The 57,671-nt window shown below is 54.0% G+C and carries 49 protein-coding genes and 7 pseudogenes (1 of these 56 running past the window's edge); 30 read left to right on the top strand and 26 right to left on the bottom strand.

Annotated features, from left to right (window positions below):
- The 5 genes from ntrB to QYH43_RS20090 all read right to left on the bottom strand — a co-directional run.
- On the bottom strand, nt 1-144 hold the 5' portion of the coding sequence (ntrB, locus tag QYH43_RS20110) for a nitrate ABC transporter permease (protein WP_301157926.1). 711 nt of this gene lie to the left of the window's left edge; the window shows 144 of its 855 coding nt (coding positions 1-144); it begins with the start codon at nt 142-144; the stop codon falls past the left edge of the window.
- A 9-nt stretch (nt 145-153) separates the two neighbouring features.
- Nucleotides 154-1,515 (bottom strand): ABC transporter substrate-binding protein, encoded by a 1,362-nt coding sequence (locus tag QYH43_RS20105; RefSeq protein ID WP_301157925.1) that lies wholly within the window; start codon nt 1,513-1,515, stop codon nt 154-156.
- Nucleotides 1,516-1,542: 27 nt separating this feature from the next.
- Nucleotides 1,543-2,877 carry an FAD-dependent oxidoreductase gene (locus tag QYH43_RS20100; RefSeq protein ID WP_301157924.1) on the bottom strand — a complete coding sequence of 445 codons (1,335 nt, stop codon included), beginning with the start codon at nt 2,875-2,877 and terminating at the stop codon, nt 1,543-1,545.
- The gene (locus tag QYH43_RS20095) at nt 2,874-4,007 is read right to left on the bottom strand and encodes an acyl-CoA dehydrogenase family protein (RefSeq protein ID WP_301157923.1); all 1,134 of its coding nucleotides are present in this window, start codon (nt 4,005-4,007) and stop codon (nt 2,874-2,876) included. Before QYH43_RS20095 ends, QYH43_RS20100 begins: the two co-directional genes overlap by 4 nt.
- A 296-nt stretch (nt 4,008-4,303) precedes the next feature.
- The gene (locus QYH43_RS20090) at nt 4,304-5,914 is read right to left on the bottom strand and encodes a sigma-54-dependent Fis family transcriptional regulator (RefSeq protein WP_301157922.1); all 1,611 of its coding nucleotides are present in this window, start codon (nt 5,912-5,914) and stop codon (nt 4,304-4,306) included.
- A gap of 458 nt (nt 5,915-6,372) precedes the next feature.
- Between QYH43_RS20090 and istA the strand changes: the two genes are divergently transcribed.
- The 3 genes and pseudogenes from istA to QYH43_RS20075 form a co-directional block, all read left to right on the top strand.
- The gene (istA, locus tag QYH43_RS20085) at nt 6,373-7,872 is read left to right on the top strand and encodes an IS21 family transposase (RefSeq protein ID WP_177336958.1); all 1,500 of its coding nucleotides are present in this window, start codon (nt 6,373-6,375) and stop codon (nt 7,870-7,872) included.
- Nucleotides 7,865-8,668, top strand: a complete 804-nt coding sequence (istB, locus tag QYH43_RS20080) for an IS21-like element helper ATPase IstB (protein WP_060540902.1) — start codon at nt 7,865-7,867, stop codon at nt 8,666-8,668. The genes istA and istB overlap by 8 nt, the downstream gene beginning before the upstream one ends.
- Before the next feature lie 184 nt (nt 8,669-8,852).
- Nucleotides 8,853-9,086 (top strand): annotated as a pseudogene (locus QYH43_RS20075) (NAD(FAD)-dependent dehydrogenase); the annotation flags it as partial.
- Nucleotides 9,087-9,288: 202 nt separating this feature from the next.
- On the opposite strand, the gene metC reads toward QYH43_RS20075, so the two are convergent.
- Complete coding sequence (metC, locus tag QYH43_RS20070; protein WP_301157921.1) at nt 9,289-10,467, bottom strand: cystathionine beta-lyase; 1,179 nt, start codon at nt 10,465-10,467, stop codon at nt 9,289-9,291.
- 386 nt (nt 10,468-10,853) lie between these two features.
- Here metC and QYH43_RS20065 point away from each other — a divergent pair, with 386 nt between their 5' ends.
- The 6 genes and pseudogenes from QYH43_RS20065 (at nt 10,854) to QYH43_RS20040 (ending at nt 15,850) form a co-directional block, all read left to right on the top strand.
- Nucleotides 10,854-12,338, top strand: coding sequence for an amino acid permease (locus QYH43_RS20065; RefSeq protein ID WP_301157920.1), 1,485 nt, complete (start codon nt 10,854-10,856; stop codon nt 12,336-12,338).
- 106 nt (nt 12,339-12,444) lie between these two features.
- The gene (locus QYH43_RS20060) at nt 12,445-13,008 is read left to right on the top strand and encodes a TetR/AcrR family transcriptional regulator (RefSeq protein ID WP_301157919.1); all 564 of its coding nucleotides are present in this window, start codon (nt 12,445-12,447) and stop codon (nt 13,006-13,008) included.
- Nucleotides 13,009-13,380: 372 nt separating this feature from the next.
- Nucleotides 13,381-13,935, top strand: coding sequence for an OsmC family protein (locus tag QYH43_RS20055; RefSeq protein ID WP_301157918.1), 555 nt, complete (start codon nt 13,381-13,383; stop codon nt 13,933-13,935).
- A 157-nt stretch (nt 13,936-14,092) separates the two neighbouring features.
- Nucleotides 14,093-14,477, top strand: a pseudogene (locus QYH43_RS26920) (SDR family oxidoreductase); the annotation flags it as partial.
- Between the two features lie 276 nt (nt 14,478-14,753).
- A complete protein-coding gene (locus QYH43_RS20045) occupies nt 14,754-15,449 on the top strand; it encodes a DsbA family oxidoreductase (protein WP_301157917.1) in 696 nt (231 codons plus the stop codon).
- A gap of 71 nt (nt 15,450-15,520) precedes the next feature.
- Entirely contained in the window at nt 15,521-15,850 is a 330-nt protein-coding gene (locus QYH43_RS20040) for a co-chaperone YbbN (RefSeq protein WP_301157916.1), read from the top strand.
- Between the two features lie 47 nt (nt 15,851-15,897).
- Here the strand turns inward: QYH43_RS20040 and QYH43_RS20035 are convergent.
- The 8 genes and pseudogenes from QYH43_RS20035 to QYH43_RS20000 all read right to left on the bottom strand — a co-directional run.
- Nucleotides 15,898-16,460, bottom strand: a pseudogene (locus QYH43_RS20035) (NAD-binding protein); the annotation flags it as partial.
- A 475-nt stretch (nt 16,461-16,935) separates the two neighbouring features.
- A pseudogene (locus QYH43_RS20030) lies at nt 16,936-17,112 on the bottom strand (FAD-dependent oxidoreductase); the annotation flags it as partial.
- A gap of 152 nt (nt 17,113-17,264) precedes the next feature.
- Entirely contained in the window at nt 17,265-17,597 is a 333-nt protein-coding gene (locus tag QYH43_RS20025) for a carboxymuconolactone decarboxylase family protein (RefSeq protein WP_137204872.1), read from the bottom strand.
- Between the two features lie 422 nt (nt 17,598-18,019).
- Entirely contained in the window at nt 18,020-18,361 is a 342-nt protein-coding gene (locus QYH43_RS20020; RefSeq protein WP_301157915.1) for a hypothetical protein, read from the bottom strand.
- Entirely contained in the window at nt 18,354-18,542 is a 189-nt protein-coding gene (locus tag QYH43_RS20015; protein ID WP_301157914.1) for a hypothetical protein, read from the bottom strand. Before QYH43_RS20015 ends, QYH43_RS20020 begins: the two co-directional genes overlap by 8 nt.
- Before the next feature lie 353 nt (nt 18,543-18,895).
- Nucleotides 18,896-19,888, bottom strand: a complete 993-nt coding sequence (locus QYH43_RS20010) for a GlxA family transcriptional regulator (protein WP_301157913.1) — start codon at nt 19,886-19,888, stop codon at nt 18,896-18,898.
- 641 nt (nt 19,889-20,529) lie between these two features.
- The gene (locus tag QYH43_RS20005; protein WP_301157912.1) at nt 20,530-22,611 is read right to left on the bottom strand and encodes a TonB-dependent receptor; all 2,082 of its coding nucleotides are present in this window, start codon (nt 22,609-22,611) and stop codon (nt 20,530-20,532) included.
- 107 nt (nt 22,612-22,718) lie between these two features.
- Entirely contained in the window at nt 22,719-23,108 is a 390-nt protein-coding gene (locus QYH43_RS20000; protein WP_301157911.1) for a DUF2946 domain-containing protein, read from the bottom strand.
- 175 nt (nt 23,109-23,283) lie between these two features.
- Between QYH43_RS20000 and QYH43_RS19995 the strand changes: the two genes are divergently transcribed.
- From QYH43_RS19995 to QYH43_RS19985, 3 genes are all read left to right on the top strand, one after another.
- The gene (locus tag QYH43_RS19995) at nt 23,284-24,168 is read left to right on the top strand and encodes a LysR family transcriptional regulator (RefSeq protein ID WP_301157910.1); all 885 of its coding nucleotides are present in this window, start codon (nt 23,284-23,286) and stop codon (nt 24,166-24,168) included.
- Between the two features lie 94 nt (nt 24,169-24,262).
- Nucleotides 24,263-25,429, top strand: coding sequence for a pyridoxal phosphate-dependent aminotransferase (locus QYH43_RS19990; protein ID WP_301157909.1), 1,167 nt, complete (start codon nt 24,263-24,265; stop codon nt 25,427-25,429).
- Nucleotides 25,426-26,358, top strand: a complete 933-nt coding sequence (locus QYH43_RS19985) for an AEC family transporter (RefSeq protein WP_301157908.1) — start codon at nt 25,426-25,428, stop codon at nt 26,356-26,358. The genes QYH43_RS19990 and QYH43_RS19985 overlap by 4 nt, the downstream gene beginning before the upstream one ends.
- Nucleotides 26,359-26,469: 111 nt before the next feature.
- Here the strand turns inward: QYH43_RS19985 and QYH43_RS19980 are convergent.
- Nucleotides 26,470-26,771 (bottom strand): annotated as a pseudogene (locus QYH43_RS19980) (IS21 family transposase); the annotation flags it as partial.
- A 937-nt stretch (nt 26,772-27,708) separates the two neighbouring features.
- Here QYH43_RS19980 and QYH43_RS19975 point away from each other — a divergent pair.
- The 6 genes from QYH43_RS19975 to hutH all read left to right on the top strand — a co-directional run bounded on the left by QYH43_RS19975 (nt 27,709) and on the right by hutH (nt 34,166).
- The gene (locus QYH43_RS19975; protein ID WP_301157907.1) at nt 27,709-28,491 is read left to right on the top strand and encodes a transporter substrate-binding domain-containing protein; all 783 of its coding nucleotides are present in this window, start codon (nt 27,709-27,711) and stop codon (nt 28,489-28,491) included.
- Nucleotides 28,492-28,546: 55 nt separating this feature from the next.
- The gene (locus QYH43_RS19970) at nt 28,547-29,275 is read left to right on the top strand and encodes an ABC transporter permease (protein WP_301157906.1); all 729 of its coding nucleotides are present in this window, start codon (nt 28,547-28,549) and stop codon (nt 29,273-29,275) included.
- A complete protein-coding gene (locus QYH43_RS19965) occupies nt 29,272-29,982 on the top strand; it encodes an ABC transporter permease (RefSeq protein ID WP_301157905.1) in 711 nt (236 codons plus the stop codon). The genes QYH43_RS19970 and QYH43_RS19965 overlap by 4 nt, the downstream gene beginning before the upstream one ends.
- A gap of 16 nt (nt 29,983-29,998) precedes the next feature.
- On the top strand, nt 29,999-30,763 hold the full coding sequence (locus tag QYH43_RS19960; protein WP_301157904.1) for an ABC transporter ATP-binding protein: 765 nt from the start codon (nt 29,999-30,001) through the stop codon (nt 30,761-30,763).
- A gap of 182 nt (nt 30,764-30,945) precedes the next feature.
- Complete coding sequence (gene hutU / locus QYH43_RS19955) at nt 30,946-32,637, top strand: urocanate hydratase (protein ID WP_301157903.1); 1,692 nt, start codon at nt 30,946-30,948, stop codon at nt 32,635-32,637.
- Nucleotides 32,634-34,166 carry a histidine ammonia-lyase gene (gene hutH / locus QYH43_RS19950; RefSeq protein WP_301157902.1) on the top strand — a complete coding sequence of 511 codons (1,533 nt, stop codon included), beginning with the start codon at nt 32,634-32,636 and terminating at the stop codon, nt 34,164-34,166. The genes hutU and hutH overlap by 4 nt, the downstream gene beginning before the upstream one ends.
- A 235-nt stretch (nt 34,167-34,401) precedes the next feature.
- Here the strand turns inward: hutH and QYH43_RS19945 are convergent.
- The 3 genes and pseudogenes from QYH43_RS19945 to hisC all read right to left on the bottom strand — a co-directional run bounded on the left by QYH43_RS19945 (nt 34,402) and on the right by hisC (nt 37,433).
- Nucleotides 34,402-35,518, bottom strand: a pseudogene (locus tag QYH43_RS19945) (NTP/NDP exchange transporter).
- Between the two features lie 41 nt (nt 35,519-35,559).
- On the bottom strand, nt 35,560-36,297 hold the full coding sequence (gene hutC, locus QYH43_RS19940; RefSeq protein WP_301157901.1) for a histidine utilization repressor: 738 nt from the start codon (nt 36,295-36,297) through the stop codon (nt 35,560-35,562).
- On the bottom strand, nt 36,297-37,433 hold the full coding sequence (gene hisC / locus QYH43_RS19935) for a histidinol-phosphate transaminase (protein WP_301157900.1): 1,137 nt from the start codon (nt 37,431-37,433) through the stop codon (nt 36,297-36,299). Before hisC ends, hutC begins: the two co-directional genes overlap by 1 nt.
- Nucleotides 37,434-38,173: 740 nt before the next feature.
- Between hisC and QYH43_RS19930 the strand changes: the two genes are divergently transcribed.
- The 3 genes from QYH43_RS19930 to QYH43_RS19920 all read left to right on the top strand — a co-directional run bounded on the left by QYH43_RS19930 (nt 38,174) and on the right by QYH43_RS19920 (nt 41,937).
- Complete coding sequence (locus tag QYH43_RS19930; protein ID WP_137201191.1) at nt 38,174-38,521, top strand: RidA family protein; 348 nt, start codon at nt 38,174-38,176, stop codon at nt 38,519-38,521.
- A gap of 12 nt (nt 38,522-38,533) precedes the next feature.
- Nucleotides 38,534-39,769, top strand: coding sequence for an FAD-binding oxidoreductase (locus QYH43_RS19925; RefSeq protein ID WP_301157899.1), 1,236 nt, complete (start codon nt 38,534-38,536; stop codon nt 39,767-39,769).
- Between the two features lie 209 nt (nt 39,770-39,978).
- Nucleotides 39,979-41,937, top strand: coding sequence for a methyl-accepting chemotaxis protein (locus QYH43_RS19920; RefSeq protein ID WP_301157898.1), 1,959 nt, complete (start codon nt 39,979-39,981; stop codon nt 41,935-41,937).
- A 365-nt stretch (nt 41,938-42,302) separates the two neighbouring features.
- Here QYH43_RS19920 and QYH43_RS19915 read toward each other — a convergent pair whose 3' ends face one another.
- The 7 genes from QYH43_RS19915 to QYH43_RS19885 form a co-directional block, all read right to left on the bottom strand.
- Nucleotides 42,303-43,001: an RraA family protein gene (locus QYH43_RS19915; RefSeq protein WP_301157897.1), complete on the bottom strand. Its 699-nt coding sequence runs from the start codon at nt 42,999-43,001 to the stop codon at nt 42,303-42,305.
- Between the two features lie 10 nt (nt 43,002-43,011).
- Nucleotides 43,012-43,791 carry an amino acid ABC transporter ATP-binding protein gene (locus QYH43_RS19910; protein ID WP_301157896.1) on the bottom strand — a complete coding sequence of 260 codons (780 nt, stop codon included), beginning with the start codon at nt 43,789-43,791 and terminating at the stop codon, nt 43,012-43,014.
- Complete coding sequence (locus tag QYH43_RS19905) at nt 43,788-44,456, bottom strand: amino acid ABC transporter permease (RefSeq protein WP_301157895.1); 669 nt, start codon at nt 44,454-44,456, stop codon at nt 43,788-43,790. The genes QYH43_RS19910 and QYH43_RS19905 overlap by 4 nt, the downstream gene beginning before the upstream one ends.
- A gap of 2 nt (nt 44,457-44,458) precedes the next feature.
- Nucleotides 44,459-45,106 carry an amino acid ABC transporter permease gene (locus QYH43_RS19900; protein ID WP_301157894.1) on the bottom strand — a complete coding sequence of 216 codons (648 nt, stop codon included), beginning with the start codon at nt 45,104-45,106 and terminating at the stop codon, nt 44,459-44,461.
- Nucleotides 45,107-45,133: 27 nt separating this feature from the next.
- Entirely contained in the window at nt 45,134-45,976 is an 843-nt protein-coding gene (locus QYH43_RS19895; RefSeq protein WP_301157893.1) for a transporter substrate-binding domain-containing protein, read from the bottom strand.
- 138 nt (nt 45,977-46,114) lie between these two features.
- Nucleotides 46,115-47,641 carry an amidase gene (locus QYH43_RS19890; protein ID WP_301157892.1) on the bottom strand — a complete coding sequence of 509 codons (1,527 nt, stop codon included), beginning with the start codon at nt 47,639-47,641 and terminating at the stop codon, nt 46,115-46,117.
- 136 nt (nt 47,642-47,777) lie between these two features.
- The gene (locus QYH43_RS19885) at nt 47,778-48,701 is read right to left on the bottom strand and encodes a LysR family transcriptional regulator (RefSeq protein ID WP_301157891.1); all 924 of its coding nucleotides are present in this window, start codon (nt 48,699-48,701) and stop codon (nt 47,778-47,780) included.
- Between the two features lie 508 nt (nt 48,702-49,209).
- Here QYH43_RS19885 and QYH43_RS19880 point away from each other — a divergent pair.
- A pseudogene (locus QYH43_RS19880) lies at nt 49,210-49,714 on the top strand (TolC family protein); the annotation flags it as partial.
- Nucleotides 49,715-49,737: 23 nt separating this feature from the next.
- Here the strand turns inward: QYH43_RS19880 and QYH43_RS19875 are convergent.
- The gene (locus QYH43_RS19875; protein WP_301157890.1) at nt 49,738-50,649 is read right to left on the bottom strand and encodes a LysR family transcriptional regulator; all 912 of its coding nucleotides are present in this window, start codon (nt 50,647-50,649) and stop codon (nt 49,738-49,740) included.
- Nucleotides 50,650-50,753: 104 nt separating this feature from the next.
- On the opposite strand from QYH43_RS19875, the gene QYH43_RS19870 reads away from it, so the two are divergent.
- Genes QYH43_RS19870 through dmpG form a run of 8 tightly spaced genes read left to right on the top strand, consistent with a single transcriptional unit; the run spans nt 50,754 to nt 57,630 of the window.
- Nucleotides 50,754-51,617, top strand: coding sequence for a VOC family protein (locus QYH43_RS19870; protein ID WP_301157889.1), 864 nt, complete (start codon nt 50,754-50,756; stop codon nt 51,615-51,617).
- Nucleotides 51,614-52,315: a class II aldolase/adducin family protein gene (locus tag QYH43_RS19865; protein WP_301157888.1), complete on the top strand. Its 702-nt coding sequence runs from the start codon at nt 51,614-51,616 to the stop codon at nt 52,313-52,315. Before QYH43_RS19870 ends, QYH43_RS19865 begins: the two co-directional genes overlap by 4 nt.
- Nucleotides 52,316-52,332: 17 nt before the next feature.
- Nucleotides 52,333-53,793, top strand: coding sequence for a 2-hydroxymuconic semialdehyde dehydrogenase (locus QYH43_RS19860; RefSeq protein ID WP_301157887.1), 1,461 nt, complete (start codon nt 52,333-52,335; stop codon nt 53,791-53,793).
- A gap of 9 nt (nt 53,794-53,802) precedes the next feature.
- Entirely contained in the window at nt 53,803-54,585 is a 783-nt protein-coding gene (dmpE, locus tag QYH43_RS19855; protein WP_150757595.1) for a 2-oxopent-4-enoate hydratase, read from the top strand.
- A gap of 11 nt (nt 54,586-54,596) precedes the next feature.
- Nucleotides 54,597-55,400, top strand: a complete 804-nt coding sequence (gene dmpH / locus QYH43_RS19850) for a 2-oxo-3-hexenedioate decarboxylase (RefSeq protein WP_301157886.1) — start codon at nt 54,597-54,599, stop codon at nt 55,398-55,400.
- A gap of 14 nt (nt 55,401-55,414) precedes the next feature.
- Nucleotides 55,415-55,615 carry a 2-hydroxymuconate tautomerase gene (locus tag QYH43_RS19845; RefSeq protein ID WP_301157885.1) on the top strand — a complete coding sequence of 67 codons (201 nt, stop codon included), beginning with the start codon at nt 55,415-55,417 and terminating at the stop codon, nt 55,613-55,615.
- Nucleotides 55,616-55,672: 57 nt separating this feature from the next.
- Nucleotides 55,673-56,608 (top strand): acetaldehyde dehydrogenase (acetylating), encoded by a 936-nt coding sequence (locus QYH43_RS19840; protein ID WP_301157884.1) that lies wholly within the window; start codon nt 55,673-55,675, stop codon nt 56,606-56,608.
- Between the two features lie 2 nt (nt 56,609-56,610).
- Nucleotides 56,611-57,630, top strand: coding sequence for a 4-hydroxy-2-oxovalerate aldolase (gene dmpG, locus QYH43_RS19835; RefSeq protein ID WP_301157883.1), 1,020 nt, complete (start codon nt 56,611-56,613; stop codon nt 57,628-57,630).
- The last annotated feature ends 41 nt before the right edge of the window (nt 57,631-57,671 follow it).

Genomic DNA, 57,671 nt, shown 5'->3' with positions numbered 1-57,671 from the left:
ACCCATGAGCATCGCGTATTCAGCGTCATGCGCCATCTTCAGGTCTTGCTTGTTTGGCTGTGTTGCAAACTGCCACACCATCAACAAGAACAACAGTATGCACAGCGACAGCAGCGCTGCCTTCAATTTGATCGTCGATTTCATAGTCGCTCCTCAACTGCGCTTGATAGCGAAGCTGTTCAAATACTCGTCGGCCTTTGCAGGGTCAAATTCCTTGCCCATGACCGAGAACTTCTTGTACCCGTCGAGCGGAGCCGCATCGGCCTCGGCCAACGACAGGTTTGCCATTTGCTTTCTGGCATCGGTCATCAGAAAGACTTTTTCAGCCAGGTCGTTGAAGTTCATCTCACCTTTGATGTAGCCCCAGCGCCTCATCTGCACAAGCATCCAGGTCGCCATCGAATACCATGGCATCGGATCAAAACCGGCGCGTCCTGGCTGATTCTGCACCGTGCCAAGACCATCGGCGTAACGCCCGGTGAGGGCCTGACGAACTACGATTTCAGGCTGGTTCAGATAGTTAGGTGTCGAAATTGCCTGAGAGATAGACAGCAGGTTTGCAGGGTCTTGCGCGGCGCTTGAAGACTTGAGAATTGCCCGGTAAAGAGCGGCAAAGGTGTTGGGGTTTTCTTCGATGAAGGCTTGGGATGAACCAAATGAGCAGCACGGATGGCCATCCCAAATATCCTTCGACAGAATGTGGATGAAGCCAATCTCGTCATACACTGCGCGCTGATTGAATGGGTCTGGGCCGAGGAAGCCATCAATGTTTCCAGCCCTCAGGTTGGCAATCATCTCGGCGGGCGGAGTGACCCGAAGCTGAACGTCCTGATCTGGATCAAGCCCGTGCTCAGCTAAGTAATAGCGCAGCAGGTAGTTGTGCATTGAAAACTCAAAAGGAATGGCAAACTTGAAGCCTTTCCAGTTTCTCGGGTTGCGATTTTCTTTGTGTTTTAGCGCGAGCGTGATCGCTTGACCATTCACGTTCTGAATTGTTGCAACTCTCATTGGCTGAGGGCTGGAGCCTAGTCCCATCGAGATCGCCAATGGCATGGGGGCGAGGAAGTGCGAGGCATCCAGCTCGCGATTGAGCATGTGATCTCGAACCAATGCCCACCCGGCGGTTTTTTGCAGGCGGACTTGCAGTCCCTGTTCTTTGTAAAAACCCATAGGGTCGGCCATGATCAACGGCGTTGCACAGTTGATAGGGATGAAGCCGATTTTCAGGTTCTTTTTCTCTAGAGGCCCGCGCTCATCAGCCATGGCTTGAAGCGACGGCAGCGGCAGAACCGATGCAATTGCTGCCATCGCGGTACTGACACCTACCGCCTTGAGGAACTGTCGACGAGTGCGCTCATTAGGAAACAGAGCTTTGACTGCGACCGCCTCGATAAAGTCATGAGACAGGGCCTCTTCGTCCCTGACATGCTCCGCCTGACTGGTATGGGCTCCGCAACTGCACCCACCTAGGGTTGAATCACTGGAGTACGGGGTAAATATATTCTCTTTGCTCATCCCAACGCCCTCGCCGAATTCAATTGATCACGCCGCTTTGTTGCTGCCTACGCGCAACAAAGAGCTAGGCTGACCTTTTACGATCTGATGCATAACCAGATAGTTGAGATCTTCTTCCACGACGACCCATTCACCTTCTTGGCAGGGCGCTCCGTGGATCTCGATGGGAAGTGAACGAGTTTTTAGTCGGATAATGGGTTGTGCGTGGACGTAAGCGTCACCGGGTATTCCCAGCGCCACGTGGGCAATTGCCCGTGCTTGTTTAGCGATGGGCTCGATAAAACGGCACGCCATGCCATCGAGGCTCACGCAATCGCCCAAGGCAAAAACGTCAGGCGAGCTAGTCTGTAGCGTAGCGGGGTTAACCTTGATGCCGCGCTCAAACTCCAATCCGGCAATTCGAGCCAATCGGCTTTCGGTCGCGAGACCGATTGCCGTGACGATGTGATCAACTTCCATAACAACATTACAAGTGGTGATGATGCTTTTTACGCCGGCACCCAAGTCGGTGATCGTTTTCACCTGAACTCCGCCAACGTAATCAATGCCGCACTTCAGTTGGCTGGCTTTGAGTCGCTCTGCAGCTTGAGCCGGAAGCAGTCCACCAAGTGGCAGTGACTGGCGGTCGATCAGCGTGACCTTATGGCCCGCTTTTGCAAAGTCTTCGGCCATTTCGCAGCCGATCATCCCGGCACCAATGATTGCTACACGTTGGGGTTTGCGCTCCAGCTGAATCTGCAGACCGCTCCACCCGGCAAGGTCGTTAACACGCCAGCAAAGGTGTGGGGGGAATTCTGGCGGCAGGATAGGTTTTGCCCCTTGAGCCAGAATAAGTTTGGTGTATTTGAGAGTGCCGCGAGTGGTGCGAAGCTGATGTGATCCGGTTGCCAACCCCACCACGAACGTTTCGGTATAGAGCTTCACGCCCAGTCTTGTGGCTGCGTCATTGGCGGACTCACGAACGATGGCGTCAGCCGTCATTCCCCGGCTCAGCGCGACCGACAGCTCTGGCTTGTGATACAGGTTGCCTACACAGGCGCTGATCAGGGTGATCGGCGTTTCAGCATCAAGGGCGCGAATGGCTTCGACGGCGGCCCAGCCGGCCAGGCCTGCACCCACGATCACGATGCTCGGCTCTTGGGTCGGGCCAACCGGCGCACAGGATGGAGCAGCTTCGCGCTGGACGAAAGGCTCAAAGTCGACTTTTGTAACGCCGCAAAGCGGACACTCCCAGTCTTCTGGAATATCTTCGAATCGGGTGCCGGGAGCGAGACCGCTATCTGGGTCACCCAGTTCTTCGTCATAAATCAAACCGCAAGCGCGGCAGATAAACTGCTTCCAAGCTTCGACAATGGCACTCATTTGGGCATCTCCTCTTTCATCAGGCGTGCCATTTCCCAGCGCAGATGCTTAATGGCCGGGGTGACAATTGCCACGAAATGGGCCTCGCGAATACGGCGTTGCGGGGCTGCGCTTTTCAGGTACCCACGAGCGCCTTGATGCAGCAACGCCGACTGGGTTGCGCGAAGCGCAAGCTCGGCGCCTTGAGTTCGTGCGTCGAGGACTTCGATGAAGAAGTCCTTGCTGTCGTCATAGGGTGTCAGGGCTAGTCTGGCGACTCGTGAGTTGAGCTCATCGAGTTCGGCTTGCAACTGGTCTTGGCGGTCGTGAAGGAAGTGGTTCACATGACCCAGTACAGGCTCTACTTCGCGAATGGAATCAATGCTTCCATCGACCAGGCCCGTTGCCATGCCTGCCTGGAGAAGAACGAAGGCAGAGCGAATTTTTGCAATAAAAGGTTTGGCTGGGTCGGCAATCAGATTGCCTTCGTCAACAAAGTAGTCCTGCAATTGGACACGCCAGGTGCTCGTACCTTCCATGCCGGAGAATTCAGGGCATGCTCCCAGATCGACAGTGTCATCCAGGTCGAGCAAAAACATGATTTCGTGTGATGTGCTGCCATCGGGCTTTTCGACCTTGGCGATGGCACCACAGTATTGGCCCTTTGCGATGTGGCTGACCCATGGCAGCGTTCCGGATACCTTGTAGCCTCCAGGCACTTTTTTGGCCCGGAAGACCATGCTCTCGATACCGGCAAAGGTTTTCATCGGGTTTGAAAGCGCTGTACCACCGAACGTTTTACCTTGAGCATGAGCGTTGAGGCGAGCCAGTAGGGCAGGGTTGCCAGATTGCTCCATGTAGAGACCGCATACGTCATGACACCACATCAGGAAGCCTGTAGACCCACACGAGCGTGTCACTTCATTCATTGCTGCCAGCGCAAGGTCAAAGCGGCCGCCGGAGCGGTTCAAGTGGATACCCAAGGCACCGGTTGCACCCAGTGCGCCCATCACATCAAGCGGGTAGTAACCATCATGGTCAATCTCGTTTGCAAGCTTTGCCAGTTGGCCACGAGAGATCTGTTGAACCTGCTCCATGAGCGCGGTTTCTGCACCAAAATTTAACGGCGTAAAACGAGGTGCGACGTTCATCAAGCGACCCCCTGCAGATAGATATCCATGCAGATATCTCCGGGCTTGATGAATTCGCAGTTATCGCAAGTGAGGTGTTGGTTCATGAGGATCGTCTCCATTCCCTGCCCCTCGTTCAAAGGAGGCTGACGGAGAGTCGATTGCAGGGGGCGTGCCAAAAACGATTAAAAAATAAACTCTATATTTTTCAGTCGATTAGTTCGTTGCTTCCTGCGGATTGCTAAATTCATAAGCCGAATTCTTATATGTTGCGGACAGAATGTAGACATTGTTTACATTCTGTCGCTTGCAAGGCACTACTCTAGGCCCAATTTTTTTAGCCGATAATTGAATTGCCGAGAAGTCAGCCCAAGCACCTGGGCTGCTCTAGACTTGTTTCCGCCTGTTTGTGCCAGAGCCCTGGTGAGTGTTTCTGGCGAGTGTGATTCTGCAGAGACGTAGGGGCGAATTGCGTAGCTGAATTGAGCGTTTTGTTCGTCAGAAAACGCAGGGGCAGGATGCCTACCTGAAAGCGCCAGATTCTCCTCAGCACTTGCGTTGAAGAAGGGCTCTAAATCTTTAGCGTTCATTGATGATTTTTGCGCCAACAGAACAATTCTCTCAATCATGTTGGATAGCTCACGGATGTTACCTGGCCAACTGTGCTCCTCCAGCATATCAATGGCGTCGGTCGTCAGATTGATGTTGCGCTGATTCGCTTGGTTGACTTTGTTCAGAAAGTGCATCGCCAGCACCGGAATGTCGCTACGCCTGCTTGCGAGGGAGGGCAGATGAATAGGGATCACGTTCAAACGATAGTAAAGGTCTTGCCTGAATTGGCCGCGACTGACTTCGGCTGCCAGATCACGATTGGTTGCTGCGACCAGTCGGACATTGATTTTAATCTCGGATTTGCCGCCAAGCCTGGTGATGATGCCTTCCTGCAATGTTCTTAGAAGCTTGGTCTGCATCAGCAGCGGCATTTCTCCGATTTCGTCGAGAAAGATGGTGCCGTTATTGGCTTGCTCAAACCACCCCGGCCGCATTACGGACGCCCCCGTAAAGGCACCTTTTTCGTGGCCGAACAGTTCTGATTCGAAAAGACTTTCAGGGATCGCGGCGCAGTTGACCTTGATGAAAGGCATGCCACGTCGAGGGCTAGCCAAATGCAGAGCCCTGGCGAAAAGCTCCTTGCCGGTGCCCGACTCGCCCAGCAGCAGGACACTGGCCGTGGCGTCCGAGACGCGCTCCAGCTCAGAAATTGCACGCAGTAACTCAGATGAGTTGCCGACAATTCCGTACCGCGTGGCATCCGCTTGTAGGGCTTTGGTAAGAAGATCGTTCTGCATGGAAAGTGCGCGGGTTTTTTCTTCGATGTAGCTTTGCAGGTGCAGCAACTGTCCTATCAGCGTGGTGAGGATACGAAGAATAGTGATGTCGTCGGCAAGCGGTCTGGATCGCAAGCGGATCCGATGACAGGCGAGTACGGCCACTGTTTTATGACCGATCTGTACCGGGAGGGCCAGGAAGGCAACCTGTCCTTCAGGTAGTTTTTCCCTCGCTACCACGCGGCCAAGAAACACTGGATCTTTGTCGATGTCCTGAACAATGATCATCTGCCCGGTCGCAAGAACCCGTCCTGTAATCCCTTCATTGAAGTCATAAATTCCTCTGCCCATTTCATCTTTGGTCAGGCCGTACGCATGTCTGATACTGCCTGATTTTTTACCCTCATCGATCAATACGATGCGACCACGGTTCAGTCCTAAAAGCTCGGAGAGCAGGTGCAGGAGCTCCCTGAACACAGGTTCAGGGTTGAAGTTTTTGCCAGCAAGAGCCATGACCTGCTGGAGCAACAGCATCTCTTGGGCACGCCAATAAGCTGGAGTTTCGCTACTGCCGGCCTCACTTTTCAAATGGTCAGTCATCGGAATCTTCCACTAAGTCAATGGTTCCGAGTATGCATATCTCATGCCCGCAAATTAAGGTGTGGCACACCAAGCTTCGAGGTTTTGAAAATTTGATGCTGATCTAGTAGATCTGAGAAGAATTAGAAACCAAGAGAGGCGCTTTGCTTGCCGATTTCTTTTACAGCCTTCCGAGTTATCGAATGTTTACGCCAGCCTTCACGCCACTCGTATGAATGTCTTCGTACATGCCTGTCAGTCTCAACAGTTGAGTTCGGCACCTTCTACTCTGGTTGGATGGGCGTGATTGACCATTATTGAACTCACCATAACCCGGGGCGATTCACGCCTAGCTTCATTCCGGTGTTGCCGCTGACCGAAAACTGACCCAGTAAAGGCTGTTCTGCCGACTGAAAACTGACCCAGGTGTTCAACTGCTTCTGCTCAATTTTTGAGCAGGAGAACACAGGGTGATCAGCATGGAAATGATGGGCAAAATTCGGCGCATGTATTTTCGCGACAAGCTGTCGCTGCATCAGATAGCCAAGCGTACCGGGCTGTCGAGAAACACCATCCGAAAATGGGTCAGAGCACCCGAAGCCACTCAACCGGCGTACCTGCGGTGCGCAGCCTCCAACAAACTCAGTCCGTTTCACCAGACGCTGGAGCAAGCGCTCAAAGCCGATTCATTTCGGGCAAAGCACAACCGCAGGAGCGCCAAAGCGCTCTTCGAGCAGATCAAGGCAGAGGGTTACGACGGCGGCTACAGCCAGCTCACCGCCTTCATACGTTCGTGGCGCGGTGAGCAAGGCAAATCCTTACGGGCCTTTGTACCGTTGACGTTCGCACTCGGCGAGGCCTTTCAGTTCGACTGGAGCGAAGAAGGTCTGCTGATCGGCGGCCTGTTTCGACGCATCCAGGTCTCCCACATGAAGCTGTGCGCCAGTCGCGCATTTTGGTTGGTTGCGTATCCCAGCCAAGGCCACGAGATGTTGTTCGATGCCCATACCCGCTCGTTTGGCGCGTTAGGTGGGGTGCCGCGTCGCGGCATCTACGACAACATGAAGACCGCTGTCGACAAGGTCAACAAGGGTAAGGGCCGCACGGTCAATGCCCGGTTTGCCGTTATGTGCGCACACTACCTGTTCGACTCAGACTTCTGCAACGTGGCCTCCGGCTGGGAAAAAGGCATCGTCGAAAAGAACGTCCAGGACAGCCGGAGACGCATCTGGCTCGATGCTCAAGATTGTATGTTCCACACCTTTGAAGAACTGAATGTCTGGCTCGGCCAACGCTGTCGTGCGCTCTGGAACGAGTTGCTGCACCCACAGTACAACGGGCTGACGGTGGCGGACGTCCTGGAACTGGAACGGGTGGAAATGATGCCAATGCCCACGGCCTTTGACGGTTATGTCGAACGCACTGTGCGGGTCTCCAGCACCTGTCTGGTCAGCGTGACGCGAAATCGCTACTCGGTGCCGTGTGAACGGGTCGGTCAGTGGGTCAGCAGCCGCCTGTATCCCTCTCGGGTAGTGGTCATCGCCGATGAAACGATGATTGCCAGTCACGAGCGCCTCTTTGATCGAGACCAGGTCAGTTTTGACTGGCAGCATTACATCCCACTCATCGAACGCAAACCTGGTGCGCTACGCAATGGCGCTCCGTTTGCCGATCTGCCGAAGCCATTGCTGCTTCTCAAGCGTGGTCTGAGACGTCACACCAATGGTGATCGAGTCATGACGCAGGTACTGGCGGCAGTTCCCATCGCCGGGCTCGATGCCGTGTTGGTGGCTGTGGAGTTGGTACTTGAATCAGGCAGCTTGAGCGCTGACCACATCCTGAATGTCCTGGCTCGACTGACATCTACAGCAGCCCCTCCATCTGCCGAAACCAGTCTTCAACTCAAGGTCGCGCCTGTCGCCAATACGGCGCGCTACGACCGGCTGCGTACCACCGATGAGGAGACTCGCAATGCGTGATCTTATGGCGGAACTCAAAGAACTTCGGCTGCATGGCATGGCCAGCGCCTGGGAAGAACTGGTCTCCCAAGGCGAAGCCTCGACGGCGTCGTCGAAATGGCTGCTCGAACATCTGCTTCAGCAGGAACATGCAGATCGCGCCGTACGCTCTGTGAATCATCAGATGAACATGGCCAAACTCCCCATCCATCGTGATTTGGCAGGCTTCGATTTCAGCGCTTCCAGCGCAGACGCCCGCTTGGTCAGGGATCTGTCCAGCCTGGAGTTCACCGATACTGCACAGAATGTCGTGTTCATCGGTGGGCCTGGAACAGGCAAAACCCACCTGGCCACCGCCTTGGCCGTGTCCGGGATCACGACGCATAACAAGCGCGTGCGCTTCTACTCCACGGTGGATCTGGTCAATTTGCTGGAGCGCGAAAAATACGAGGGCAAGGCAGGCCGAATCGCTCAAGGACTGCTTCGCATAGACCTGGTGATACTCGATGAGCTGGGGTATTTGCCCTTCAGTCAGAGCGGTGGTGCCCTGTTATTTCACCTGCTATCCAAGCTATACGAGCACACCAGCGTGATCATCACCACCAACCTCAGCTTCTCGGAATGGTCGAGTGTGTTCGGTGACGCCAAGATGACCACTGCGTTGCTGGATCGGCTGACACACCACTGCCACATCGTCGAAACGGGCAACGAGTCCTACCGCCTGCAACACAGCAGCTTGGTCGACCAGACAAAGATCAAATCACGTGAGCGAAAGCGCAAGAACGATGACGGTACAGAGGACGATGAACCGTTTTGATCAACACCGGGAATTCCCTGCCGCATGCCTGTATGCGGTGGGGCTTAGTGCCTATGTCAGCAGGACACTGCTGCTAAGCTTATCCACAGTTGCTGATGCAAAAATCAGCAAACGGCCCTGGGTCAATTTTCAATCGGCAGGGTGGGTCAGTTTTCAATCAGCGCCAACAAGCTGTTGCTTTATATCCTTGGCTCATCGCAAATTTCCCAATGTCTGGGCGCTAGGTGACGTGATCGATACGACAAAAAAACCATGGCGGCCACACGCGAACAAACTCCTGTCGTAGCACAGCGTCTTGGTAAACCTGGGAATGAAGCTGCATCAAGCTGTGTTTAACGGCTTCGGTTCCTGCCCTCTGACGATTGAGCGTGGAAAAGTTGTCTTGGCGGAGTTTCTCTATGGCGGAAAACTAGCGCCCTAAGTGCTTAATGGGTTCGAGGGGGCACGAGCAGATTTAGCCAATGAGTTGGGGGTAGTGAGAAGGCTTTATCGTCGGGTTCAGGTTATAGACGGAGATAAATGAGTCTTATCGGTGAGGAGTGTCGGGTGTTGAACTTTAGATGCCGCGATCGGGCGGCAAAGTAAGCACAGCCCAATTAAGGGCTATGCATTTAGTCAGCTTACTTTAATTGGCTGCTTAATATGTTGAAATTCGCAAAGCCTTGTTCTAAGTCTTCGATCAGATCAGATGGGTCTTCAAGACCAATATGCAGCCGCACAAGGTGCCCATCGACCTCCCAGGACGTTGCACTTCTAACAGGGTTGGGATCTGCAATCATCGCCAAGCTTTCAAAGCCTCCCCAAGAGTAGCCAATTGAAAACAACGAAAGGCTATCCAAGAGTGCATCTGCGGCTGCTTGTGTGGAAGGTTTGGTAACGAAGGAGAGTAAGCCTGACGCACCTTTAAAATCCCTTTTCCATAATTGGTGCTGAGGGTGAGACTCTAATGCAGGATAATAAACTGCTACCACTTCCTCGCGTGTCTCCAGCCACTTGGCGACCATCATAGCGTTTTTGTAATGACGCTCCAGTCGAACATCTAGCGTCCTCATACCTCGGAGCGCCAGGGTTACGTCATCCGGACTCGCAAACAAGCCCATGTTGAAGTGGTATCGCTTGAGGCTATCCCACGCACGCTTGGAGGCTGATACAGTGCCAAGAACCGCATCGGAGTGGCCGACGATATATTTCGTGGCTGCCATGACGGACAGATCGACACCAAGTTCCAGTGACGGAAAGTAAAGCGGGGTACCCCAAGTGTTGTCTGCAATAACCAGGATGTTGTGATCATGAGCAACCTTGGCTATTGCAGGAATGTCCTGTATTTCCAGAGTCAAGGAGCCAGGTGATTCTGTATAGATTGCTTTAGTGTTTGGCTTGAGGAAGTCTACGATTCCGGCACCTATTGTCGGGTCGTAAAACGAGACCTCGATTCCAAGACGTCGACCCACCTGCTCACAAAAAGCCCTTATCGGCGAATATACGTTGTCGGCAATTAGTAGGTGATCTCCTGCCCCCACCACTGACAGTATGGCAGTCGTACAAGCCGAGAGCCCTGAAGGACAAAGAACTGTGCCTTCCGCCCCCTCCAACTGCTGGAGGGCCAGAGTCAATGCCTCCGTCGAAGGGTTATTCCACCGGCCGTACGCATATTTTTGGCGTCCCTCACGCATGGATTCGGACGTAGGAAAAGCCACCGTGGAGCCCCGGTAAACCGGTGTATTCACGAAGCCATGATGCTGACTGGGCTCGATAGAAGCGTGGGCGAGTAGGGTCTGCACGGTTTTATATTTTTTCATACTGGCTTCCGTTTCTTGCGTAGTGGAGGGCTCGTCGCGAGTTTTCCCGCGCGTCGCCGAGATTAAAATCCTATTTTTCTTAAAAGTCTACTACTAGGTTGGCATGTGAAAAAAAACGTTTAAAAACAGTTAGTTGCGCGAATCATATAAAAAAATGTTGCAAGGCTACCAAGTGGATGGTAGGTTTTCTGTGTCTAGAGATTTCGTTTTTGGTCGACCGAAAAGCGGTGCATCTGGGCACTAGGACATTGCTGGAGTGATGCCTAATGTCCGTAATACCATTGGGCACGGCGCTCTCTTTATGATTTCTCTTTGGAACTGGGAAGAAAGTTTTAAGTTTGCAAGAGATAAAAAAAACAACTGCAAATTAATCGTTTGGGTGAAGTATGACAAAGCAAAAGGTACAGCCCGTTTTAGCAGTTCAGTGTGATAGCGAATTGAAAGAAAAGTCGAACTGGCTTGATTCTCATGAGAGTGGCTACTCAAAACATCTTAAAAAACGTCATGTGCAGATGATGGCATTAGGTGGAGCTATCGGCACTGGTTTGTTCTTGGGAGCAGGGGCAAGGCTTCAAATTGCCGGGCCTGCACTTGCAGTGGTGTATTTGGTGTGTGGGGTTTTTGCTTTTTTCATATTGAGAGCGTTGGGCGAGTTAGTGATGCACCGTCCTAGCAGCGGGAGTTTTGTATCTTATACTAGAGAGTTTATGGGGGAGCGCGCCTCTTTTGTAGCGGGATGGATGTATTTCTTGGTTTGGGCATTAACAGGCGTAGTGGACATCACGGCTATTGCAATATACATGAAATACTGGAGCGTTTTTTCCGATGTCCCACAGTGGATATTCGCGCTTAGCGCTTTGGGTGTGGTGACATTGATGAATATGGTCGGTGTCAAATGGTTTGGGGAAATGGAGTTTTGGTTTGCTGTTATTAAGGTGGCAGCTATCAGTATTTTCTTGGTGGTCGGTTCGTTCTTCTTTGCTACTGGCCACGAGGTGGCAGGGCACATCCCGGGTCTACATTTGATCTCTGATAATGGGGGCATTTTCCCTCATGGCCTTCTGCCGGCAATCATTATCGTGCAAGGCGTAATTTTTGCTTATGCGAGTATTGAGTTGGTAGGAACCGCTGCTGGTGAGACGGCTGATGCTAAAAGTGTCATCCCCAAAGCAATTAATGGCGTGGTTTGGAGGATAGGGCTTTTTTATGTGGGCTCAGTATTCTTGCTAGTCACTGTATTGCCGTGGACGGCCTACAGCGCCAATGTCAGCCCTTTTGTAACTTTCTTTGAGGCGCTCGGAATTCCTGGCATTGGCTCCGTTATGAATGTTGTGGTAATGACTGCGGCGCTCTCTAGTCTAAACTCTGGTTTGTACGCAACTGGACGAGTATTAAGATCGCTAGCTATGGGGGGCTCTGCTCCAAAGATGTTTAAACGAATGAGCACCCAAGGTGTTCCCTATATGGGGATCTTGGTTACTATGGGGATCAACGTATTTGGCGTGCTATTAAACTTTTTAATTCCGTCTCAGCTTTTCGAGCTTCTGCTTAATCTAGTATCTCTGGGGATTCTTTCCACATGGGCATTCATTGTGCTTTCGCAAATAATGTACCGCCGTGCAGTGAAGAGAGGTGAAGCCGAGATGGTCTCATTTAGAATGCCAGGCGCTCCGTTTACCTCTTGGTTGACCTTAGGATTCTTGCTTGTAGTTTTGGTACTATTGGGTTTCGATTATCCTAATGGAACATATACTGTTCTATCTATACCGTTAGTCGCTGGAGCATTAATGCTGGGTTGGGCTAGGGCTGTCCGTTCCAAAGCCGTGCGCTTGGAAGAGAATGAGGGTAGCTCGAACCATGTAGGAGTCTAGCTTGATGGCGATGAGAGTACGGTTGATGGCGTGCTCTCATCGCTTGAGTTGAACAGTTGCTCTAATGCAGTTAATATGTGTTTATCGAAAATTCAAGGTAAGATTTATGAGTACTCGTTCTGACCTTTTAGGCACTGCCGAGCTGTTGCTACGCACCAAAGGGTACGCTGCATTTAGCTATGCCGATTTAGCTGACGAAATTGGTATAAAGAAGGCGAGTATCCATCATCACTTCCCTACAAAAGAAGGGCTTGGAATTGCCGTTATTGAGAGCTATCTTTTTAGATTTGAGAAGAATCTAGAGTTGATAAATGAAAAAAGCTCCGACACGATCGTTCGGTTGGAAGAGTTTTGTAAGTTGTTCGTTGATAGCTCAAAAAATGGAATGTTACCCCTATGTGGTGCACTCGCTGCTGAACTTTCTGCTCTGCCGGACAGTCTTAAGGAACTGACTAGGAAATTTTTTGAAATCCATCTTGCATGGTTGGAGAGTAATCTCCTTTTGGGTCAGTCTGAGAGAGTTATAAAGGGGGATGTCAATCCCAAGGCGGTTTCACGGGCGATATTGAGCTTGCTTGAGGGCAGCAGTTTTGTGTCTTGGGCGCTGAGTGACACAGTTGTAGACCAGTCTGGGTTCGATTTGATTTTGAACAGTATTATCCGTTCGTAATCTAGGTTTATCGCAGCTGACCGACATTTCAGTAGAGAACCTTTTCTCAACACGTTGTATCGCCCATCTTTTAAGGTGGGTTTCTTATTTCTACCTTCCGCTGGCTGCTTCAGCAACTGATCCACTCCCGTAGGATAAAATTTCTGAGCACCTACGCTTTTTCAGCGTGTGTCTCCGTCTGTCTGCACGGACAAGCGGTACCTCCCTACTAGCTACGTATTAGTCGGGGTTGAGAGGTGATTCATCAGTTACGCGTGGGGTGGATAACGAGATCCAAAAAAATCCTCTTGAAAACAAACCAACCAATTGGTAGGGTTGTTGTGTGGAACATTCATCCAACCGCAAAAATGCGCTCCTTCGAGGTTTTTTTTAATGACAAGTAATCTGAATGGTATTGACGTCGCCGCTCTGCAACAGTTTGCTCAAGGTGTTGCTGGGGAGGCGAACAAGCGTCACGCGAGCTTCAACGTCAAGACCCAGTGGAAAGGCCAGACTCGCTCTGTGGCGAAAGTCAGCCGCTACAGCTTGGCCGGTGAAACCTATCCGCGTGATTTCGAAATTGTCGCCGATGAGCCAAATGAACTGTTAGGTCAAAACTCTGCCCCAAACCCTCAAGAGCTGCTGATGGCAGCGCTCAACGCCTGTATGTCGGTAGGTTATGCGGCCAACGCCGCCATGATGGGTATCAAAATCCATAGTCTGGAAATTGAGACGGACGGTACCCTTGACCTGCGTGGTTTCTTGGGTCTCGACGAGAGCGTCAACCCAGGGTACGACGAAGTGAGCGTCGTGATTCGCCTGCACACCGACGCACCTCGTGAGCGCGTGGAAGAGCTGCATAAAAATGTGATTAAGACGTCGGTCAACTACGCCAACTTCTCGAAAGCCATCCGTATGGCGCCGACCCTCGAGGTTCGTGAGGACTGATAATCGTCGGGCTTCGAATCTTTAAAGCCTTAAGAGCGCCAGTGGGCAAAGCACTACTGGCGTTGCAACTTTTGGCCTAATAATTCAATGGAGTACGAAATGAGCATTTTTTCAACAAAAAACTGCTTGTCGTCGGTGGCACCAGTGGTATGGGTGGTCAATTGGGAGCATCGGCTCTATCAGTGCACATGCTGCATTCGCTGGTTCGTCCGCTCTGCCTACGCGATGGTGAAGGTACGTTTGCATGCGCTGACACGCAATCTGGCTATTGAATCGGCTCACACGGGTATTCGCGTCAAAGCCGTCTCATCAGGGATCGTCCACACCTCGATCTATTAGGGGGTCATGGGCAAAGAGGCGATTCCAGAAGCGATGAAGTCGCTGGCTGATTTCCGCCCAGAGCGAGTTGGTGTTCCGGAGATTTTACCAACACCATTGTGTTCTTGCTGTCGGGTAAAGCGTCTTGGGTGACCGGCGCTATCTGGGCTTTTTCGAGGAACAACTTGAATGGCTGGAGAAAGCCATCAGCGAGGCAGCTCTGAAAAAACGCGTGGTTAGCCTATGCCGCCTGAAGCCTACGTGCTCATCCGGTTGAGCGCGTTAGGAGGTGCAAGTCTCATTGAGTGGACAATAGGCAGATCAGTTGATCATTTGGTAGGGTTTAACTATTTGCTTAAGTCGCTAGAACGATCAGTTCTCAAATAGTGTCATAAACTAAAACATGCTGGTCGCTACCATATAGGTTGATTTAGATCAGTCTCTTGGCTTCTGCTCAATAGGTGGCGGTGTCTTTAATTTCTTTCAATGTCGAGTGATTTATGAGCAGCGTCTCTAAAAAATTTGTAGTAGATATTTGGTCTGACTACGTCTGTCCTTGGTGCTGGGTCGCGAAGCGTCGTTTCGAAAATGCGCTTGCAAGCTTCCCATACAAAGACAGTGTTCAAGTCAATGTAAGAGCGTACCGTCTTGCCCCGAACCATGTTGCTGAACCTATGGTTGGAGCCCTAAAACGTAAATTGGGTAGTCCGGTCTCTGCTGTAACTATGATGAGTGCGGTGAAGCAATATGGCCAATCTTCGGGGCTTGATTATCGTTTCGAAACCATGCTGTTTGGTGATACTGCAGATGCGCACGTATTAGTTAAAGCAGTCCAAGATGAAACCCTGAAAAAAGACTTGGTGGAAGCGCTCTATGAGCAAAGTACCACTCAGGGTAAATCGCTCTTCGACAGGAAAAGTTTAGAGGCGATAGCAAAGTCTGTAGGGGTACCTGATGAGTCAGTTCTACTCGCGTGGTCATCTCAAGCCCTGCGCTTTCAGATGCAGGAGGACGAGCGCGCGGCGGCCCAATTCGGCTCAGGCGTTCCTTTTTTTGTTTTCAATAATTCGTTTTCAGTTTCGGGAGCTCAGCCCCAAGAGGCTTTTCTCCAAGCATTGAATCAAATGTATTTGGAGTCAACGGGTGAGGATGAGTCGTTCAGTGGTCAAGTCTGTGGTCTTGATGGATGTAATTGATGCTAGAGACTTCGCAGCACCTATGGTGCTGCTATCTCTAAACTTGAAGTAGCGTTGTGGATGAGGTGCAAATGAGCCGTATCGTAGACTTGAGAGCCGAACAGTTCGCCAGATTCGTTGCAAAAGGCAGCAGCGTCGTGCTGTTTTCGGCGTCTTGGTGCAAGCCATGCCAGGTAATGAAGCCGGTCTTTCACGACCTCGCAGACAAGCTGCATTCTCGCGCGGCCTTCGGAAAAATTGATGTGGCTGTTTCTCCGACGATTTCCCAAATGTACGGCATACGATCAGTGCCATCCTTGGCGATTTTTCACGAAGGGCGGTTACGTTTGGTTCTGGCCGGCTCTCGCTCGGTTGCCGCTTTGAAGATAGCAATCTTGGCTGATTTAAAGGACGTTTTGTAGGTCGATCTGAATGGCTTTAATTCTTTCGATTTTCGTTGGCTATTTTTCTTCTCCACCTTGGCTCGACTTTGCTTCGGCCAACTATTGATCAGATAAGCTGTATCGTCATTGAACAGTTCCGCTAGTAGGGCGTTTGTAGGCGTCGTAGTAGAACTCGGTCTCATCCGAGGGCTGCGTGACCATTTCCTCAGCATCTCCAGATTCAGGCGACGGAATCGATCCCCCCGCTCACGGGCTTCATAGCGCCCGACGCCCAGTTTTTTCCAGTGCTTTACGTCCAAGGGGCAAAGCGATCTCAAAAGTCTCCCGCTGGACTGCCTCCATGCCTATATGGCGTAGGGCAATGATGTGACCCATATCGCGAGCGCACCATCACCTTCAGGGAGGGAAAATGCTTCTGGGCCAGCCGAGTCAGTGCTAGGTTATTGTCCTGATTGTCGATGGCGTTGATCAGCATCACTGCTTGAGCGGCGCCGGCGGCGTGCAACAAATCGAGGCGGGTCGCGTCGCCGTAGAACACCTTGACCCCGAACTTACGCAACGTCTCGATATGACCGGGATCGTGATGCAGTACCACCAATTCAAAGCCACAGGACATTAATAGACGGCCTTGCGCAACGCGGGATGCGCGCGCATGGCTCAACCAAGGGGTATTACTTCGGAGGTCGGTATGTGACCGCTGCAAAGTCATTGGCGCAATGCTCAGTGGGTGATAGCGGCGATTGCCGTTGTTGAGCGTGACCTTTTTCGAGAGCTTTAATCCTCAAGCTCGCACTGCGTCGTAGTTGAATCAGTGATCGTTTTGGCAGGACTAGGGGCTACTGTGCTGTTGATTGCTAGTGCTTTTCCTACCATCAGTCGACCAACTCATGACGCAGTGCACTCGGTGCTTTAACGAAGTAGCTCCGGACAGCATGCGAAAAACGCGCAGGGCTCTGTATGGCCCAGTCTTTCTGCTGGTATCACAAGTGGTAGCTCGGAATCAGCTAGACCTTCCAATGCTTCGTTCGTACGCGCTCCTTCCAGCAGTTGCCGGAAGGATGAACCGCGTTCGATCAATCGAAGCTGAAGGGTGCGCATGCTCAGAAGTGTGCGCCGTAGACCAGCAACTTCTTCGGGGCGCAGTCGAGGTTCAAATAGGTGCCGCCCAGGTAGCGGCTCTCGGCCACAGCCACTTTCGCGTCAAAACCGGCCGCAAAGCGAGCAGCCCGTACACCACCGGAACCGGCGCCAATGATATAAAGGTCAAAATCGCAGGTCATTTTCATTCTCCTCAACAGGCCATCAGCACAACGAGCGGTTGGCTAATGGCGTGCGGGATAGCCTGTAGGCCTTGAGAAAACTTCTTGCAGTTGATTGGCGGGGCGGGAAGGCTAGGCTTCCAATTTTACCGATATTTCCGCACTGCCGTGTATTAAGACTTGTCGAATGCATCCAAAACGTGAGTGCTGTAAACCAATGCAGCACCAGCGTTCATGTTGATCGCTACGCCCAAAGCTTCTGAGACCTCTTCAGTTGTTACACCTAGCTTTTTGGCCTCAGCAGCGTGGAAAGCAATGCAGCCGTCGCAGCGGGTGGTCACCGCTACAGCGAGCGAAATCAGTTCACGAGTTTTGGCGTCAAGATGGTTTGTTTTTGCTCCGGCATTGCCCAACGAAGTCACACCTTTCATGGTCTCCGGTGACAGGCCATTGAGTTGCACCAAGCGGGTGGTGATGTCTTTACGAGTTTGCTTCCAATCTTGCATGGGATACTCACTTGGGCGCGATGCCCTAATAGGTTGCGAAAAGAGTTGTGAACTCGATGTGAAATCTACCATCTAGTTGGTAGGTTTTGCAAGGGCTCACTAAAGCGACTTGCGCAGATGGAGGGGGAGTTCCCACGAGTAGGAATGAGAGTACAAAAAATAGGCGTTATGACGATTCCATGGCGACCTTCTGGACTGCCATAAACCATGATCCAGAACGAATACGCCAATTCCATCGTATGAGGCAATGTCCAGCAGTAGGTGCCGTGTAGAGCCATTTTCCTATAGCCGATGTTTCTGGCCAGTGGGGCCCGGCTAGGCGTTAGGTTTTTCTATGGGGTACAGATGCTGTCACCTACCAGGCTCATCACCTTCTGGAAATATTGGTCAAGCTTAGTATTGCTTTCACGCCGCACACCTCTTCATGACCTCATACGTCGGAGTCTTCCTTTCGCGTAGAGCTTCTGCTGGTTTACCGAGTAATCGAAGCCGGCAGACCACTGGCTATTCATGCTGAACAAGGTGTCGTTGTGACGCAATTCGAAGCGGTTACCGTCGACCCGTTGTTCATGCCGTCGCAGATAGGCAGAGCGGCGTCTCACCAAACTGTTGTCGGCGTTGTAGCGATTGTTTTCCAGGTTGCGGTAGTCACGCTGGGCATCGCAGTGATAGAGGGTATTGCAGGCTGGTGCTGTCGTATAATCGATGATCGAACGCACCAAGCGGACGCGCTGTTCGTAACGTCCGTCTCTCACGTTATTCAAAGCGTCGGCTCATGTCGATCTTCATGGTATCGCTGACCGCGTTCAGAATCGGCGAGCCCCAGTGAGAGCTGTCCTCTTTATCTTCCTGGTATTCAAGCGCCAGGGTATGGCTGAGCTGTGGAGTCCAGTCAGTGAGGATGGAAAACGCAGTGCTTGTGGACTCGCGTTTATTGCGATCCATGTCGCCATTACTGCCCTCACGGCTGACATCCAGACGAGCAAAGTGATGTGGATCCGCGCCGATACTCAGGGCATGGTTGACCCCAAGCGCAAGCTCCGAGGAATCATAGCTGCCAAGCGTACGCGGCCTTCGACTGTCTGTTCTTCCTGGCTGACGGACACCTTCGTTATCGGACTCGCGCCGTATGTGAAAAACTGGAATATCTTTGAGACAACAATTTGGCGTTCACCTTGGCACCTCACCGTCTGAGTATCGGCGAATGTTTTCGTGAAATGAAGTTTGAAAAAAGCATAGGGAACTGCCAGACTTTTCAGAATCAAGCATGACACCATGAGTTATATTAAAATCATGTTTTAATGGTGATGAGTTGGTTTTTGATCTGCGAAAGGTGAAGACTTAAAGCGTTCCCGATATTCTTTGGGTGTGACGGAGTAGTTTTTTATAAAGCTACGGATGAAGGTTGACTCGTCACCTAGACCGCATTTATTGGCGATTGCCTTAAGTGGGGTCTTTGAGGTTACAAGTAATTGGCAAGCTGCTTCTAACCGAATCTTCTCGACCATTTTGCTCGGCGTACAGCCGGTTATCTCACTGTATTTTCGCGCAAAGGTTCGTTCACTCATGTTCATAAAGTTTGCTAGCGAAGACACCGATAGATCGCTACTAAGGTTGCTATTTAGCCAAGCATGAAGGTCTGAAAATTGACTGCTTTTTGCTTGTAGGGTTAACGACGAACTGAACTGGTTTTGATTTCCCGGACGCTTCAGAAAAACAACCAAGTGTCGTGCAACTTCGAGCGCGGCAGCGTGCCCCAAGTCTGCTTCGACCATTGCAAGAGCCAAGTCGATGCCAGACGTAACGCCGGCGGAAGTCCATAAATCGCCATCGTTAATGAAGATAGGCCCGCGCCTTACGTTTACGGAGGGAAAGTCAATTTCCAACTTGTCATAGGCTGACCAATGGGTCGTAACATTTCGCCCGGTTAGTTTTCCAGCAGTCGCTAGCGCAAATATCCCCGTACACACGGAAACTAGACGCTTCGCTTTTTCAGCATGCTTTACAAAATGTGTAAAAAAGTTCGGGTGATTACAAAATTTGTGAACCCCAGGCCCGCCAGGCACGATTAGCGTGTGTGCCGCCGGTGTGTCCTCTTCCAAAATGGCAGCATTTAACGAGAAATCAGAGAGGATCTGTGTCGTGGGGCTTAACGATAGGATAGTTAAAGAGTACGGCGGATGATCGGGATGCGCGAAGTGGTTAGCCGCAATAAACACATCCAGGGGGCCAGCTAAGTCGAGCAGGCTCACTTCAGAGTAGGTAATGAATTGAATGGATTTAACAAGCATTTTGAGTTACCCCCTCCCAAGAGAACACCTCGAGGATCCTCATGATTTTGGCAGAAATCATCAATTTTTTGTCATCTTTTTACCCCATTACCGTCTATTGTGACCTTAATCTAAAACGCTGCAGGATGGCCTTGTATCACCTGGGATGTTTTTTGTAGCACTTGAGCATCCTTTGGTCTTTCCTTGGCGGTTCGCGCAAATTAATGGTTTTTATTTGAGGGCTGGTTTTATGTCGGGTCTTATGAAGAGCGCTATGGGATTCGAAGTGAGCATGGATGAAGGTCTTGAAGGCGAGATCTGTAATATCCTTGGACTAATGGAAAGTAACTCTTCAAGTGTTGCTAAATGTGAGTTAAGGAGTGCCACCGAGTCGAACAGCTGGGTAATCGAGTGTTCATGGCGCGACCAGCAAGCAATGAATGCTCATTTTTCATCTTGTCACCTACAAGATCTAATTGGTCTGTTGGCCTCTCGATCCCGTAGAATTGTATTTGGTTGCGACAGAGAATGAGCTTGATGCTCTTGATACCTAAGGCACTAAGTTCACCTATTTGCTTCTTTCTGATGCTCAGTTTGCGGTGAGCACAGCAGCTCAGTCTTTTGAGCTGCTGAGGCCAAATAGGCCTCAGCAATCTTCCATATCAGAAGTCCACAGTCACTCCCGTATAAAGCGCACGGCCATCACCTGGCGAATGCAGTGATGCCTTGGCACCGTCCGGGTCGTACCAGGCATATTCATAATGTCGGTTAGCGAGGTTTTTCAACTGTAGGTCGACGCTCACTGACTGCGTCACTTGGTAGGTTGCGCCGAGGTTCATCAGTACGTAACCGCCATAAGTCCCCTTCGTGTTTTCCCGCTCCAGATAATAATTGGTCTGGCCGTTCATCCAGGCAGTCAGCTGTAATGCGTCGGTCGCCTCATAGCTGATGCCCGCGTTGTACAGGTGATGCGGGATGTGGTCGATTTCCTGGCCTTTGCTGTTAGGCAACGTAGCACTCGGCTCAAGTATTTTCGAATACTGCCAGGAGTAGGCCATCCAGATATTCGTGCGTTCGTTCGGATACAGGTTCATCTGTAAGTCATAACCCCACCGCCGCGTTTCACCGATGTTATCGGATTCGCCGCTCGGGTCGTTCAGCCGGCGACTTACTTCCCCTGAAGCCTCTTGCTGCCAATAAGCAACACGCCCGTCCACCCAGTCAGCCGGCGTGAACTTGATTCCGGTTTCCCAGCCTTCGTTGATCGACGGTGCTAGGTCGGTATCTCTGGGCGGAATCTTATAAGCCGCAGCCCCTGTGCCCACTTGAAAGGTACGCCCCCAATTCGCGTAAAAGCTGGCCACATCCCACGGCGAATACACCACGCTGATTTTCGGCTGCTTGATCAGCCCGTAGTCGTTTATGTCGTAATCCATGCCGGTCATTTCATTGGTGAAATCGCCCTGGATCTTATCGACCCGATAGGCCGGTATGATCTTCAGAGACTCAAACGGTTTGATCTCGGCCTGGATATAGGCGCCGTATGTATCGAAGTCGAACTGCTGGTCGCGGGTGGTAGCTAAACGTGTGCGGTCTCTGGTGCGATAGCGCTCACTCTTGTTTTGCTGCTGTTGCATGTCGGCACCGCCTTCCAGTGCGAAATCGTGTAGCCAGCTGACTTCAGGCCGCCAGGTCAGGGAGGTGAGGGCGCCATATTGCGTTTCATAGTTGTCACGCTCCTGCTGTGAGCTTGTACTCCAGTATTGCGTCCAGCGCCTGTCGTCAAAGGTGTTGACGTAGGTTTTCGCTGACCAGGCGAGCGTCTCAGCCAAGTCGGTGTCGAAATGCAGGCTGACCTGGTTCATGCGCCGCGTGCCTTTGTCCGTAGCGTTGTGACTGTTGGTCATTTCGGGGTGATGACGTGCATCGTCCTCAGTCAGGTAACCTGGCTCCTGAGCCTCGGCTTCATAGTGACGAGCGATCAGGCCGATGCGGTAGCTGTCATCGTCCGGCGTGTAGAACCATTTGCCTGACATCGAAAACCTGTCCGCTTCCGAGTGATCCCGATAGCCGTCTGCTTTTTGATAGGCGAAAAAATAGTTTTGAGTCCAGTTGCTGCTTTCAATGCCCTTGGCCAGTTGGGCCTCTCGCGTATTGAAGCTGCCATAACGAAGCCGTGCCTTGTCGTAGTCTCCACCCGTGCGGGTCAGCATATTGACGTTGCCGGCAATGTTGTTCAGGCCATAGCGCGCATCACTGGTGCCACGCACGACCTCGATGCTGTCCAGCTCCATGGGGAAAATCATGTCCATGTACGGCATGTTGCCGTCGTTGCTGTTGCTTGGGATTCCGTCGATCAGCAATTTGACAGCGTTCACTTCGCCTTCGCCGTTGAAGCCTCGAAAGGAGATTTTGCCGGAGGTGGTGCCCTGGTTGAATTCTGTCAGCATAACCCCTGGTGCGCGCCTGAACAGCTCCCAGCTGTAGTTGACCGGCATCTTTTCAAGTATGTCAGCACCCAGAATATCAACTGAGCTGAGTACGCTACTTGTGCTTAACGGGCCGCTGGCTGAACCTTGAATGCTGACCGCACCCAGGGTCAGGGTAGAATTTTCGATTCTGTTGGCTTCAGCTAATGCCACTGACAACGGGCTTAATGCGAGCACGCCTATTGAAAACAGCGGCCATAGGGGACGGGGCACAGAAAAACGCTTTGCGTGACGCAAAGTAAATGGAGCAGGCATAGCACGCACTTCCTGATGATCAAGAAACTTTAAGGGCGTTCAGCGTCCTTGGCAGGTCGCTAAAAATTTAAAGAGGGCAGCACCGGATGATGTCAGCGGTGTTGTGATCAGACGAAGGGAGAGGCGCGCGGACTTAGACTGGGCCAACGAATCCTTGGATGCAGCGTCGGTAGTTCAGGATATTCGAGGGCGGTATTGGTGGTGTACTGCGGTAGGTAATGCCGATAGTAGTTGGACGGTAACGCTGCTAGCCCTACATGTCCGCAACAGCAGTCGCCGTGCTGCATGACAGGTTTTGACTGGCGAAGCTGCAAGGCATCAATCACCTTGCCTAGGTCTGTAGGAAGGGCGCTCAAGTTCCCACCCGAACAAAAGCCACCCCAAAGAATCAGGCGCACGTCCGGCGTCTGCATCGCACGACTCATCGGCATGACGAACAGATTGAGCAGGACGGCCAAACAGGCAATCCAGGGACTGATGCGTTTCAACGAACTCATAAATGAAATCGCCGCGAAGGGGCGGCTATTTAGCCCGCTTTAAAGAATGAAGTAAATTTTTCCTGGGTGCGCTATTTCGCCACAGGTCTTTTCGGACGCGAAGGAAAGGCTTCACCCAAACAACATGCATGCACCAACTGGTAAGCTCGCCCATCAATTCGCTGGATGAATGGCTATGTCATTACGCGCGCTTCGAACATTGCTTGCCATTGCTCAATACGGTTCTTTCGTCAGGGCAGCGGACGCAGTACATCTCACCCAATCCGCGGTCAGCCTGCATGTTCGGTCGCTGGAGGAGGATTTCAATGCACTGCTGTTTGACCGTTCACGGCGGTTGCCGGTGCTGACGGATGCGGGGCATATCGCCGTGGAGCGTGCCAGAGAAATTCTGGCCTTATACGACGGCATCTCATCCGAGATTGGCGGCGACAGTGAGTTGCGCGGCAGGCTCAGAATCGGCGCCATCCAAACAGCGCTAGCAGGCGTCCTGCCCCTAGCACTGTCTGCATTGCGCGCCCAGCATCCGCACCTGCGCATCACTGTTGCGTCGGGCATGTCTGCTGAGTTGTCCACGCGCGTGGAAGCGGGCGAGCTTGATGTTGCGATCACCACAGAACCGGTAAAACCACACCCTTATGGCCTGGCAAGCACGGTGCTTTACGAGGAAGGATTCTGGATCATCGCGCCGGTGTCACTCGCGCATGAGGACTTGCAGCTTCTTCTCAAAAGTCAGCCGTTCATTCGCTTTGATCGTCGCGCCTGGGCGGGTCGAACCATTGAGCGAGAGCTTCGCACTATGCGGCTGCGGGTGCAGACCAGCATGGAGCTTGATAGCCAGGATGCGATTATCCAGATGGTTTCAAGCGGACTTGGCGTATCCATCATTCCTCTCGCTCAGCAACAAGTCGAAAGCCTGACAACATTGGCCTTTGGGCCGTTTGGCACGCCTCAAAAAACCAGGCGCGTGGTATTGCTGGAGCGCGAAGACCGTCCGCTTGGGCGACTGGCTTCAGCTCTGGCGAACGCCGTGAAAGCGTATTCTCCGTACGCTGATCCATGAGAGATACTTTTTGGTCGCTGAATTTTAAATCGTTTTTATTTTAGAGTCAGACTTCTTATCGTGGTGCCCATCCAGACGATTTCTTGAGGGCAACATGATCACTCTACCTGCCGCAGACAATGCCCTGCAGTCTCCTATCCTGATAATGGCAAAGCGAGCGGCGTTGATGCGAGCGCAGGGCCGGGATGTCATCAACCTGACGTTGGGAGAGCCGGATTTCAACGCCCCGCCCCACGTCCTTGAGGCTGCGCACACTGCACTCAGCGGTCGCCTGACCTACTCACCGTCGAATGGTATTGAGCCACTTCGCCACGCGATCCGTATGCGCATGAAAGACAATCGAAACCTCGATTACGCCGATGAACAGGTGACCGTCGGCTGTGGCGCCAAACAAATCATCTATAACGCTTTTCAAGCGACCCTCAACGAGGGGGATGAGGTAATTGTTCCTGCGCCGTATTGGGCAAGCTATCCCGCCATGATCAAGATGTGCGGCGCCCGACCGCTGATTGTATCGACTACGAGAGAAGAAGGCTTTCGCCTCACTGCAGAGCACTTGGAGGCAACTCTTCGCCTGGCAAAGTCGCCCAAGTGGGTCGTCTTGAACGCGCCGGGCAATCCGTCAGGGTCGCTCTACTTGCGCGAGCAACTGTTGGCCATCGCCGAAGTGCTGCGCCAGTACCCAGGGGTGATGGTGCTATCGGATGACATCTATTCAGAAATTCGTTACACGGATGATCCCTACCAAACGTTGGCGGCGGTGGCGCCTGACTTGAGAGACCGTATTCTGATCGTGGATGGTGTGTCTAAAGTTTACGCAATGACCGGCTGGCGAGTGGGGTGGGGGTGTGGGCCAACGCCATTGATCACAGCAATAAGCTTGGTTCAGTCACAGAACTGTACTCAGACAAGTACCTTGAGCCAGTTGGCGGCGGTGGCTGCATTGACTGGGCCCCAAACATTGGTGCATGAGCGAAATGCTATTTATCGCCAGCGGCGTGATGCCGCGCTGAAAGTCCTGCGAGCCTGCGAGGCGATTGATGTCGCGTGCCCGGAGGGTGCGTTTTATCTCCTGCCCCGGATCAAATCGATCAAGGATGATCAGGCTTTCGCGCTTGCCTTACTCGAAGCCGGCGTAGCCACCGTTCCGGGAAGCGCTTTTGGGATGCCGGGGCATATCAGGCTTTCCTTCGCCACTGATGAGTCGATCATGATCGCGGGATGTGAACGGTTGGTGCAGAAAATCAAGGCAAGCGCATGACCATCTCCTTATTGACTGCTTTGTTGCCCATCGCACTCTTGATCGTGCTGGGCGCTTGGCTCAGACGTCGCCAATTCTTGGCAGAGACCTTTTGGGCGCAAGCAGAGCGCCTGGCATATTACGTGTTGCTTCCTTCTCTCTTCTTTCACGGACTGGCGACCGCCAAGCTTGATGGAGTGCCCATTCAAAGCATGGTCTCGGTGCTCATATTGTCGACTGTCGTGGTATCGCTAATGCTGTTGGGCGCAAGAGCGTTGATCACTCAGGACAATGCGGCATTCACCTCAGTTTTTCAGGGTGGCATACGCTTCAACAATTACGTCGGCGTTTCGGCTGCTGCGGGCTTGTTCGGCGTGCAAGGCGTAGCACTGGCAGCCGTCGCGAACGCGGCTATAGTGCCTACAGTGAACATCCTGTGTGTGCTGGTCTTCGCGAAATACGGATCAGGCGGCAGGATGTCATTCAGCAAAGTCCCTAACCAGTTAGCACTTAATCCGCTTGTACTAGCGTGCTTCGCTGGCGGATTCATTCAGGTCTTGGGCTGGGAACTACCGGTTGGTATTGAGCCGATGCTCAAAGCCTTGGGGCAGGCGTCACTACCGCTCGGTCTAATTTGTGTGGGTGCCGCGCTTGAGTTCGGAAGCATGAAGCAATGGCTACGCCCGGTTGGCTATTCGTCGCTGGTGAAGTTTTTATTCATGCCGCTCGTGACGCTTGGAGCCTGTCATGTGTTCGGGCTTGAAGGGAAAGCCGCCATTGCAGCTCTGATGTTCCAGGCGCTGCCTACCGCTTCATCCTCCTACATCATGGCGCGCCAACTGGGCGGAGATGCGCCGCTTATGGCAGGGATCATCGCTTGCCAAACCCTGCTTGCAGGCGTTGCACTACCCGCCGTCATCTTGATAATGACCAACTGGATTGAGCTTTAGGAGTTTACATACAGCATTCAAGATTGCAGCCCGACTGCGCCATGTTTCGAACATCATCTAGAGTGAGCCATATCCATTTTTACTCCTCTATTACCCCCAATATTGTCGAAGTTGGGCGAGTCGATACTCTTGCCAGCAGGGCCAAGGTGACGCCGGGGAGGCGTAACTCGGCGTGGACATGAGCCCAGTCCGGCGTCGGACGTTGGTCGCTTGGCGCGGGTACTGCCGGCGGAAATAAGACGTCGATTCAGCTCGGCATCTGAGAGGTCGATGGGCCACTGAAGCCCGCTGGCAGCGAACCGGCAAAGGTAGTCTCCCGCACTCGAATGGCCAATGGATAAACTTTTGGCGATCTTGCGCACGGACAGGCCGGCGTCGAACTTTAGGCGTAGTACCTCTCGGATTTTACGCATGGATAAACGCTCCACGACGACCTCTTCGCTTCGATAAAAGAGGGCGATAGTAGTGAGTATTCCTGCGTCGCTGCCTGCCTGAAAGAGTCCGGATGGCCGTGGAATCGGTGTCCGGATACTCGTGGAATGAGTGTCCGGATCAGCGTGGAATCAGTGTCCGGATTTTGGTGGAATGGCCGTCAGGATGGTCATGGAGTCCGCACAGTGATCACAAAAGCCGTGCTGGAATGCAGCGGGTTGCGTGGCAATTTGTCGCTCCGGGGGGACTGTTTCCACAGGCCTAATCAATCCGAATTTACGAAATATAAGCGGGTGCTATTTGGCTGACTGGGTCGCGCGCGACGCATCCGAAACTAAGGGTTCAGCCTAGCGTGCTTTCCAGACGGAATCTAGGACGGAAGCGTTTCTGTTGCCCATGACCCGAAGAATTGCGGAGCTCAGAGTCGGAAAACACCATGAATTAGTTTTTTTGCGCATATCCATTTAACTTTTGAGGGGGGTGGTAGCTTCTAGCTACCCAGAGATTGCAGTGATCCGCGTCGCTAAAGGGTCACTTCAAAATCATGTCGCAGACAGCTGAATGCTGATCCGCCTCGTACAACTGCCTTATCCATCTTCCAAAGCATTCCGCTGGCGTTCGGCGCAATCAGGACGGTTGACTGTCTTCCTCTATCCAAGAGAAAAACCTCCTACACCCCTGTCTTTCTGGGAAAAATTCGTATTTTTTAGGTGCCATTCAGTAATCGAACTGATCAGTGGATGATTGGTTGCCTGTGCCTGTCTGTACAAGTATGTGTTTGCGCGGTAGAGTCAACCATGTGTCTCGACACGCTTGTCCGTAAATCGCAGTCCGTGTGTGTTCTGTGTACGCCACACGTGCTCCATAACTGCACTCGTGCGCCTCAAGCGCTTCTGTTGGTTATTAGGAATAAAAACAATGAAAAAATCTATTTTGACCCTCTCAGTATTGGCTCTGTGCGCGGCGGCTGGCTCGGCTGCGGCCAAGGAGTACAAGGAGTTGCGCTTTGGAGTCGACCCATCCTATGCACCCTTCGAATCCAAGGCAGCAGACGGCAGCCTTGTGGGCTTTGATATTGATCTGGGTAACGCGATTTGCGCTGAACTGAAGGTCAAGTGCAAATGGGTAGAAAGTGATTTCGACGGGATGATCCCCGGCCTTAGGGCCAATAAATTCGACGGCGTGATTTCTGCAATGACCGTGACTTCTTCGCGGGAAAAAGTTATCGATTTTTCTAACGAATTGTTTTCAGTACCTACATCCTTCGTCTTCAAGAAAGGCTCGGGCTTGAGTGAAGACATCACGACGCTGGCTGGCAAAACCGTGGGCTATGAACAAGGCACCACCGAGGAGGCCTACGCCAAGGCCGTGCTGAACAAGGCTGGAGTAAAAACCCAGGCCTATGCAAACCAGGATCAGGTTTACGCTGACTTGGTCACGGGTCGCCTCGATGCCTCGATTCAGAACATGCTGCAAGCTGAAATGGGTTTCCTGAAATCCCCGCAGGGCGCCGACTTTGAAGTGAGCAAGCCAGTCCATCACGAACTGCTGCCAGCAGAAACGGCTATCGGTCTGCTCAAAGGCAATTCCGAGCTTAAAACCCTAGTGAACAAGGGCATACAGGCGCTGCACGACGACGGCACCTACACGGCCATCCAAAAGAAACACTTCGGTGATCAGAATATTTACAGCGGCAAATAACGACGCTACGCCCATTCAAGGATGGGCGTTTTTCTGATTAACGAAGGGCTTCCCCATGTTAGAAAACCTATTGCAGATGCTGGGGCTGTCTGGCTTCAGCCTCAAGGGCTTCGGCCCACTGTTGCTGCAAGGCACCTGGATGACGGTCAAGTTATCCTTCCTTTGCTTGCTGCTGAGCGTGGTTTTGGGCCTGATTGGTGCCAGTGCCAAGCTTTCAAAGTCGGCGCTGTTGCGCGTCCCGGCGCAGGCTTACACCACGCTGATTCGTGGAGTGCCGGATCTGGTTCTGATGTTGTTGATCTTCTACAGCTTGCAAACCTGGCTCACCCAACTGACCTCAACCTTGGGATGGGATTACGTCGAGATCAATCCATTCAGTGCGGGCGTAATTACCCTTGGTTTCATCTACGGTGCGTACTTCACTGAGACTTTCCGAGGTGCCATCCTGGCCGTGTCTCGTGGCCAGATGGAAGCGGCCACCGCTTACGGCCTCACCCGTGCGCAGCGTTTCCGCTTTGTACTGTTCCCGCAGATGATGCGTTTCGCCTTACCTGGTATCGGCAATAACTGGATGGTCATCCTCAAGGCCACCGCGCTAGTCTCAATTATTGGACTGGCTGACTTAGTGAAAGTGGCTCAAGACGCCGGCAAGACAACCTATCAACTGTTCTTCTTCCTTGTGCTGGCGGCCTTGATCTACCTCGTCATCACTACAGCATCGAATTACGTCTTGCGGCGGCTGGAAATCGTCTATGCCGCAGGCACCCGGGAGGCCGTGCGATGATTGAACTTCTGCAGGAATACTGGAAGCCTTTCCTCTACAGCGATGGCTATCACATCACCGGGCTGACGATGACCCTATGGCTGCTCAGCGCCTCCCTTTTCATAGGCTTTTTGATGGCACTCCCGCTGTCGATTGCGAGGGTCTCAAGCAACCTGTGGGTGCGCTGGCCGGTACAGTTTTACACTTACCTGTTTCGCGGTACACCGCTGTATATACAGCTGCTGATCTGCTACACCGGTATTTACAGCCTTGCAGCGGTGCGGTCGCAGCCCATGCTCGACGCATTTTTCCGGGATGCAATCAACTGCACCATTCTTGCCTTCGCTTTGAGCACTTGCGCCTACACCACTGAAATCTTCGCCGGGGCGATCCGTAACATGAATCACGGTGAGGTTGAAGCGGCTAAGGCGTTCGGACTAGGCGGCTGGAAGTTGTATGCCTACGTCATCATGCCATCTGCGCTGCGCCGATCGCTCCCGAACTACAGCAACGAAGTCATACTGATGCTGCACTCGACCACCGTAGCATTCACCGCGACTGTGCCAGACATCCTCAAGGTTGCCCGGGATGCCAATTCGGCAACGTTCCTGACATTCCAGTCGTTCGGTATCGCCGCTGTGATTTACCTTGCAGTCACTTTCTCTTTGGTTGGCCTGTTCCGTCTGGCTGAACGCCGTTGGCTGTCTTTCCTTGGCCCGGCTCATTAATTCAGGATGTTCGAACATGTATAAATTGACCGTTGAAAACCTGCATAAAAGCTATGGCAGCCACCAAGTGCTTAAGGGCGTTTCGCTTAATGCCAAAACTGGCGATGTGATCAGCCTGATCGGCGCCAGTGGCTCGGGCAAGAGCACTTTCTTGCGTTGTATCAACTTTTTGGAAACGCCCAACGACGGCGCTATGGGGCTGGATAACCAGCCGATTCGCATGATGCATGATCGCCACGGCATGCATGTGGCCGACGCGGCAGAACTTCAACGCTTGCGCACACGGCTCGCGATGGTATTCCAGCACTTCAACCTCTGGAGCCACATGACCGTGGTCGACAACATCACTATGGCTCCACGCCGGGTGCTGGGTGTCAGCAAAAGGGATGCAGAGGAGCGTGCCCGGCGGTATCTGGACAAGGTAGGTTTGCCGTCTCGCGTCGCTGATCAGTACCCCGCGTTTCTCTCCGGCGGGCAGCAACAGCGAGTCGCAATCGCCCGAGCTTTGGCCATGGAGCCGGAGATCATGTTGTTCGACGAACCGACTTCCGCGCTCGATCCAGAATTGGTCGGCGAGGTGCTCAAGGTTATCCAGGGCCTGGCCGAAGAAGGCCGAACCATGATTATGGTGACCCATGAAATGAGCTTCGCACGTAAGGTGTCGAACCAGGTGCTGTTCCTCCACCAAGGACTCGTGGAAGAACAGGGCTCACCTGAAGATGTGCTGGGCAACCCCAAGAGCGAACGCCTGCAGCAGTTCCTCAGCGGCAACCTTAAGTAACCACCGTGCCTTCGAGCGACTGCCTGGTCGCTCATGAGCTACAAATCGCCTTGCCCTTTGTCTGTAACCACAGTCGAGTAAAATTAGCTTGATTATGGTTGTATATACATGATTATATTTATGCGCGACCTGTAGCGCTAAACCATAAATAGGCTGAGAAAGTCATTTCGAGAGGATTACCGGTGAGCAAGCCATCCCATTTCCGTAATGTCGAAATCCGCGCCGCGCGTGGTAATAAGCTGACCGCCAAAAGCTGGCTGACTGAAGCTCCGCTGCGCATGTTGATGAACAACCTCGACCCGGAAGTGGCCGAGAACCCCAAGGAATTGGTGGTGTACGGTGGCATCGGTCGTGCGGCACGTAACTGGGAATGCTACGACAAGATCGTCGAAAGCCTGACCAACTTGAACGACGACGAGACCCTGCTGGTGCAATCGGGTAAACCGGTCGGCGTGTTCAAGACCCACAGCAATGCCCCGCGCGTACTGATCGCCAACTCCAACCTGGTGCCACACTGGGCGAGCTGGGAACACTTCAACGAACTGGACGCCAAAGGCCTGGCCATGTACGGCCAGATGACCGCCGGCAGCTGGATCTACATCGGCAGTCAGGGCATCGTCCAGGGCACCTACGAAACCTTCGTCGAAGCCGGTCGCCAGCACTACAACGATGACCTCAAAGGCCGTTGGGTACTGACCGCGGGCCTCGGCGGCATGGGCGGCGCTCAGCCTCTGGCCGCAACACTGGCCGGCGCGTGCTCGCTGAACATCGAATGCCAGCAGGTCAGCATCGATTTCCGCCTGAACAGCCGTTATGTCGATGAGCAAGCCAAAGACCTCGACGACGCCTTGGCACGCATCGACAAATACACCAGGGAAGGCAAGGCGATATCCATCGCCCTGCTGGGTAACGCTGCAGAAATCCTCCCGGAGCTGGTCAAGCGCGGCGTACGCCCGGACATGGTCACCGACCAGACCAGCGCCCACGACCCGCTCAACGGTTACCTGCCGGCCGGCTGGACTTGGGAAGAGTACCGCGCTCGAGCCAAGACCGAGCCAGCCGCTGTCGTCAAAGCTGCCAAGCAATCCATGGCCGTGCACGTTAAAGCGATGTTGGACTTCCAGAAAATGGGTATTCCGACCTTCGACTACGGCAACAACATCCGTCAGATGGCGCAAGAAGAAGGCGTGGAAAACGCATTCGACTTCCCGGGCTTTGTACCGGCCTACATTCGTCCGCTGTTCTGCCGTGGCATCGGCCCGTTCCGTTGGGCTGCACTGTCGGGCAACGCTGAAGACATCTACAAGACCGACGCCAAGGTCAAGGAACTGATCCCGGACGACGCCCACCTGCACAACTGGCTGGACATGGCCCGCGAGCGCATCAGCTTCCAGGGTCTGCCGGCACGTATCTGCTGGGTTGGCCTGGGCCTGCGCGCCAAGCTCGGCCTGGCGTTCAACGAAATGGTGCGCAGCGGTGAATTGTCCGCGCCAATCGTCATCGGTCGCGACCACTTGGACTCCGGTTCCGTGGCCAGCCCGAACCGTGAAACCGAATCGATGCAAGACGGTTCCGACGCCGTGTCCGATTGGCCATTACTCAACGCACTGCTGAACACTGCTAGCGGTGCGACCTGGGTCTCTTTGCACCATGGCGGCGGCGTCGGCATGGGCTTCTCCCAACATTCGGGCATGGTAATCGTCTGCGATGGTACTGACGAAGCGGCCGAGCGCATTGCACGCGTGCTGCACAACGACCCGGCCACAGGGGTGATGCGTCACGCCGATGCGGGTTACCAGATCGCAATAGATTGCGCCAAAGAGCAAGGCTTGAACCTGCCAATGATCACCCCTGTTAAAGGAGCCAAAGCATGAACACACTCAACATTATCCCAGGCCAACTGAGTCTTGCCCAACTGCGTGATGTCTACCAGCACTCGGTGAAAATTACCCTCGACAACAGCGCTTCGGCCCAGATTGAAGCCAGCGTTGCCTGCGTGGAACAGATCCTCGCCGAGAACCGCACCGCCTACGGTATCAATACCGGTTTCGGCCTGCTGGCCTCGACCCGCATCGCCACCGACGATCTGGAAAACCTCCAGCGCTCGTTGGTTCTGTCCCACGCTGCCGGTGTTGGCGAGCCGATCAGCGATGCGCTAGTCCGACTGGTTATGGTGCTCAAGGTCAACAGCCTGAGCCGTGGTTTCTCCGGCATCCGCCGCGCCGTCATCGAAGCACTGATCGCTTTGATCAACGCCGAGGTTTATCCGCACATTCCGTTGAAAGGTTCGGTCGGTGCATCCGGCGATCTGGCGCCTTTGGCCCACATGTCGCTTGTGCTCCTGGGTGAAGGTAAGGCTCATTACAAGGGCGAATGGCTGGAAGCGACTGAGGCGCTGAAAGTCGCCGGTCTGACGCCGCTGACACTGGCTGCAAAGGAAGGGCTAGCATTGCTCAACGGCACGCAAGTATCCACCGCATACGCCCTTCGTGGTTTGTTCGAGGGCGAAGATCTGTTCGCTGGTGCATTGGCGATCGGCGCTCTAACTGTTGAGGCTGTTTTGGGCTCACGCTCGCCATTCGACGCACGCATCCACGCCGCTCGTGGACAAAAAAGCCAGATCGACACCGCTACCGCTTACCGTGACTTGCTGGGCGAGCGCAGTGAAGTCTCTGACTCCCACCAGAACTGCGGTAAGGTTCAGGATCCGTACTCCCTGCGTTGCCAGCCGCAAGTCATGGGCGCGTGTCTGACCCAGTTCCGTCAAGCTGCCGAAGTGTTGGTCGTCGAAGCTAACGCCGTCTCCGACAACCCGTTGGTCTTTGCTGCCGAAGGCGATGTGATCTCCGGTGGTAACTTCCACGCCGAGCCTGTGGCCATGGCTGCTGACAACATGGCATTGGCCATCGCTGAAATCGGTTCCCTGAGCGAGCGTCGCATTTCGCTGATGATGGACAAGCATATGTCGCAACTGCCGCCGTTCCTGGTGGCTAATGGCGGCGTGAACTCCGGTTTCATGATCTCCCAAGTTACCGCAGCGGCGCTGGCCAGTGAGAACAAGGCGCTGGCGCATCCACATTCGGTAGATAGCCTGCCGACTTCCGCGAATCAGGAAGACCACGTGTCCATGGCCCCTGCAGCCGGCAAGCGGTTGTGGGAAATGACTGAAAACACCCGTGGCGTGCTCGCTGTAGAGTGGCTAGCTGCCTGCCAGGGCCTAGACTTGCGCGAAGGTCTGAAGACCTCGGCGAAGCTGGAGCTTGCCCGCACCAGTCTGCGCAGCAAAGTGGCCTACTACGAGAAAGATCGCTTCTTCGCGCCGGATATCAACGCGGCGAGCGAGCTTTTGGCTTCCCGTTGCTTGAACGAACTGGTGTTGCCGAAGTTGCTGCCTAGCTTGTAATCGGGGGGAGGGGCCTTTTTGCCCCTGTCTCGGGTGAGCTGAATTGGTCGAGTAATCCCGCGCATTAGCGACAGTGTTTATGCAGTTTTTTGCTCTACAGCTATTGGCGACAGACAGTCGTTGTAGCTGTGGAGCTTTTTGCGTTTGTAGTACATGAAAATTCACGACAGCCACGGCCTGAGATTTTGAGTCTCAGGGCGATGTCTGTGACGGCCGCATTTTCGCTGAAGCGCTGTTACAGAATCTCTAACCGCCCGCCCGCTCCACCGGCAAATTTTGCGTCGCAGTGTCCGGCAGCATAATCGAAACTCTTAGCATTCGATTCATCTGCCTGCTTGTCAGGCCTCCATCCCAGGCAACCCCATAGCAATGCGCACACTGTACCGACAACCGCAAGCAGGCCGCCACCGTGGCCCAACATATCAAGCGCACTTTTGACCCCGCTAATGGCATCGCCTGTGCGATAAATGACGGTATCGATGACGCTTTTGGCCTTGTATTTACTCTCGGCGTCGAGTGGCGCGAAGAGCATCTCCCGACCCGGACGGGCGAAGGCATATTCGCCGATGCGGCGCACGGTCATTAGGGCAGTGAGGATGATAAAGCTTGGTGCCAGCGCGAGCCCAATCAAACCGATGCACACCAGCAGCGGCACGATCGGCAGAAGCGTGCGCCTCCCCACCAACCTCTCCGCCAAGCGGCCTGTCAGGAATAGCTGCGAGAATAAGGCGCCAGCCTGGACAATGAAGTCGATGATTCCGAATGCGCGAATCTGAGCCAGACGATCAGGAAAAAGCTCGGCCACCAAACGTGCTTGTTCAAAGTAAAGAAATGTCGTGAAAGTTGCGAGCAGCACCACAAAGCTGGATATACCCAGTAGGTAGGGCGACTTCAGGACTCGCGTCAAGCCGCTGAAAGGTTTGCCGGTGGTAGGATGCTCGGACTGTCCATCGAAGTGGCGCCGGGGCGTCCTGCACCGCCGCTCTCCAGACGTAGAAAACACGTGCCATCCACGGGCTTTCGCTTTGCACTTGGGAGAGTGTGGCGAGAATCATCAGGTTCACGCTGATGAACCCATAGACCCAATCGACGAAGTGCAGGCGTGTCACTCGGGAGCTGAGCCAGGCAAGCATGGGAACTGCGGCGAGCATAACGAAGAGGGTCGCGGTGGACAGCCATTGAAAATTCTCCACCCCCGCCGTTATGCCCATGGATTCGCGGATCGGACGCAGCATGAAGTAGCTGGTGAACAAGCAAAAAAATAGCAGGAAGGCTGAAGTCGCGGGGAGCAACGCCTGAGATTCGGCGTTGATACCTTGGCTCAAACGAAGCTGCGGGAATGACGTGTTCATCCCAAATCATGATGGTTCAATTCATCAAGTGCCTTCAGGCCTCAACTGTCTCTATGCGCCCCATTTACTGGCAGGCGACTGCCTAGGCGATAGCGTGAGGACGGGTGTACTAAACGCACATAGGTGACGATTTTGCTCTGACTCCAGGTTCGGCGTATGAGCACGAGGCAAGGTTCATTAATATCGATTTGCATGTGTTTGCTTTCTTCGTTGTTGGGGTGACAGGCTTCGACGATGTGTTCCATCTCGTCGGGCTTGATGACCCGCAACAGGTACTTGGCTGGTTGCAGGTGCTCGCCAAAGTCTTGCTTCAGAAATTCTGGCACCAGCTCGGGATTGACGTAACGATCCTCGAGTTGCACGGGCACGCCTTCTTCGCTGTGAACACAGATCAGATGAAAAACTGAAGAACCGGTGGTCAGGCCCAATGCGGACGCCACCGGCATTGAGGCCGATTCGCGCCCCAGTTGCAGGACACGGCAGGTGTAACTGTGACCTCGGGCGAGGATTTCGTCGGCAATGTTGGTGATACGCAGCAAGTTTGATTGCGGTTTGCTTTCGGCTACGAACGTACCAACGCCTGAAATCCTGACCAGATGACCTTCTTCGGTCAATTCGCGTAAGGCCCGGTTGACGGTCATGCGCGAAATGCCCAGTTCTTGCACCAGTTGGTTTTCTGAAGAAATCAGGTCACCAGGTTTCCAAACGCCCGCGCGAAGTTGGTCTTGCACATAATCCTTTGCACGCCGGTAGAGCGCTTGTGGTGCATTTTTGATCATTAGTCAGTCCGTGTTTCAAGTGCGGCAAGGACGCTTGCCAGTGCTTGGAGGAAAAGGTCGTTATCCTCACAGCTTCCTACAGAGACGCGCAAGTACTCAGTGTATCCAACTTCGCGCCACGGTTTGATGATAACCCCTTCACGCAGCAGTGCTTGGTTGATTACTTCGGCCGGATAAGGCGTGCTAAAAAACAGGAAGTTGGCCAAGGACGGTGCGGTCGTAATGCCTTGCTCGTGCAGCGCCACTTCCAGCCGCCGGCGTTCGCTGGCGACATGAGATAGGCAGGCGTTTAGATGACCATCATCTTCCAGTGCCGCAATCGCTGCAGCTTGTGCCACGCTGTTGACGTTGAACGGGGTGCGCAGGCGGTTAATCAGATCTGCCAGCAGTGGATCGCTGACGATACCGTAGCCGATGCGCAAACCTGCCAGGGAATAAGCCTTGGAGAAAGTCCGCAGCAGGATAAACGGTTTGCCGCTGGCCTGAATCAAACCGAGGCAATCCGGGTACTCGGCCTCCCACTGCGCGTATTCGTAATAGGCCTCATCAAACACCAGCAGACACTTCGAGGGCAATGCGTCGAGCAGCAGCTGCAACTCGTCGGCGCTTAAGGTGCAGCCGACCGGATTTGACGGGCATGAAAACATCAGCACATGGGTGTGGGGGGTGAGTGCAGCGATCATTGCTGCTACGTCGAAGGTGCCTCTGTCGGTCATGGGAACACCTACCACCCGGGCACCGGCTGCCATTGGGTATATGAAGTGCAACCCGAAAGATGGCACCACGGTAACTACTTCGTCATCGTGGTCTAAAAACACGCGGCTGATGACGCTCAGCAAATCTTCCGAGCCGTTGCCGAACACCAATTGATTCTCGGGTACGTCGAGCTTTTTCGAGAGTGCAGAGCGTAATGCCTGGCAGCCAGCATCGGGGTATAGCGCAATTTCGCTGCAAGCTCGAGCCGTTGCGGCGCTAACGGCGGGTGCTGTGCCCATCGGGTTTTCGTTGCTGCCTAGTTTGGCGACGCGAGTCAGGCCGAAACGCTTGCGCACAGCATCCGAGGCGAGGCCGGCGTTGTAACTGGCCAATTCGCGCACTTCTGCGCGGGCAAGCAGGTTCAAGTCATTGGCATTCATACAGGGTTAACCTCATTAGTGTCTTGCTGGTAGGCATTACGATCTAGGCAGTTCTGCAGGAGTTGCTGCAGACGCGGCTATTCGGCGTTATGGCTGATCTCGTACGGCTGGTCGTTGAATGGGGCTGAGCGGTATCAGTACATTCATGAGTAACATCCTTGGGGAGCAGGATGATTACGCAGCAGACATCTGTATGTGCCTGTATATACTGGTAAGGCAAGATGCAGGCCAAAATGTCTGAGCTGCTTTTGATTCCGCAGTACAGGCCTGTTTCTAGCGAAGTAGATCAGGCCGATGATCGCTGCCTTTTAGCCTTATGTAACCGCTGGTTGCGCTTGGAGTGTTACCCATGATGCCAGGTGGGAAAAAACGAAACCTTTAGTGTCGGGACACCTAAGGCGTCCTAATCGCGAGAGGAGGGTAAGTCGCTCTACCTTAGGCTCATGGCGCATTTTTTGATCGAGCGGCATGGTAAATGCTTAATCTTGTATATACATGATTGGTGTTTCAGGATAAAACATATATTTCACCCCTCCTGAACCCATTAAGCAACGAGTCGACATGATCTCAAGCCGCTGTTCGCTCATGATCTATGTGTCCGGTGTCCGCGAGGGGGAACACATGCTCAAGCGTATGCATGACTCAATGGCCTCCCGTAAAAACCGCTGAAGTCGAATCGATGATTCACAACCGGTGCTCGTTGATGGGCGCCTCCTTGAAATACCCAAGAGAGAACTGCCATGACCGTTAGTAATCTGCCCTTTTCCAAAGTCCGCCACAGCCAGGGCCTGGTTTTTTTGTCTGGCGAATTGCCTTTTGGTGAGGACGGTAGCTTTCCTGAAGGTATCGAAGCGCAAACGCGTTTGACCTTGATGCGTATTGCCCAGACGCTAGAAGCCGAATCGCTGTCGCTGGACGATGTTGTCAGCGTTACCGTGTACCTGACCGACCGGAGTAATTTCGCCGAATTCAATCGGGCTTATGCATCATTCTTCACAGCCAACCTGCCAGTACGCGCGACCGTCTGCGCCGGCCTTGTGGTCGATGCATTGGTCGAGATCAGTGTCATCGCGCAACAGCGTGCTTGATTCGGAGGCAGCGTGAACGAAAAACAAGTGGTGGTACTGGGGGCCGGCATTGTCGGCGTATGCACGGCGTTGCATTTGCAACGCCGTGGCTGCGCGGTGACGCTGGTGGACAAAGGTTTGCCGGGGCGTGAAACGTCGTTCGGTAACGCAGGCATCATTCAGCGTGAGGCCATTGAGCCTTATGCGTTCCCGAGGGATCTTGCCAGCCTGATAAACGTGGCAGCCAAGCGTGACATTGGCGTCAATTACCATTTGCGCGCGATGCCTGAATACGTCCCTGCCTTGGTCAGGTATTGGGCCAACTCCGCGCCTAGGCATTACCAGGCCATTGCAGATGCCTTTCGCACGCTGATTGAGCACTCGATCAGCGAGCATTCGGAGTTGATTGATCAAAGCGGTTCGCAAAACCTGATCGTGCGCAAAGGGTGGATACAGGCTTTTCGTAGCCCGCAGCAATTCGATGAGGCGGTGGAGCGTGCGGTACGCGTGAGTGCACACGGCGTGTTGTCTGAGCACCTGGACGGTGTCGCGCTCAGAATGGCGGAACCAGCGTTGAGCGATGCATTGGTGGGGGGCATTCATTGGCTGCAACCCTGGACGTGCATTGAGCCGGGTGAGTTGGTGCAGCGTTATGCCGATCTGTTCGTTCGTGAAGGTGGGGAGATTTTGCGTGGCGATGCGCGATCGTTGCGTCAGTCGGGAGCCGGTTGGAGCGTAGACACCGATTCTGGATCAGTCGGCGCGTCGCAGATGGTCGTGGCGTTGGGCCCCTGGGCTCACGAACTGCTTGGCGAGTTGGGCTACCGCATTCCGTTGTTCGTTAAGCGTGGTTACCACGCTCACTTTGCCGATGGCGCGACATTGAGCCGCCCGGTGCTGGATACCGAACAAGGCTACATGCTGGCGCCGATGAAGCGCGGTATTCGCCTGTCAACGGGGGCGGAATTCGCCAGCTTGAGTGCACCTCCAACACCTGTGCAACTGGGCAAGGCCGAGCGGGCCGCACGGCAGGTATTAGCCTTAGGCCCCCAGGTGGAGCGCACGCCTTGGAGCGGCGCCAGACCCTGCACTGTAGACATGAAGCCGGTAATCGGCGCGGCGCCCTTGCATAAAGGGCTCTGGTTCAATTTCGGCCATGCCCATCAAGGATTTACGCTAGGCGCGGTCAGCGGTCGACTGCTCGCAGAATTGATGATGGGCGAGGCGCCTGTGGTCGATCCGGCACCCTTTGCTCCCGGGCGTTTCTGAGCTGAGCAGCAGTGCATGAACTTTCTCGCCCATCTCCGTCGGACTAACGGGCGAGAACCTGCCTGACAGGAAAACAAACACTGATTTTTATCTACGGACACTGCCTTGCAGATTTCGTGGCAGTCGTCGTGGGCGCTGTTCTGATTTCAGTCGGTATATCCGTTCCATCGGCTCGCCCTAACTCCTTATAAATACCCGCTGGAGAAGTCATGAACATCAAACAGAAGCTGACATGGGTATTTGCCGCCATCGCCTGCCTTCCGGTGATTCTGGTTGCGGTGCTTGTCGTATTGAACTTGCGGAGCGCGGCACAGGCCAATTTCCTGGATAGCAGCGGTCGTGAAATTCGCCAGATCGATAACGGTATGAAGCAGTTCTTTGACAGCATCCGCCAAAACGTCGAATACCTTGCCAAGGATCCTCGAATCGCCACCGTCAAGGGATTGAAAAACTATACCGCTGCCAATGCTGAGCAAACGCCTGTGACCGAAGCGGATCAGCGACTCCAGGCTATTTTCGATAGATTTGCCGAGACCCATCCGACCACCGCGTCTATTTCCCTGGGGCTCAAAGACGGCGGCTTTGCCGGTTGGCCCGACGACCCGAAAATGGCCAGCTACGACCCCCGAGTACGTCCTTGGTACAAGACCGCCGTGGCGGCCGCGCCAGGCTCAACCGTGCGCACGAGCGCTTACTATTGGGCACCGGATGACATGGTGCTGGTCAGCACGGTTCGCGCTTTCGCCGACCCCAGCGGCAACCCTGTGGGTGTCGTCGGCGTGGACGTCTCGCTCAAGCAACTGACTGAACTGGTTAAAACCATCAAGCTGGGCGACAGCGGGTACCTGATGATGGTCGAAGCCAACGGCAACGTTCTGGTCGATCCGGCGAATGCCAAAAATAGTTTCAAGCCCCTAGCCGATCTGGGCCCCGGCTATACCGAGCTGGCAAAGAGTGGCGATGGCGTGACCCAGGTTGAGATCGATGGCGTGCCCTACATGGTCAATGTGGTCAGTTCTGAAAGCCTGGGCTGGCGCTTCATCGGGCTGATCAAACGCGACGAAGTCATGGCTCAGGCCACCAGTCTGACAGGGTTGATCGCACTGATCGCCGCCGTGTTGGCAATCATCTTCGCCATCGTCGGCGCGAGCTTCGCCGGTGTGATCGTTAGACCGATTCGCGGCGTTGCCGATGGCCTGCAGGAAATCGCCGAAGGGGAGGGCGACCTGACCCGCGAACTGACCCGCGAACTGGAAGTGCGGGGCAAGGACGAAACCGCCACTTTGGCTGGTTGGTTCAACCAGTTCCTTGGCATGATCGCGCAACTGATGCGGCGCATTGGCAGCGCTTCCTCCGATTTGCAAGAGGTCGCTGCGAACACCAGTCAAGTGGCCAGTAACATGAACAGCGCCGCAGTGCGCCAGCGCGAAGCAGTTGAGTTGGTGAGCACAGCTTTCAACGAGATGGTCGCTACCTCTAACGAAGTGGCCCGCTCTTGCAGTCATGCCGCTTCCAGCGCGGACGTCGGTTATCGGGAGGTGCACGACGGGCAACGGCAGATTGGTGAGGCCACTGGCAGCGTTCTTAAATTGAGTGACGACCTGCAGCAGTCGGCAGTTACCATGCAGATGCTCGACCAGGACAGTAAGAACATCAACACCATCCTCGATACCATTCGCTCGATCGCGGAACAGACCAATCTGTTGGCGCTTAATGCCGCGATTGAAGCCGCACGCGCTGGTGACCAGGGCCGTGGATTTGCGGTGGTGGCCGACGAAGTACGTGCCTTGGCACGACGTACTGCAGACTCAACCGGCGAGATCGACAGCTTGCTCGGCAACTTCGCGCGGCGAACTAAGGAGGTCACCCAGCAGATGCAACGGAGCCTGGAGGTTTCGCAAACCAGCGTTGAATGTATCCAGCAGGCGCGCGACAGTTTTGACAAGATCCGCGACTCGGTGGACTCGATTCGCGATCAGAACGCTCAGATCGCCACTGCAGCAGAGGAGCAGCATCAGGTTGCCGAAGATATCAACCGACACATTTCACAAATCCATGCCGATGCCCAGTTGGTTGAAAGGTTTGCGCAGTCGGCGCACACCGGATCGGCTCGCCTGACGGATATTTCTGGTCAACTGAAAGGGCTGGTGGGGCGCCTCAAGTTCTAGCTTGTGTTGATTTTTGACGCAGCCACGATAAGTCATGTAAGCGGAGATACTCAGGTGACGATTCTCCGCTGCATGATTGATCAGGGCCTTGAGTGTCGTGTGTTAGTGGCGGTTGATCAGCTCCAGAGTATTTTCTAGTGTACTAAGCGAGTCAGATCAGAAAATCACCATGTGGCAGGATGCTCGTAACGATGTATCCACTTACTTCGAGTTGCTTTAAAGATTAAAACGTCTGGTTAGGTTCAAGAAAGAGCAGTCGCTCCAAAGTTTGAACAGCGCTCCGCAACGAATATTTAGGGCGTATGAAAATCCGAGGCGGTTCAACCTAAACCTCGATCTAAGCGCCCTGAACGTAAACCAATTAGCTACTCAATCGAACAGCCGTTGCGAATCAGTAGTTCGTCTACCCACCTCCGGTCTGACGTGCCCGCGTTGATCTGCGCCATCAACTTCACTTCGTCGTTATTTCTTTTCAGCGCCAGCGCATGGACTTCCTCGACCTCGTGACGCGCTACGCTGACCACTCCGTCGGCATCACCACATACCAAATCACCTGGGGAAATGACCATTCCGTGAAGGGCGATGGGTACATTGACTTCTCCAGGCCCATCCCTGAATGGCCCTCTATGGGTCACTCCCAAGGCGAAGACTGGAAAACTGCCAGCCAGCAATTCTGCGCTGTCACGGATAGCACCTGAGATCACTAGCCCACCGAGTTTGCGGTGTATTGCATGGGCGATCATCAGTTCGCCGACCAAAGCGTTGGTCAGGTCTCCACCGGCGTCTACTACCAAGATGTCGCCTGGTTCCGCCACGTCCAGTGCCTTGTGTACCACCAGGTTGTCCCCCGGCCGTGTCTTGACGGTCAGGGCCGGGCCGACCATGCGTGGCCCTTTATAAAAAGCCCGAAGATCGGCGCCACCTGCCGTCATACGCGCCATGCAGTCGCTGATATTTGCGACGGGCAGATCTCGGAAAGCTTCCACCCATTGCGGCAAAATTTTTTCGCCGCTTGCTTTGATTCTGAAACCGATCATGACTTTCTCCGCCAAACTGGCTGACATGGGGGGCTCTTCAAAAATCATTACGCGCGTGATAACTCCGCAGAAATTGTTGTAAACGCGGCTCTTCGCTTTCCTTTAGCACCTGTTGTGGCGTACCGAACTGAACGATGCACCCTCCGTCCAAGAACGCGACTTTGTCGGCGGCTTTGCCGGCGAAGCCCATCTCATGTGTGACCACCACCATCGTCATGCCTTCGTTGGCGAGGTCACGCATCACTTGCAGAACTTCACCCACCAGCTCCGGATCTAGTGCCGAGGTGGGCTCGTCAAACAGCATCAAGGCCGGATCCATGGACAAAGCTCGCGCAATGGCAACACGCTGCTGCTGGCCTCCAGACAAAGCCGCTGGATAGTTTTCGGCTTTTTGCGCCAGGCCTACACGCTCAAGCATTCGCAGTGCCTTAGCCTTCGCGTCGATTGCATTCATCTTTTGAACGCGCAGCAACGGTTCGGCAACATTTTCCAATGTGGTCATGTGCGGCCAAAGGTTGAACTGCTGGAACACCATGCCGATGCTGCGGCGCATCTCCCGAAGCTCGCGGGCGGGCATGAGCTTGCGTTTACCACCAGCCTCTTGGTAGCCGATGATTTTGCCACCAATGGTGATTGATCCTTTGTCATAAGTTTCGAGAAAATTGATGCAGCGCAGGAGAGTGCTTTTTCCCGAACCACTTGGGCCGATCAGACAAATGACTTCGGAGCGCTGGACGTCCAGGCTGACGTTCTTCAGCACTTCAAAATCGCCGTAGCTTTTGTGAACATTGGCGATGCTTACCAGAAACTCACTCATGCGCTTCTCTTCATATTCAGGTGCCGATTGATATGGCATTCGGCACGTTGACCCAAGCGGGAAAAAATTTCGATCAGTACCCAGTAGCCTATCGCCAGCGTCAGAATCGACTCGAACGAGGCAAACGTTTCTATCGCCATTTTCTGAACTTCGAAAGTCAGGTCGGCCACAGTGATGATCGACAGCAGCGCAGTTTCCTTGCAGACGTTAATGATCATGTTTATCAAGGAGGGCGCCGCTGCTGTGAGGGCGCCGGGTAGGGTTACCCGGCGTAAAATGGCGAATGGCGTCATAGCCAGACTGTGGGCGGCCTCGATCTGGCCTTTCGGAACCGCGCTGAAGCCGCCTCGGAAAATTTCAGCGAAATAGGCACTTCCGTGAACGATCAACACCAGTATCCCGGCTGACAATGGATCAAGCATCAAGCCAATGGATGGGCCTCCGGCATACACGATGAAAATCATTACCAGCAACGGTAAGCAACGTAGCGCATCCACATAAGCTCTGACTGCCATGCGTACGGTGAGCGAACTGGAGCGTTGTAGCAGTGCGATCCCTAGCCCGAGCAGCACACCGCCGACGGAGGCAATGATCCAACTGGACAGGGTAATCCATAGGCCGTGGAGGATCGCAGGCGTATAAGAAATAAAAGTCGCGAATTCCATCATTATTTCCTTGCCAGCTTGCGCTCTAGCAGCGAGCTGCAGAACGAAAGAGTCAGGTTTGTAATTAAATAGAACGCACCCGCAGCGAGGTAGAATTCCATCGGCCGATATGTGCTGGCGGCGAATGTCTGGCTTACTCTGGTAATTTCCGCCAGTCCAACCACTGACACTAGCGAAGATGCTTTAACCAGCATAATCAGTTCGTTGGTTATCGCCGGCATCGAAAGTCGCAGCATTTGTGGGAGCAACAACCGTTGCCAGATCGACAGGGGTGCGAAACCCAATGCCAGGCCTGCTTCGACCTGTCCCTTGGGGATCGCGGCAAGTGCGCCCCGTAGAATTTCGGCGATGTATGCGCCCCCCACCATACCGAGCGCACAGATGGCCGCGACCAAAGGCGAAAGGTCAATGCCGGCGTAGGGCAGGAAGTTGTAGAACAACAGCAGCTGCACCAGCAACGGCACCCCTCGGAAATAGCTGATATAGACCGCTGCCAGCCACACAAGCACAGGTACGCGAGTCCAGCGCAAAACGCAGATAATAATGCCTATTACGCTGCCGCCTAGCGTTCCCATAGCTGACACGTAGAGTGTGATGCCCAGCCCTTCGAGCAGGAAAGGCAGGGCCTTTATGACTGTATCAAATTCCATAAACCCGTCTCCGCCGCTTGCGCCCGATCAGATCAAGGGCTCAGGCATGGTGGCAGGGAGTGTTTCAGTGCGACCGAACCATTTTTTCTGAATAGTGGCCATACGTCCGTCTGAGATGATTTTTGCCAGTGCACCGGACACTGCGGCGATAAGAGTTTCATCCTCTTTGTCGCTTCGGGTAATCCAGCCGTAGTAGACAGGCGCGCCGAAAGCAGGGTCGACCACTTGCAAGATGTCTGGTCTTTTAGCTGCGGCATAGGCGACGTTAGGAGCTGTGGACGCACCACCATCCAGACGTCCATTGGCTATGTCTGCATAGATCTGATTAATATCTGTGTACTCCCGAATATCCATCGGCTTTGGCAGCGTTTCGGAGAACTTCAGCGCTTGTTTTTGCACCGAGCTGGCCTTCATTACACCGACTCGTAGGCCAGAGAAGTCTTCCGGTTTACCAATGGCGGCATTCCCTGTTTTCTTAATGAACGAGTTACCCGAAAAGGCGAAAGGACTACTGAAACTGTAGCGCGCCATGCGCTCTTTGGTTGCGTTGATCGGCGCACCAACGAAATCGAATTTCTTGGCGTCGAGACCGCTGAGTATGCTAGTCCAAGGCAGGTCGCGGTATTGAACCTTGACTCCGATCTCCTTACCTACTTCGTCTAGCAGGTCTTTATTGAAGCCTGTGTAAACGCCGTTCTCCATGAAGTCAAAAGGGGGATATTGCATCTCGGTTACTACAAGCAACGTACCCTTTGACTTGATATCGCCCAGAGTGTCTGCTTGAGCCGAGCCTAGAGCAACGCTAAAAATAACAGCACCCAAGGCGAAGGATGGAAGCCGCTTGCTTAAACTACGTATGAATCCACTCATGGTATGTTCCTCGATAGTCAGTTTTGGCAGATTTAAGGGGGCTAGATTTGGTTGCTTCTTCGGCGATTGTTTTCCAAGTTAACTTTCAATCCGACTCAAAAAATACAGACAGTTTCCTCGGGGCAACGGTTGTTTTCTCTATACAGCTGAGTTTTGTACCTGAGCGGCAGTAGTATCAATCAGTGCGTCAGGAGCAGCGGTGACAATTGATTTGAGGTCGACTGCCTGGCTGATCAATTTCAGCAAATCGGGGCGGGGTCTTCTCAATCCTGGATTATTTTGGGAAACCTTCTCTATCTGTTCTGCACTGGCCAATAGCGCAGCGTCTTGGCGGAACGGAGCAATGATCTGCATGCCAAAAGGCATACCCTTATGATCGAGACCGCAAGGGAGGGAAATGGCTGGATTGGTAGCCAGAGTTACCACATAGGTCAGTGATAACCATCGATAGTAATTATCCAGCGGCACATCATTCACGGAGGTCAGATGAGGGTCTTGCCAAGGGAAAGGTGATATCGGCGTCGTCGGTGCAAGTATCAGATCATAACGGTCGAAAACCGCCTGAAATCGACGATAGATGCGTGTCTGCTCGGTCGCAGCCCAAGTACAGTCTTCCAGAGACATTTTGATACCCAGTTCATAATTCGCTCTGGGGTTTTCACCCAGCATGTCGGGATTGTCTTTGTAAGTCTGTCGCAACCCTGCCACGAAACTTTCCGCCCGTAGCACGTCGAAACAAGCATGTGCATCGCCAAGATCAAACTCTACAGCCTCGCACGTTTTGAATAGACCGCTGAGCAACCTGACTTTGCTGCGGAAAACTTCACGAATCTGATTGTCGACTTCGCAACAGCCGAAATCCTCAGTGAAGCCCACCCTCAAGGTGCTCAAGTCGACTTGGGGTAAGCAGTTGAACGTGTGCGCATGGGCGTAGCTGAGCGGGTCGCTGACGTGCAGTCCTGCAGTCGCCTGGAGTTGCAGGCATGTGTCCGCCACTGTTCTGCCCATGGGGCCTACAACCGAAATGGGCGTCCATCCCAGCAGACGACGCTCGCTTGGCACAAGGCCTGGCGAGGGGCGTAAACCGACGACACCGCATTTGGCTGCAGGGATGCGCAAAGAGCCTCCGGTATCTGAGCCGCTGCATAATGGCATCATATCTGTCGCTAATGCCGCAGCGGATCCGCCGGACGAACCGCCTGCATTAAGACGGGCGTCAAAAGGATTGCCAGTAGCACCCCATACGGCATTGCGCGTGTTAGCACCGGCACCCATTTCCGGGACATTCGTCTTGGCGGTCACAATGCCGCCCGCAGCTCGAATGCGAGCAACCAGAGCGTTGTCCTCGCTGGGTACATTATTCCTAAAGACTGGTGACCCGAAAGTAGTGCGCAAACCAGCTGTATTTTCGAGATCCTTAATCCCGATGGGTAAGCCGTGTAACAATCCTAATGGTGCGCCCGAGAGCACCGCTCTCTCAGCGAGTCGGGCTTGGTCTAAAGCCTTGTCAAAATCTGTCGCGGTGACAGCGTTCACGAATGGGTTAATTGCCTCAATCCGCTCGATGCAAGCCTGCATCAGCTCAACTGGAGAAATTTCTTTGGAGCCGATCAAACTGCGCAGCTCTACTGCCGACTTTTCCACCAGCGCATTTGCATGTGTCATCGTCATTTCCACTACCAATAGATTGAGGAGTCACCGGTAGGTAACGTGGGGGTGAATGACCCCAATCTAATCCGTGAGTTGAGATGCCACAATTTCAAATTTAAGAAACTATCGTTGCCGATTCGGCATGGTGATTTTAATTTGGGTCTGTCTCATTCAGCGAACGATGGAGATAGCTCAGGAATGCTTTGGTCGCGGCTGGCAGCAGGCGACCGCTAAGGGTACATATTTCTATGCTCAGAGCATGGATCAGGTCGCGCTCACGGAGTGGAACCGCGTGAAGATGACCCGACTGCAGTAAATTCCGAATGAGCAGACGAGACGATAGGGCAATTCCACCGTTGTATTGAGCAAAACCCAGCATAGTGCTCATTGAGTTGCCGCTGAGAGCCGGCTCTACAACTATGCCGTGATGACTGCAGCAAACGTCGAACAGATCTCGCATCAAAATTCCTCGCTGCGGAAGAGCAAGCGGATAGAGAGCAAGCTGCTTAAGCGATACGTAGCGTTTTCCTACGAGCTCGTGACGACTGCTCATCACTGCATAGATGGGAGCAGATATTCTAGTGTGGACGCTGATATCGGCCTCAGGTGCTTGGCTAAAAGTCAGCCCGATATCCGATTGCCCCTCCCGTAAACGACGCGCCACGCAGTCAGCGGTGTCAACGTGCAATTGAAACTGTATGCCCGGATATATGGCTTGGAATTCACTGACAATTCGTGGCAGAAACTCCAAAGCAAAGCCGCTGGTCGAGGCTACCCGCACGAGTCCTCGACCCAAGCCTTTCAGGGACTCGATTTCATTACTGACTCGATCACTGTCCATCTGTACTCTAAGGGCATAAGCCGCCAGCAATTCTCCTGCAGCGCTCGGCTGCATACCCCGCGCCGTTCGCTCAAACAGCAAAGTGTCCAGGCTAGCTTCCAGCTTTGCGATCTGCCTACTGATAGCTGAAGACGCTACATTCAGTCTTGAGGCTGCTTCACTAATGGAGCCGGATCTGACGACTTCTAAAAAATAGCGGACGGCGGGTTCTTGAAGGATTTTTTTGGAGCTCATCATCATTATCCCTAGAGTTCAAAACCTAAATACCATTGCCGATTCGGCAATGGTACAAGTGATGATTGAGCCTCTCAACGGTTGAGTAGATACCCTTTTCAGATAGCCGCAACGGCGACCTAATGAAAGCAAATTGCAGCGCCACGGCTTCTTCGATCGTGCTCGATCCATTTTATAAACGATTCAAGTCCAGACTGAGGCCATGCGCGACTGGTGCTGGAATCTGGTTGTTCCTTTCTACTCTGGTGGCAATCGGAGTTGGAGCTTTCGTTTCTGGCAGGACAGCACCAGATCGCGGCGGTTTGCATGGTTTACTGACTTGGACAGTAACAACTTTACTGAAGACTTGGCTGCTGCTGGCTTTACCGCAAGCGTGGTTGGTAGCCGAGCAGAAGGCTCGTCGCATTCCTACAGCTTGATACAGATAGGGGTCGGCAAGGATGTCGCTTCCCCTTGCTTTCTGGTCAGATGACTTGTTGAACGATTGCCGGCATCTGGCTAGCCCTGAAGCGATGAGCTCTCGGGTCTCTGGGGAGGTGGATCAGGTGCATGGTTGTTTCTACCCAGTATTCGACTGACCATCTTCACTGATGGCAGCCTTCAGGCGAGCCTCGACTACTCTAGAATCCAAAAGGACGTCGGAATCGCGCGTTATGAACAGGCCACTAAGGTTGCGTTTCGTGAGGTCGCCGATAGTTTGGCTGCACGGACAACCTATAAGGAACAGCTGGGGTCGCAGCGCGCGCTGGTAGGGACGACCGAACAGTATTACGGCGCTCGCGGAGCGCCGATACTGTTCAGATTTCGACAGCTATCTGGTTCTTCTAGATGCTCAGCGTCATTTTTACACCAGTCGTCAGCAGCTGATTAGCGATCGGCTCAATCAACTGTCCAGCGAAGTGAATCTGTACAAGACATTGGGTGGGGGAGCCGATCAGGCGCAACGCCTAGCCACATCTACCGCCGACTGGGCTCAAACGATGATGATCACCGCCCGGCCTATCACTGGATAGCCGGGCGTTTATCATTTGGACAATCAAGCTCGGGCGGGCGGGGTAATGAAGATGTCTGCCACCAGGTGGCGCAGCCAAACATTAATCGGCGAGTGGTGCAACCGCCCGTGCCAGTACTGCTTGAGGTCGTAGGTGGGCAGCTCCAGTGGCGCCTCCATCGAGCGGACTTTTGCCTCGTTGGCGTATAGGCTGGCGACGGTGCGCGGCAGGACAACAACCAAATCCGAATTTTCGATGAGCGCCGGCACACTCATGTAGTGCGAGATCTGCAAAGCGATCTTGCGCTGTACGTTATGTTCGGTGAGGTACGTCTCAAACATCTCCTGGCTACGGCTTCCATCTCTTACCTGCAAATGGTCTGCATCACAGAACGCGTCCAATGTTAGGCGGTTACCCTTGAGTGGATGTCCGTATCTGACCATGCAAACTAGGTCATGAGAAAACAAGCGCTGCTGATAAATGTTGGGGCCGGTGAGGTCGGGAAAATATCCCAAGGCGGTATCGACAGTACCTTCACGCAGCGCATCAGCCAGTTTGTCCGGGGCAAGACTGATGGTCTTTATCCGCGTATGAGGTGCTTCGTGTCTGAGCCGATCAAAGAGTGCCGGCAAGAACACGACTTCACCCACGGCGCTTAAGCACAGTGTGAACTCATGGTCGCTGGTGCTTGGGTCGAACGTTGGGCTACTCAAGATCTCCTTATCAATGATCTCGATCACCTCACGCGTGCGTTCGATGATCGCTTGGGCGCGCGGGGTGGCTTCCATGTTGACGCCTGCACGGATGAAAAGCGGGTCGTCCATCGATTGTCTCAACCGGGCCAGCGAGGCGCTGGCTGCAGGCTGGCTAATGCCCAGATGTTTGGCTGCAGCTGTAACGTTTCCGTGCTCGTAAATCGCGAGCAGCAGTCTCAGCAGGTTCAGATCCGTGCGCATAACTATAACCAAATCAAATAGATTGAATAAAGAGAATTTGCTTCTGTTATTTAGCCGGCGACGAGAGGATGTGTCCAGACAAAAATAAAGCAAAGGCCAATGCCATGATCAATCTGCACGACATTCGTTACGTGCGCTTGGGCACCGCTAACCTGGATAACGCCCGCCGATACGCTACCGAAATCCTCGGTCTTGAAGTCGCCCGTGAAGCCAACGGTGCGGTCTATTTCAAGTCTGATAGCCGTGATCATACCTTGTGCTACTACGAGGGTGATCCACGCGAAACTACCTCTGCATTTGAAGTTTGCACCAAGGATGAGCTTGAAAGCGCTGCAGTGCTGTTGGAGCAACATAAATTCCAGGTATCGCACGCCACTCGTAGTGACTGTGAAGTGCGCTACGTCGATGACTTCATCCATTTCAAAGATCCCAGCGGCAACAACATCGAGCTCGTCCTACGTCCTCACGCATCAGGGCCTCGTTATTTTCCGACCCGAGACGCGGGTGTTACCGGGTTTAGCCACATTGGGTTGCGCACCCTTGATGCCCGCCGCGACGAGGCGTTCTGGACAAAAGTCGCCAACGCCAAGGTGAGTGACTGGATCGGCGAGGCACCATTGCTTCGTATCGATGACGTGCACCACAAAATCGCGTTGTTCCCGTCCGCGTACCCAGGTGTCCAGCACATCAACCACCAGGTTGAGAGTGTTGATGATGTGATGCGTGCCTTTTATTACCTCCAGGAAAGGGGCATTAAAATCCTTTTTGGGCCGGGCAGGCATCCGACTTCCGGCGCCGTGTTCTTGTACTTCGAAGGGCCTGACGGCATGACATACGAGTACTCGACCGGTGTGAGCCAGATCACCGCCGAGCAGTCCCTCACTCACCATCCGCGCAAGTTTCCAGCGGTTCCCAAGTCGTTCTGCATGTGGGGCTCCAAGCCTGATATTCCGGAGTTCAAGTCATGAGCGGCGTGCCAGTTCCAACTCAAAGCGATCAAGTCCAGCTGCGGATGGCAGCTCGTGCACTGGGTCGTGCGGGGCTTGCACACGCCTACGGTCATTGCAGTCTGCGCTTGGACGAAGATCACTTCCTCGTCTGTGCGGCCAAACCAATGGGGCTTATCCAGCCAGGGGAGGATGGCATTGTCGTCCCTGTGAATGGCGCGCTGCCCGAAGGTGTGCTGGGTGAAGTTCGAATTCATCAGCAAATCTATCGCCGGCGTCCTGAAATTCGCGCAGTCATGCGCAGCATGCCTGTCCAAGTCATGGCGTTGTCAGCCGCAAGGCTGACTCCCCACGCACGCCATGGCATGGGCACCTATTTTCAGCCAGGCATTCCGCTTTGGGATGACGTTCAGCTGCTGCGCAGCGACGACCAAGCATCTGGTCTGGCTGATCTGTTCGGCGCGGGAAAGGCGCTCGTAATGCGGGGTAATGGAGCCATCGTTGCTGGTGCGTCTTTGGTCGAAGCACTGACTCTGACCTGGTACCTCGAAGATTCGGCGCGCATCGAGTTGATCGTTAGAAGCGCCGGCCTGGGCGATTCCCCAATCCTGTCCGACGAAGAGTGCTCACTGCGGGCGACGAACTCGGGACGGATCTACGAGCGCATGTGGGACTACCTCACCGCCGCCGACCCTGAAGCCACCCTATTCAATATCTAAGAACGAGAGGAACCGACATGCCTGTCAATGAATTCCGTCATTTCATCAACGGCGACTGGGTTAGCAGTGAGCGTACCTTCGAGAACCGTAACCCTGCCGACAACAGTTTGATCGGCCGCGTTCATGAGGCTGACAAGTCGACCGTGGATGCCGCTGTAAAGGCAGCGCGAGCTGCTCTTCATGGCCCGTGGAGCAAACTCACCGTAGCCCAGCGCACTGCGTTGCTGCACAAGGTCGCCGATGGCATCGAGCGGCGTCAGGAAGAATTCGTGGCCGCCGAAGTTGCGGATACAGGAAAGCCTCACCACTTAGCAGATCACCTCGATATTCCGCGCGGTGCGGCGAATTTTAAAGTATTTGCTGACCTCATCAAAAATGTGCCTGCCGAAAGCTTCGTCATGGACACCCCAGACGGTGGCAAAGCAGTGAATTACGCGATCCGTACGCCTCGGGGCGTGATCGGAGTGGTGTGCCCCTGGAACCTTCCATTGTTGCTGATGACCTGGAAGGTCGGGCCTGCTCTGGCGTGCGGTAATACCGTGATCGTCAAACCTTCAGAAGAAACGCCTGCAACGGCAACGCTTCTGGCAGAAGTCATGAATGAGGCGGGTATTCCGCCGGGCGTTTACAACGTCGTCCATGGCTTTGGTGGTGACTCGGCGGGCGAGTTTCTTACCAGCCATCCAGGCGTAGACGGCATAACCTTCACCGGCGAGACAGGTACTGGTGAGGTCATCATGAAAGCAGCAGCGAAGGGTATTCGCCCCGTCTCCCTGGAGTTGGGGGGTAAGAACGCCGGTATCGTCTTCGCTGACGCAGACCTCGAAAAAGCAGTCAAGGGCCTAGGTCGAGCTGTGTTTGAAAACAGCGGCCAGGTCTGCCTGGGCACCGAACGTATCTACGTGCAGCGTCCGTTGTTTGATCGCTTCGTCGCTGCCTTCAAGGTACATGCTCAAGGCATCAAAGTAGGTGATCCCAACGAGTCGGGAACCACCATGGGGCCTGTAATTTCTCTTGGACACCGTGAAAAAGTTCTCTCGTACTACAGCCAAGCGCAGAAAGATGGTGCAACTGTAGTTTACGGCGGTGGCGTGCCTGACGTTCCTGCTCACCTTGCCGAGGGCGCCTGGGTTGAGCCAACCATCTGGACAGGCTTGCCGGAAAGCTCCTCGGTTATTCAGGAAGAAATTTTTGGCCCGTGCTGCCACATCGCTCCTTTCGACACCGAGGAGGAAGCAGTTGCATTGGCCAACAACACCCCTTATGGCCTGGCGTCGAGCGTTTGGACGTCTGACCTTCAAACCGCACACCGGATGGGTGCAGCGCTCGAAGTGGGCATTTGCTGGATCAACTCCTGGTTCCTGCGTGACCTTCGCACCGCCTTTGGTGGCTCCAAGCAATCGGGTATCGGCCGCGAAGGCGGCGTGCACTCCCTGGAGTTCTACACGGAACTACGCAATGTCTGCGTGCGCCTTTGAGGAATCACTATGAGCTCGCCTGAAATTCAGAAAATTGGTCAGCAGTTGCATAACGCACTGCAATCGCGCGAGGCCATTGCCCCGCTCACCGACAGCCATCCCGACATGACACTTGAACAGGCGTATGCCGTTCAGTTGGCGATGATCCAGCCTCGTATTGATGCGGGCGCGAAAGTCATTGGCAAGAAAATCGGTGTGACCAGTCAGGTCGTCATGAACATGCTGAAGGTGAATCAGCCGGACTTCGGTCATCTGCTCTCCGACATGCTCTTCACCGACGGTGCCGCGATTGCCGCCAGCACCCTGATCGCTCCTAAGGCAGAAGGTGAGATTGCCTTCCTACTTAAAGAAGACCTGCAGGGCCCTGGCGTCACTGTAGCTGATGTCCTGAGGGCAACGGCGTCGGTCATGCCTTGTTTCGAGATCGTGGATTCCAGGATCCGCGACTGGAAAATTCAGATTCAAGACACCGTTGCGGACAACGCCTCAGCCGCTGCTTTTGTGCTCGGCGACAGTGCAGTCGACCCACGCGACGTAGATCTCGCTTGCGTGGGTATGACCCTTGAGAAGAACGGGGAGATCGTGGCCACTGGTGCCGGAGCGGCCGCTTTGGGTCATCCAGCCAATGCCGTGGCTTGGCTTGCCAACACCCTCGGCCATCTGGGCATCGGTCTCAAAGCCGGTGAGATCATTCTCTCCGGATCCTTGGCGGCGATGGTGCCTGTCCAGGCCGGCGACCAGCTGCGTATCAGCCTCGGTGGTATCGGGTCTGCTTCCGTCCGTTTTGTTTGAAGGAAAACACTATGAATCTCTCGACCGCAATAATTGAACAACTTGCAGAACACCTGGAAAACGCCGAGCTCAAGCGCGAGGCCGTCGCCAAGATCACTGACGCTCACCCTGATATGGACTGGGAGGATGCGTACGCGATTCAAGACGCCATCCGCCGCCGCAAGATAGCGCGCGGCGTGCGCATCGCCGGTCTGAAAATGGGCCTGACGTCGTTCGCAAAGATGAAGCAGATGGGCGTAAGCGATCCTATCCATGGTTTTCTAACCGACTACGGTTCCTGCTTGGATGGTGCTGCTATCGACGTGGGTGGCCTGATCCATCCAAAGGTTGAGGCCGAGATCGCTTTCGTCTTGAAGCACCCGCTCAAAGGCCCTGGCTGCCACATCGGTGATGTACTGGCTGCGACCGATTTCATTCTGCCAGCGGTGGAAGTCATCGACTCTCGTTATGAGAATTTCCGCTTTGACCTCAAAAGCGTGATTGCGGACAACACCTCTTCCGCCCGCTACGTAACTGGCGGCCAGATGCTCCGCCCGGTTGGCATCGATCTCAAATGCCTGGGCGTCGTGCTTGAAAAGAATGGTGAGGTAGTCGCCACCGCTGCAGGTGCTGCCGTCCTCGGCCATCCCGCACAGAGCGTTGCAATGCTCGCAAACATGTTGGGCGCCAAAGGCCAGGAAATCCCAGCAGGCACATTCATCATGACTGGCGGCATGACTGAGGCGATAGCTGTTGAAGCGGGTGACCACATCAGCGTGCGCTACCAGCATTTGGGCAGTGTTTCCATGCGTTTCGTTGGTACGAACAATCACTGATTGGGGGACGTGTCATGCCTATTGCCATGATCCACATAGCTGAGGGACGCAGTGAAGAGCTCAAGCATCAATTGCTTGTGAATGTCACTGAGGCCATCGCCAAGAGCCTTGGCGCACCGGTTGAAAGCGTCAGGGTGCTGATTCAGGAAATTCCTGAAACTCAGTGGGCCGCTGGCGGGCGAACACTGGCAGAGCGCAAGCGTAGTCAGGCCTGAAGCATAAAATTCCCGGCGCTGACTGCCCTCGGCGGGGCGCCTAGAAGAGGAACCAAAATGAACCAACCAATTAAAGTTGCCATCATCGGCTCGGGCAATATCGGCACCGACCTGATGATCAAAATCCTGCGCCACGGCAAGCTGCTGGAAATGGGCGCCATGGTCGGAATCGATCCGAAATCTGATGGTCTTGCTCGTGCCGAGCGTATGGGCGTCGCCACCACGGCTGGCGGCATTGATGGTCTGCTGGGGCTCCCGGATTTCAAGGCTATCAAAATCGTTTTTGATGCGACCAGTGCCGGCGCTCATGCCCACCACAACAAGCTCCTTCAAGAGCACGGCGTGAGTGTCATCGACCTGACGCCTGCTGCGATCGGCCCTTACGTTATTCCCGCGATCAATCTGGACGCGGAATTGAGCTCGTCAAACATCAACATGGTCACCTGTGGGGGCCAGGCCACGATTCCTATCGTCGCGGCGGTTTCCCGGGTGACCAAAGTCCACTACGCAGAAATTGTGGCCTCTATTTCGAGCAAGTCAGCAGGCCCGGGCACTCGTGCAAATATCGATGAGTTCACCGAAACCACCACCAGCGCGATCGAGAAGCTGGGTGGGGCTACAAAGGGCAAAGCGATCATTGTCCTCAACCCTGCTGAGCCTCCATTGATCATGCGCGACACTGTCTTTGTGCTCGCGGAGCGAGCAGACCAGAGCGCGATTGAGCGATCCATTGCCGATATGGTGGAAGTGGTTCAAAGCTATGTGCCGGGTTACAGGCTGAAGCAAAACGTCCAGTTCGAGGACATCCCGGACGATGCACCCGTTAACGTGCAGGGTCTCGGCCCACGCAGCGGCTTGAAGGTTTCCGTTTACCTTGAAGTTGAAGGCGCGGCTCATTATCTGCCTGCCTACGCGGGCAACCTCGACATCATGACCTCCGCTGCAATGGCCTGTGCCGAGCGCATTGCGCAAACCCGCCAAGGGGAAGCCTGAATATGAACGCCAACAAGAAACTGTATATCTCGGACGTAACCCTTCGTGATGGCAGCCACGCGATCCGTCATCAGTACACCATCGAGAACGTCCAGGCGATCGCCCGTGCGTTGGATAAAGCGCGCGTGGATTCTATCGAAGTGGCGCACGGCGATGGTCTGTGCGGATCAAGCTTTAACTATGGGTTCGGTCGGCATTCCGATATCGAATACATCGAAGCTGTGGCCGATGTCGTCCAGCACGCAAAAATCACAACACTCCTGCTGCCAGGGATTGGAACTGTTCATGACCTGAAAGCTGCATATCAGGCTGGCGCGCGGGTTGTGCGAATCGCGACTCACTGCACCGAAGCAGATGTATCCCGGCAGCATATCGAATACGCCCGTGAGCTCGGAATGGACACCGTTGGTTTCCTGATGATGAGCCACATGATCCCGGCTGAGCAATTAGCCGCTCAGGCGAAGCTGATGGAAAGCTACGGTGCCACATGCGTGTACATGGCTGACTCGGGTGGTGCCATGAACATGCAGGACATCCGTGATCGATTTCGGGCGTTCAAGAGCGTACTGAAGCCCGAGACCGAAACCGGGATGCACGCCCACCACAATCTGAGCCTGGGGGTTGCTAACTCCATCACGGCGGTGGAGGAGGGCTGTGATCGCATCGACGCTAGCTTGGCAGGTATGGGCGCGGGTGCCGGTAATGCGCCATTGGAAGTGTTCATCGCTGCGGCAGAGCGTATGGGGTGGAATCATGGCACCGATCTTTACACCCTGATGGACGCAGCGGATGACATCGTGCGGCCATTGCAAGATCGCCCTGTACGAGTCGACCGGGAGACGCTCGCGCTGGGCTATGCCGGTGTGTATTCAAGCTTCCTGCGACATGCCGAGGTCGCTGCGAAGCGATACCGGTTGAACACCGTGGACATCCTGGTTGAGCTGGGGCGTCGCAAAATGGTCGGTGGTCAGGAAGACATGATCGTCGATGTAGCACTGGACATCCTGAAGGGCAAAAACTAGATCCGCCTCAACATCTACAACCCCAAACAAGCCTAATAATA

The organism is Pseudomonas sp. C32 (assembly GCF_030417915.1).
GTDB lineage: Bacteria > Pseudomonadota > Gammaproteobacteria > Pseudomonadales > Pseudomonadaceae > Aquipseudomonas.
The sequence above is the reverse complement of the archived record's forward strand: the minus strand, read 5'-3'. Positions and strand labels throughout refer to the sequence as shown.

Bases quoted from the DNA above. Each gene is read 5' to 3' on its own strand.
- QYH43_RS20105 (WP_301157925.1), bottom strand. From the start codon at position 1,515: ATGAGCAAAGAGAATATATTTACCCCGTACTCCAGTGATTCAACCCTA.
- QYH43_RS20100 (WP_301157924.1), bottom strand. From the start codon at position 2,877: ATGAGTGCCATTGTCGAAGCTTGGAAGCAGTTTATCTGCCGCGCTTGC.
- QYH43_RS20095 (WP_301157923.1), bottom strand. From the start codon at position 4,007: ATGAACGTCGCACCTCGTTTTACGCCGTTAAATTTTGGTGCAGAAACC.
- QYH43_RS20090 (WP_301157922.1), bottom strand. From the start codon at position 5,914: ATGACTGACCATTTGAAAAGTGAGGCCGGCAGTAGCGAAACTCCAGCT.
- istA (WP_177336958.1), top strand. From the start codon at position 6,373: ATGGAAATGATGGGCAAAATTCGGCGCATGTATTTTCGCGACAAGCTG.
- istB (WP_060540902.1), top strand. From the start codon at position 7,865: ATGCGTGATCTTATGGCGGAACTCAAAGAACTTCGGCTGCATGGCATG.
- metC (WP_301157921.1), bottom strand. From the start codon at position 10,467: ATGAAAAAATATAAAACCGTGCAGACCCTACTCGCCCACGCTTCTATC.
- QYH43_RS20065 (WP_301157920.1), top strand. From the start codon at position 10,854: ATGACAAAGCAAAAGGTACAGCCCGTTTTAGCAGTTCAGTGTGATAGC.
- QYH43_RS20060 (WP_301157919.1), top strand. From the start codon at position 12,445: ATGAGTACTCGTTCTGACCTTTTAGGCACTGCCGAGCTGTTGCTACGC.
- QYH43_RS20055 (WP_301157918.1), top strand. From the start codon at position 13,381: ATGACAAGTAATCTGAATGGTATTGACGTCGCCGCTCTGCAACAGTTT.
- QYH43_RS20045 (WP_301157917.1), top strand. From the start codon at position 14,754: ATGAGCAGCGTCTCTAAAAAATTTGTAGTAGATATTTGGTCTGACTAC.
- QYH43_RS20040 (WP_301157916.1), top strand. From the start codon at position 15,521: ATGAGCCGTATCGTAGACTTGAGAGCCGAACAGTTCGCCAGATTCGTT.
- QYH43_RS20025 (WP_137204872.1), bottom strand. From the start codon at position 17,597: ATGCAAGATTGGAAGCAAACTCGTAAAGACATCACCACCCGCTTGGTG.
- QYH43_RS20015 (WP_301157914.1), bottom strand. From the start codon at position 18,542: ATGGATCGCAATAAACGCGAGTCCACAAGCACTGCGTTTTCCATCCTC.
- QYH43_RS20010 (WP_301157913.1), bottom strand. From the start codon at position 19,888: ATGCTTGTTAAATCCATTCAATTCATTACCTACTCTGAAGTGAGCCTG.
- QYH43_RS20005 (WP_301157912.1), bottom strand. From the start codon at position 22,611: ATGCCTGCTCCATTTACTTTGCGTCACGCAAAGCGTTTTTCTGTGCCC.
- QYH43_RS20000 (WP_301157911.1), bottom strand. From the start codon at position 23,108: ATGAGTTCGTTGAAACGCATCAGTCCCTGGATTGCCTGTTTGGCCGTC.
- QYH43_RS19995 (WP_301157910.1), top strand. From the start codon at position 23,284: ATGTCATTACGCGCGCTTCGAACATTGCTTGCCATTGCTCAATACGGT.
- QYH43_RS19990 (WP_301157909.1), top strand. From the start codon at position 24,263: ATGATCACTCTACCTGCCGCAGACAATGCCCTGCAGTCTCCTATCCTG.
- QYH43_RS19985 (WP_301157908.1), top strand. From the start codon at position 25,426: ATGACCATCTCCTTATTGACTGCTTTGTTGCCCATCGCACTCTTGATC.
- QYH43_RS19975 (WP_301157907.1), top strand. From the start codon at position 27,709: ATGAAAAAATCTATTTTGACCCTCTCAGTATTGGCTCTGTGCGCGGCG.
- QYH43_RS19970 (WP_301157906.1), top strand. From the start codon at position 28,547: ATGTTAGAAAACCTATTGCAGATGCTGGGGCTGTCTGGCTTCAGCCTC.
- QYH43_RS19965 (WP_301157905.1), top strand. From the start codon at position 29,272: ATGATTGAACTTCTGCAGGAATACTGGAAGCCTTTCCTCTACAGCGAT.
- QYH43_RS19960 (WP_301157904.1), top strand. From the start codon at position 29,999: ATGTATAAATTGACCGTTGAAAACCTGCATAAAAGCTATGGCAGCCAC.
- hutH (WP_301157902.1), top strand. From the start codon at position 32,634: ATGAACACACTCAACATTATCCCAGGCCAACTGAGTCTTGCCCAACTG.
- hutC (WP_301157901.1), bottom strand. From the start codon at position 36,297: ATGATCAAAAATGCACCACAAGCGCTCTACCGGCGTGCAAAGGATTAT.
- hisC (WP_301157900.1), bottom strand. From the start codon at position 37,433: ATGAATGCCAATGACTTGAACCTGCTTGCCCGCGCAGAAGTGCGCGAA.
- QYH43_RS19930 (WP_137201191.1), top strand. From the start codon at position 38,174: ATGACCGTTAGTAATCTGCCCTTTTCCAAAGTCCGCCACAGCCAGGGC.
- QYH43_RS19920 (WP_301157898.1), top strand. From the start codon at position 39,979: ATGAACATCAAACAGAAGCTGACATGGGTATTTGCCGCCATCGCCTGC.
- QYH43_RS19915 (WP_301157897.1), bottom strand. From the start codon at position 43,001: ATGTCAGCCAGTTTGGCGGAGAAAGTCATGATCGGTTTCAGAATCAAA.
- QYH43_RS19910 (WP_301157896.1), bottom strand. From the start codon at position 43,791: ATGAGTGAGTTTCTGGTAAGCATCGCCAATGTTCACAAAAGCTACGGC.
- QYH43_RS19905 (WP_301157895.1), bottom strand. From the start codon at position 44,456: ATGGAATTCGCGACTTTTATTTCTTATACGCCTGCGATCCTCCACGGC.
- QYH43_RS19900 (WP_301157894.1), bottom strand. From the start codon at position 45,106: ATGGAATTTGATACAGTCATAAAGGCCCTGCCTTTCCTGCTCGAAGGG.
- QYH43_RS19895 (WP_301157893.1), bottom strand. From the start codon at position 45,976: ATGAGTGGATTCATACGTAGTTTAAGCAAGCGGCTTCCATCCTTCGCC.
- QYH43_RS19890 (WP_301157892.1), bottom strand. From the start codon at position 47,641: ATGACACATGCAAATGCGCTGGTGGAAAAGTCGGCAGTAGAGCTGCGC.
- QYH43_RS19885 (WP_301157891.1), bottom strand. From the start codon at position 48,701: ATGAGCTCCAAAAAAATCCTTCAAGAACCCGCCGTCCGCTATTTTTTA.
- QYH43_RS19875 (WP_301157890.1), bottom strand. From the start codon at position 50,649: ATGCGCACGGATCTGAACCTGCTGAGACTGCTGCTCGCGATTTACGAG.
- QYH43_RS19870 (WP_301157889.1), top strand. From the start codon at position 50,754: ATGATCAATCTGCACGACATTCGTTACGTGCGCTTGGGCACCGCTAAC.
- QYH43_RS19865 (WP_301157888.1), top strand. From the start codon at position 51,614: ATGAGCGGCGTGCCAGTTCCAACTCAAAGCGATCAAGTCCAGCTGCGG.
- QYH43_RS19860 (WP_301157887.1), top strand. From the start codon at position 52,333: ATGCCTGTCAATGAATTCCGTCATTTCATCAACGGCGACTGGGTTAGC.
- dmpE (WP_150757595.1), top strand. From the start codon at position 53,803: ATGAGCTCGCCTGAAATTCAGAAAATTGGTCAGCAGTTGCATAACGCA.
- dmpH (WP_301157886.1), top strand. From the start codon at position 54,597: ATGAATCTCTCGACCGCAATAATTGAACAACTTGCAGAACACCTGGAA.
- QYH43_RS19845 (WP_301157885.1), top strand. From the start codon at position 55,415: ATGCCTATTGCCATGATCCACATAGCTGAGGGACGCAGTGAAGAGCTC.
- QYH43_RS19840 (WP_301157884.1), top strand. From the start codon at position 55,673: ATGAACCAACCAATTAAAGTTGCCATCATCGGCTCGGGCAATATCGGC.
- dmpG (WP_301157883.1), top strand. From the start codon at position 56,611: ATGAACGCCAACAAGAAACTGTATATCTCGGACGTAACCCTTCGTGAT.